This window comes from Mesorhizobium sp. P3_B5 (genome assembly GCF_056402815.1).
Genome location: NZ_JBFUGR010000002.1, coordinates 280,015 through 336,480, shown reverse-complemented (window position 1 = coordinate 336,480; position 56,466 = coordinate 280,015). Strand labels below are relative to the sequence as shown.

Sequence of the window (56,466 nt, the reverse complement as noted above, 5' to 3'; positions counted from 1 at the left end):
CGTCGCCGCCGGGCCGCAGGGCGCCATCGCCTATGCCTCGGGCAAGACCGCCTTCGTGCGCTTTGCCGACGGCAAAACCAGGGAGTTTGCCCATCCGCGCTCGGTCGAGGGGTTGGTATTTTCGCCGAAGGGCATGCGTTTTGGCGTCGCCCGATACAATGGCGCGACGCTGCATTTCCCGGCTGCCGAGGGCAAGCCGATCGAGCTCGAATGGGCCGGCGCCCATACCGGCATCAGCTTTTCACCGGATGGGGCATTCGTCGTCACCACCATGCAGGAAAATGCACTGCATGGCTGGAAACTCGCCGACGGCAAGCACATGCGCATGACCGGCTATCCCGGCAAGGTGAAAAGCCTGTCGTGGAGCGCCAAGGGCAAATGGCTGGCGAGTTCCGGCGCGCCGGCGGCGATCGTCTGGCCGTTTTCGGGCAAGGACGGGCCGATGGGCAAGGCGCCGCTGGAACTCGGCACGCGCGGCAACGCCATGGTGACCGCTGTCGCCTGCCATCCGAGCCAGGATGTCGTCGCCGTCGGCTATGACGACGGCATGGTGATGGCGGTGCGTTTTGCCGACGCCAAGGAGGTGCTTTTGCGCCGGCCGGGCAAGGGCGCCATCACCTCGATGATGTGGGACAAGGAAGAGCGCCGCGTCGCCTTCGGCAGCGCTGCCGGCGACTGCGGCGTCGTCGATATTTCGGCATAAGCGTAACTTATTCGGCCCCGCAGGATACTTTGCCGGTGACTTCAACCGGCTTGCCGTCCTGGTCCGTATCCGCCGCGGCGTCGTAGATGGCGAGCGTATACTGCCCGTCATAGACGCCTTCGTCACTGGTCTTGGTCAGGATCGTCAGTTCGACTGAGTTGATGCGTTGCGCGACCTCGTGCTCGTGGTAGATGTTCAGCCGCAATTCCTTGTCGTCGAGCCAGTACTGGGTCAGGTTGGAATCCTCGAACACGGTCTTGCGCAGATCGTCGCCGACCGGCCTGCCCAGAATTTCGAGATCGCCGCGAAAGTTGAAGGTCGGCCCGCCCATGCCCCTGGTGACGCCGGCCTCGACCGTGAATATCGCCGCTGCATCCTCGACGGAACACCAGATGCCGCCGGACGCGAAAGCCGTGCCAGCCGACAGAAACAACGTCGCTACGCAGATGATCGTCCGCATTCTTCTCCCCCCAAAGCCCCCAAGCTCGGCCACATTGATGCCAATCCGAGCCTCGAGGTCAAGCGCCACCAGCGTCTACCGCGGCCGCTGAACCAATGCAGAGCAGCCAGTCGGCCAATTGCGGTTGCGGACCGCTGACGTCTACAGTGCCGGGCGAGAGGGTCCTTCATGCATTTATTCGACCATTCAACGGCCTCCATTGGCGGCATCGGGCCCGCCCGCATCGCCGCATTGCGCGAGGCGGAAGCCGCCATCTTCCGCAAGGCACGGCCGAAATCGCAAGCCAAGGCCGGCAACGGTCTGCCCGGCTTCTTCGGCGGCGTGCCGATGCACTGGATGAACGACTGGCCGACGCCGTTTCCGATCCTGGTCGACAGCGCCAGGGGCGCCACCATCACCGACATCGACGGTATAAGGCTCGACGATTTCTGCCTTGGCGACACCGGCTCGATGTTCGGCCATTCGCCGCCGCCGGTGGCGCGGGCCATCCGCCGCCAGGCCGGGCGCGGCCTGACCTATATGCTGCCTTCCGAAGATGCGCTGGCCATCGGCCCGTTGTTGCAGCAGCGTTTCGGCCTGCCCTTCTGGCAGATCGCGACGACGGCGACCGACGCCAACCGTTTCGCGCTGCGGGTCGCCCGCGCCGTCACCTCCAGGGAGAAAATCCTGGTGTTCAATGGCTGCTATCACGGCTCGGTCGATGAGACGATGGTGCGGCTGGTCGACGGCATCCCGGTCAACCGGCCTGGGCTGGCGGGCGAATTTCGCGACCTGACGCGGGCAACCAAGGTAATCGAATTCAACGACATCTCGGCGCTTGAAGCAGCGCTCAAGGAAAGGGATGTCGCCTGCGTCATCACCGAGCCGGTGCTGACCAATTCCTGCATGGTGCTGCCCGATCCCGGTTTTCACGATGCGCTGCGCAGACTGACGCGCGCGGCCGGCACACTGCTTTTGATCGACGAGACGCATACGATCTCGACCGGCCCCGGCGGCTACACCAGAACATACGGACTGGAACCGGACATTTTCGTGCTGGGCAAGCCGATCGCCGGCGGTGTCCCGGCCAGCGTGTGGGGCATGAGCGACGACATCGCAACACGCTATGCCGCCTACAACAGGACCAAGCAGCCGGGCTATTCCGGCATGGGTACGACGCTGTCGGCCAACCCGCTGCAATTCGCGGCGATGCGCGCCACGCTCGAGGAGGTGATGACGCAAGAGAATTATGACCGGATGGACCATCTGGCGCGGCGGCTCGACGCCGGGCTGACCGGTGTCATCGACCGCTACCGCTTGCCCTGGCATGTTTCCCGCGTCGGCGCCCGCGTCGAGTTCATCTGCGCCCCTGGCCCGCTCAGGAATGGCGGCGAGGCGGACGCCGCGCACGCGCCCGAACTCGAAGCCGCGATCCATGTCGCGCTGGTCAATCAGGGCGTGTTGATCGCGCCCTTCCACAACATGATGCTGATCTCGCCGGCAACCACCGGCGCCCAGGTCAACCGGTTGATAACCGCTTTCGCAGCGGTTGCGGCAAGGCTTGCGGCATGAGACAAGCGCGCATGCCAACCCCAACAGCCACAGCGACCTCGCCTTCGGGCTCGACGCCCGGTGAAGCCAAAGCTTTCCTCGCCGCGCATCCCGAAATCGAGGCTTTCGACATCGTGCTGACCGACGCCAATGGCGTCGGCCGCGGCAAGATAGTGCGCCGGCACGAATTGATGAGCATTTTCGAGGGCGGCCGCCATATGCCGATCTCGATCCTCGGCCTCGACATCACCGGCGAGGATGTGCACGAGACCGGCTTGATCTGGACCACCGGCGACGGTGATCTCAGGGCATGGCCGATCCCCGGCACGCTGGTGCCGCTGTTTGGTACGCAGCCGCCGCGCGGCCAGCTGCTGATGGCGATGTACATGCTCGACGGCCGGCCGATGTCTTCCGACCCGCGGCTGGCGCTGGCCCGCCAGGTGGACATATTGGCGGCCAAGGGCCTCTATCCCGCCGGCGCTTTCGAGCTCGAATTCTTTCTCCTTGCCAACGAACGTGATGCCGATGGCAAGGTGAAGCCGGCGGACGCCGTGCTCGACGGCCGCATCTCGGGCAAGACCGAAGTCTATTCCGTCGACCATCTGCACGGCATGGAACCGCTGTTTTCCGACATCTATGCCGCCGCCAAGGCGCAAGGCATTCCGGCGGAAACCGTCATTTCCGAATATGCGCCCGGCCAGTACGAGCTGACGCTGAACTACCGCAAGGACGTGATGCGGGCGGCCGACGACCTTGTCATGCTGAAGCGGCTGGTGCGGGCGCAGGCGCGCCGCCATGGCGTCACCGCTTGCTTCATGGCCAAGCCGATCGAGAAGTATGCGGGATCAGGCATGCATTTCCATGTTTCGCTGCAGGACAAGGCCGGCAGGAACGTTTTTGCCGAAGCCGGTGGCGAAAGCTGGTCTTTGCCGCTGCTGCAAGGACTTGGCGGCCTGATCCAGACCATGGCCGAATCCATGCTGGTGTTTGCGCCGCATGCCAATTCGTGGCGGCGCTTCGTTTCGCAGTCCTACGCGCCGGTGGCGCCGACCTGGGGCGTCAACAACCGTTCGGTGGCGCTGCGCGTGCCCGCGGGCGACGCCAAGAACCGGCGCATCGAGCACCGGCCGTCGGGCGTCGACGCCAACCCCTATCTGATCGCGGCGACGGTGCTGGCCGCCATCGTCAAAGGTCTCGATGAGGGGCTCGACCCCGGGCCGGAAACCACCGGCAATGGCTACGAATCGGCAATCACGCGCACGACGATGCCGGTGGACTGGCGTGCCGCGATCGAGGCGGCAAGGGCGTCGACCTTCCTCAAAGGCGCGCTCGGCGAAGACCTGCACCGGACGTTCGTGGCGATCAAGCAATCCGAATATCTGCGCGTCGCGCGCACCGTCAGCGAGCTGGACTACCACCTCTATCTGCACGAGGTGTGAGAGCTGCGCGACTTCAGCGGATCAGGATCGCCCGGAGATCGTTCACATTCGTGCCCGTAGGGCCGGGCACGAAAAGATCGCCGACGGCATTGAACGCCGTCCAGGCATTGTTGCCGGCGAGCATGGCCTTGGCGTCCACATCCGCAGCGCGCATCCGCGATACGGTCGAGCCATCGGCGAAGGCGCCGGCATTGTCTTCCGAACCATCGATGCCGTCGGTGTCGGCGGCCAGCGCGTGAATGCCTTGCGTGCCGTTGATGCCGATGGAGAAGGCGAGCAGGAATTCGCTGTTGCGGCCACCCTTGCCCTTAGCCCTTAGCGTCACCGTGGTCTCGCCGCCCGACAGGATCAGCACCGGCTTTTGAAATGGCCGGTTGCGCGTCGCCACCTCGCGTGCGATCGCCGCATGGACGCCGCCGACCTCGCGCGCTTCGCCTTCGACGGAATCGGAGAGGATGACGGCCTCTATGCCTTGCCGCCTGGCCTCGGCGGCTGCAGCTTCCAGCGAGACACCGGCCGAAGCGATCAGATGGACTTCGTTGCGAGAAAAGCGCGGATCATCCGCTCGTGGTGCATCGGCAGCCGGCGAATTGATATGCGCCATGACTGAGGCCGGCAGCTTCATGCCATAGGCTGATATCGACGCCAGCGCGTCTTCGCGGCTGCCTGAATCCGGCACGGTTGGGCCGGAGGCGACCAGCGCCGGATTGTCGCCAGGAATATCGGAGACGACCAGTGACACCACCTTGGCCGGATAGGCTGCAGCCGCCAGCCTGCCGCCCTTGATGGTGGAGACATGCTTGCGGATGGTGTTCATCACCGCGATCGGCGCGCCGGAGGCGAGCAGCGCCTCGTTGACGGCGATCTCGTCGGCCAGCGTCAAGCTGCCGGCAGGCGACGGCAGCAGCGCCGAACCGCCACCGGAAATCAGCGCCACGACCAGATCGTCCTCGGTCAGCCCTTGCACCTTGGCGAGCAGCCGCCGCGAGGCTTCAAGCCCGGCGGCATCCGGCACGGGGTGTGCTGCCTCGATGATCTCAATACGCTCGCATTTCGCGCCATAGCCGTAGCGGGTGACGACCAGCCCTTCGATCGGCCCGTCCCACACCTTCTCGAATGCCGCCGCCATCTGCGCCGAGCCCTTGCCCGCACCGATGACGATGGTGCGACCCCTGGGCTTTGCCGGCAAATGATTCCGGATCGTCCGCTCGGGATCGGCGGCGGCGACGGCGGCATTGAAAATCGAAATGAGGAAGGGCTTGGGCTCGGTCATTTGGCTTCCGGCGGCAGTGCCAGTTCGGCAGCGTCAAGGCGCAGATAGTTGCAAATCGCATCGACGACGACGCCATGATCGTCACGCTCCGGCAGGCCGGAGACCGTGATCGCGCCGATGACGCCGGCGCCCTTGACATTTATGGGAAAACCGCCGCCGGCCAGCACATAGTCTGATATATCCAGTCCCTCGCCGACCTTGAAGGTGCGGTCCGGGCGTTGCTGCTCCAGCACCATGCGATAGGTGCTTTTGAGAAACCGCTTCACCACGTTGATCTTGCGTCGTGCCCAGTCAGGATTGGAGGCGTTCGATCCCGGCATCGCCGCATAGAACAGCGGCCGGTCGAAGGTCCTGATATCGACGATGATGGGGAAGTTCTCAGTCAGCGCGCGGTCGCGGATGGCCGAGCCGATCTCGAAGGCGACAGCCTCGTCAAAGGCGGGGAAGACGAGTGTCTCTTCCTGTTTCTGGATCAGAGCGATGTCGTCCGCAGCGGCCATTTTCTTTCTCCGAAAATCGTCACACGTCGTTTGTACGACAAGCTCCGCCTGGTCAAGCTCCCGTCGCGGCGGTCATCTTGCCCCGCCAGGGTCGACCCCCACTCCGTCGAGCTACGGTCCTCTCCCCTTGGGCGGCGGGTCTTACCCCGCAATCATATCGCCCTTGGCAGCCCGTCCGGCGACATAGACCTCGCGCACGGCGCGGTCGTCGCCCAGCGTCTGCAGCAGGAACAGCTCCTGCGCCAGCGTCTCCACCGTCTCCATCCTGAGCCGCATGGCCGGCGTGGCGCGGGCGTCGAGCACGACGATGTCGGCATCGGTGCCCGGGTCAAGAGTGCCGACCTTTTCCGCCACCGACAGCGCCTCGGCATTGCCGCGGGTGAGCTGCCAGAAGGACTGGAAGGGATTCAACTTCTCGCCGTTCAGCGCGATGACCTTGTAGCCTTCGTCCATGGTTCGCAGCATCGAATAGTTGGTGCCACCGCCGACATCGGTGGCGGCCGCGATCCGGAGAGCTTTGTCACGCCTGCGGTAGCGCTGATAATCGAACAGACCTGAGCCGAGGAACAGGTTCGAGGTCGGGCAGAACACCGCCACCGAACCCGTATCCGAGAGAGCATCCGCCTCGCGCTCCGACAAATGGATGCAATGGCCGAACAGGCTCTTTTTGCCCAACAGCCCATAGTGTTCGTAGACGTCGGTGTAGTCGCGCGACCAGGGATAGAGGCTTTGGGTGAAAGCGATCTCGGCGTGGTTTTCCGACAGATGCGTCTGCATGTGCAGGTCGGGGTGTTCGCGGCAGAGCGTGCCGGCCATGCCCAGCTGCTCCGGCGATGAGGTGATGGCGAAGCGCGGCGTGATGGCATAGTGCTGCCGCCCCTTGCCGTGCCACTGCGCAATCAGCGCCTTCGAGTCGTCATAGCTGGACTGCGGGGTGTCGAGCACGCCGTCGGGCGCATTGCGGTCCATCATCACCTTGCCGGCGATGTTGAGCATGCCGCGGTCATGCGACTCGGCAAAGAACGCTTCGGCGGACGCCTTGTGCACCGAGCAATAGGCGGCGACCGTCGTGGTGCCATGCCGCACCATCTCGTCGAGGAACAGCCTGGCAATGCGGCGGCCATGCTGGGCGTTGGCGAACTTCGTCTCTTCCGGAAAAGTGTAGGTGTTCAGCCAATCGAGCAGTTCGGCGCCGTAGGACGCAATGACTTGCATCTGAGGGAAATGCACATGGGCGTCGATGAAGCCGGGCAGCAGCAGGTGTGGCCGATGGTCGATCCGTTTGGCGCTCTCGCCGGCCTGTTTCTCGACTTGTGCGTAGGCCCCGGCGGCAACGATCCTGCCGTCGCTGATCAGCAGGCCGCCATCCTCCTCGTAGCGCCAGGCGGCATGGTCGTCGATGCTTTCGGGCCAGCGCAGGAAGGACAGCGTGCGGCCGCGCAGAAGTGTTGATGTCATGCTTATTTCCCGGCCTCTTCGAACCATGCCACCAGCAATGCCCGCTCCTTGTCGGTAATCTGGCTGACATTGGCGGGCGGCATGGCGTGGCTGCGGCCGGCCTGCAAATAGATCTCGCGAGCGTGCTCGGCGATGGCCGCGTCGCTATCCAGCATCACGCCCTTCGGCGCATGGTAGATACCCTCATAGCCCGGCTCCGCCGCATGGCACATCGAGCAACGGCCAAGCACGGTGTCGCGCACGGCGGGGAAATGCGCCGAGGCGATATAGACCTCGGCCGCCGCGGAGGCCTTCGGCTCGCCGGTCAGTATTTTCGGCGCCGTCGACAGCCAGATGATGATCACGAACAGCACGGCGGCTGCCATCCAGGTCCAGTGCGGGTTGCCGGCACGCTTATGCACTGTGTTGAAATAATGCCGGATCAGCACGCCGATGATGAACACCAGCGAGGCGATGACCCAGTTGAACTCGGTCGCAAACGCCAGCGGATAGTGGTTCGACAGCATCAGGAACAGAACGGGCAGCGTCAGGTAGTTGTTGTGCAGCGAGCGCTGCTTGGCGATCTTGCCGTATTTCGGGTCGGGCTTGCGCCCGGCGATCAGGTCGGCGACCACGATCTTCTGGTTGGGGATGATGACCATGAAGACGTTGGCCGACATGATCGTGGCGGTGATGGCGCCAAGATGCAGGAAGGCGGCGCGACCGGTGAACAGATGCGTCAGCCCCCAGGCGATGAACACCAGCACGCCGTAAAGCACCAGCATCAGGCCGGTGTCGCTTTTGCCCAGCGGCGAACGGCACAGCAGATCATAGACCACCCAGCCGACGCCGATCGTGGCCATCGACAACAGAATGCCTGTCGGCACCGACATCTGAAGCACATTCGGATCGATCAGGAACAAATCCGCGCCGGCATAGTAGACGACGCACAGCATGGCGAATCCGGACAGCCAGGTGGCGTAGGATTCCCATTTGAACCAGGTCAGATGCTCGGGCATTTCGGCCGGCGCCACCAGATATTTCTGGATGTGGTAGAAGCCGCCGCCATGCACCTGCCACTCCTCGCCGAAGGCGCCGACCGGCATGCCCGGACGCTGGCGGAGCCCGAGATCGAGCGCGACGAAATAGAAGGAGGAACCGATCCAGGCGATGCCGGTGACGACATGCAGCCAGCGCACGGCGAAACTCAGCCATTCCCAGAAAATCGCGAAATCCATCATTGAAGTCGTCCCTGCCGATCGAGTGACTTTACGGACTGGAGCGCAAACGGAAAGGGGCGAGGTGCACGATGACTTTCAAAAAAAAATGGAAAATACTAGGCTGATCGCTGCAAACCGGCGAAGGTGCTCCGCATGGCCTATCTCGACAACATCGCCGTCTTCGTCCGCGTCGTCGAACTCGGAAATCTGTCGGCGGCGGGCCGCGACATGCGCATTTCGCCGGCCGTCGCCTCCAACCGCATCAAGGAGCTGGAAAAACACCTCGGTGTCAGGCTGTTCAACCGCACGACGCGGCAATTGATGCCGACCGAGCACGGCACGGTGTTTTATTCCGGCGCCAAGCAGGTGCTGGAAGCGATCACCGAGGCGGAAGCCGCCGTCTCGGCACTGTCCGGCCAGCCGCGCGGCACCATAAAGGTGACGGCGCCGCTTGGCCTCGGCCGCCGGCTGGTGGCATCGGGCATTCCCGATTTCCACGACAAATACCCCGACATCGAGGTGCGACTGCGGCTCTCGGACCACAATGTCGATATCATGAAGGAAGGCATCGACGTTGCCTTCCGGCTCGGCATCATCGAGGATTCCAGCCTCAGGATGCGCGGCATCATGGAATGCGAACGGGTGCTGGTGGCGGCGCCGAAATATCTTGAGGCACGCGGCGAGCCCACCGAGCCTCAGGAACTGATCGGCAAGAAGCATGACTGCCTGATGCTGCGCTATTCCGGCGCGCGCGAATATGTGTGGACGCTACAGACGCCGAGCGGCCCGCAGAAATTCGAAGTGCATGGGCCCTACGATACCGACGATGGCGACGTGCTGACCGGCTGGGCGCTGTCGGGCCGCGGCATCATCAACAAGCCGCGCTTCGAGGTCGAGCCGTTCATCCGCGACCAGCGGCTGAAGGTGATCCTCGCCGACACGCCGCCGACACCGGTGCAGTTCGCCGCCGTCTACCCGCACAAGAAGCTGCAGGACCCAAAAGTGCGGCTGCTGCTCGACTTCATGGCCGAGCGCTGCCAGCGGCTGATCAAGGATTTGCTGGCCGGCAAGTGAGCGACAGTTGGCCCAGCGCCGGCGGTTGCCATCGAGGCATGTGGCGAACATAGTTCCCGCTTGCCTTACCGCAGGAACCATTCATGACCGACGGCACCATGATGCATCTTGCCGTTTCGCCGATGCTTGACGCTTCGCTGCAAAGCGTACCGGATTTCCGCAGCCTTGCCAGCTTCGCGCAGAAGGCCGAAGCCGCCGGGCTGGACATGGTGCTGCTCGCCGACTCAGCACCGGCCGCCGACGCGGATACGCCCAACCGGCAGATGCCGTTCGAAGCGACCACCTTGCTCGCTGCGCTGGCGACGGTGACGAGCCGGATCGGCCTTGTTGCCGAGGCTTCCACCGTCACCCACCAGCCCTACAATCTGGCGCGCCGTTTCGCTTCCCTCGACATCATCAGCCATGGCCGCGCCGGCTGGCACGCAACCATGGCGCAGGCGGCACGCGAGGCGGCCAATTTCAGCCGGCCGGAAGGGTTTTCCGACGACGATTTTCGTCGCCGTGCCGAAGAGTACATCGGCATCGTTCAAGGCTTGTGGCAGGGCTGGGATGCGGATGCGCTGCTGTTCGACAAAAGCAGCGGCCGCTTTCACGACCCGGAAAAGATGCATCTGCTCGACCACAAGGGCGAGTTCTTTTTCGTGCGCGGACCGCTGAACGTCGCGCGCTCGCCGCAGGATATGCCAGTACTGGTCCTGTCCGGCCTGTCGGGGCACGACTTCGATCTTGCCGCCCGCACTGCCGATTTGGTCCTGCTGGATGAGGCTCAGGACGGCAAGGCACGCTACGACGACCTCAAGCGCCGCGTCGCCGCATGCGGGCGCGATCCTGATGCCTTGAGGACGCTTGTGAACGTCAGCGCCAATGGACCGGATATCAGTCCCGATAAGTTGGAAGAGCTGTTCCGCGCGAAAAGCTGCGACGGGTTCAACGTCGCGATGCCGCCCTCGGCGCTGGACGGTTTCGTCGAGCCGGTGCTGGCGGAATTGCGTCGTCGTGGCCTCGTTCGCCAGGATTACCGCGGGACGACATTGCGCGGGCATTTCGGACTTGCCGGAGGCGACCAATGACCCACCAGATGAAACTCGGCGCCTTTCTGTGGGCGACAGGCCACCATATTGCCGCCTGGCGCCACCCCAAGGCGCATGTCACGGCGGGTATCGACATCGATCACTACATCCAGCTGGCGCGAACGGCGGAGGCGGCGAAGTTCGACATGATCTTTTGCGAGGACGCTGCTGGCCTGCGCGAGGCCAATGTCGGCATCGCCAGCCAGACCTCGCGCTCGATCGGCTTTGAGCCGATCAGCCTGCTTTCGGCGCTGGCGATCCAGACCAGCCGCATCGGCCTCGTCTCCACGGCGTCGACGAGCTACAACGAACCTTACGGGCTGGCACGGACCTTCCTGTCGCTCGATCATCTGAGCGGAGGTCGCGCCGGCTGGAACCTGGTGACGTCAGCCAGTCCCATCGAAGCCGCCAATTTCGGCTCGACCGGCCTCAAGCCCCATGCCGACCGCTACGAGCGGGCGCGTGAGTTCGCTGGGGTGGTCACCGGACTTTGGCGAGGTTCCAACTTTCATGGCCATGATGGCCAGAGCTTTTCGGTGCGCGACCCGCTCGACCTGCCGCGCTCGCCGCAAGGCGCGCCGGTGATGGTTCAGGCCGGCGCCTCGGATGTCGGCCGCGACCTAGCCGCCCGCAGCGCCGATGTCGTGTTCACGGCGGCGCAGACTTTCGAGGAAGCCAAGGCCTTTTACGACGATCTGAAGGGGCGCATGGCGGCCTATGGGCGCGAGCCTGACGACATCAAGATCATGCCGGGCGTGGCGCCCGTCGTGGCGGAAACGGAAGCCGAAGCCCGCGAGAAATACGAGGAGTTGCAGGAGCTGATCCCCGACGATGTCGGCGTAGCACTGCTGTCCAGTTATCTCAGCATCTCCGATCTCTGGCGCTATCCGATCGACGGGCCGCTGCTGGAATTGCCGGAGAGCGAGGGGATGAAAAGCCGGCAAGCGCTGGTCATCGAACAATCGCGCCGCGACGGCCTTTCCATCCGCCAGCTTGCCCGTCATTTCGCCGGCGCGCGCGGTCATTGGCGCATCGTCGGTACAGCGGCGCAGGTCGCCGACGAGCTGCAGGCGCGGTTCGAGGGTGGTGCGGCCGACGGCTTCAACGTCATGCCATCCTATTTTCCCGGCGAGCTCGATGCCTTTGCCATGCTCGTCGTGCCGGAGTTGCAGCGGCGCGGCCTGTTCCGCAGGGAATATGAAGGCCGCACGCTGCGTGAGCATCTCGGGTTGAAACGACTGGCGTAACGCGCCTCAGCCAGCGTCCATCATCCGGGCAGTTCCCGAGACCCGTATCGAACTGCCTGGCGTGGACGGAATATCAGCATGCAGACGTGAGCGGATGCCCATGTCCTCGCCCTGGACGATGTCGATCGCGCCGCCATGCGGCCAGCCAAGGTCGCGCAGATAGCCGGCGAATGCAGCCGTCGAGGCACCGGTTGCCGGATCCTCGTAGACGCCGCCTGAGGCAAACGGGTTTCGGGTGTGGAAGAGGCGCGGCGTTTCGGCGTAAGTGAGCAGAATGGTGACCAGGCCTTCGCGCCGCATCAGGGCCTGGCCGGCTTTCAGCTCATAGGCCATGGCGGCCAGGGCCTCGCGCGACTTCAGCGCCAGCAAGAGGTGGTCGGCCCCGCCATGGATCAGCGCCGGTGGAATGGCCGGATCGAGATCGCTTGAGGAATAGCCGAACAGCGCCAGCGCCTCGGCGACCAGCTTCTGCGGAGCAGGTTTGCTGTGGGTCGGCGGCGACTGCAACGCAGCGGCGATATTCGCACCATCGCGAAAACCCTCGACGGTGATCGAGGCCTGGTTGAGGATCAGCGCGAAGACGCCATCACCAAACTGCCGAACCAGCGCTGCACCCAAGGCGATCGTCGCATGGCCGCAAAACGGAACTTCGGATTCCGGCGAGAAATAGCGGACCCGCCAGTTGTCGCCGTCGGGTGCGGCAAAGGCGGTTTCGGAGAATCCGACTTCAGCCGCGACGCTCTGCATTTTGGCGGCATCGGGCAAGACATCGGCAATCAACACCCCGGCAGGATTGCCGCCGGTATCGCCATCGGAAAAGGCCGCGATCCTCAATACGTCCATTTGTCTCTGCCTCATGCTGCAAAGGAGGCAGGAAACACCTTCTCAGCTCATTTGAGAACCGAGGAAAGCGAGGAGCAGCTGTGACTTTTGCTCACAGCCCGCAAACCGCCTCAGCTGGCCATCGCCTTGTCGCGAGACGCCGGGTACGGAGCGACTGATGCAGCCGTGTGGGCGACCAAGGCCGTCATGATCTCGGCGGCGGCAAGCGCAGCAATCACCTGCGGCCGCTTGTCCTTGACCGTATCGCCGCCGATCGGCGAGACGAGCCGGGCAAACTCGGCCTCGCTGCCGTCGGCCGACTTCAGGAACCAGTTCCTGAACGTCGCCTTCTTGGTCTTCGAGCCGATCATGCCGACATAGGCAGCATCGTCGCGTTTCAGTGCTTCGGCGACAATCAGGAAATCCAGCGCGTGGTCGTGGGTGAGGATGGCGAAGGCGGTTCCGGCAGGGGCTTTGCGCACCATCGCTTCGGGCATCGGCGTCAGGCTGGTTTCGACGGCTTCCGGCATGCCTTCCAGCGCCTCGGCCCGTGTCTCGATAACCACGACATGCACCGGCAGCAAGGCCACCGCCGCGGCCAACGCCTGGCCGACATGGCCGCCGCCGAAGATGTAGACATGCGGCAGATGCTCCTCTTCGGCTTCCGCCCCCGCGACCAACTCTTGCGCCAGCGTCGCTTCGACCAATCGGATCAGCACCTCGACCCTGCCGCCGCAGCACTGGCCGATTTCGGGGCCGAGCGGCACGTCGAGCGTCGCGCAGACTTCGACAACCTCGATGCGGGCTTCTTTGCCCACCATCTGCCGGGCCTTGTCGATCGCCATATATTCGAGTTGGCCGCCGCCGATCGTGCCTGATATCGCCGCGGCCGAGACGAGCATGAAGGCGCCCTTCTCGCGCGGCGTCGAACCTTTTGTGCCGGCCACTTCGACCAAAGCAACGCGGCCTTGACCGGCAAGGAAGTCTTTCAGGCTTTGCACTTTCGAGTTCATGTTTCGCATTCCCGTGCGGGAAACATAGGCTTTTTCGGCCGGATTTGCACCCGTTGCCAACCCTGGGCCGGACTCAGGCCTTGGCCTTCAGCCGCTCGATCGCCATCAGCACGCGTTCCGGCGTTGCGGGAGCATCGAGGCGCGGACAGATCTTGTGGTCGGCGACGCTTGCCACCGCATCCGATAGCGCATGCAGCACCGACATGCCGAGCGGGAACGGCGGCTCGCCGACCGCCTTGGAGCGGTGGATCGTCGGCTCGCCGGCTTCCGGCCAGTCGGCCAGCGTCACATTGAATATCTTTGGCCGGTCGGAGGCGAGCGGGATCTTGTAGGTCGACGGCGCATGGGTGCGCAGCCGCCCCTTGGCATCCCACCAAAGTTCCTCAGTCGTCAGCCAGCCCATGCCCTGGATGAAGCCGCCCTCGACCTGGCCAAGATCGATGGCGCGGTTCAGCGAACGGCCGGTCTCGTGCAGGATGTCGGTGCGCTCGACCATGTATTCGCCGGTCAGCGTGTCGACCGAAACCTCCGAACACGAAGCGCCATAGGCGAAGTAGTAGAACGGACGGCCCTCGCCCTTGTCGCGGTTCCAGTGGATTTTCGGCGTCTTGTAGAAACCTGCCGCCGACAGCTGGATGCGCGCCATATAGGCCTGCTTGACCAAATCGGCGAAAGGGATTTCCTGGTTGCCGATGCGCACCCGGTTGGGCAGGAACAGAACCTGGTCGCGCGGCACCTGGTACTTTTCGGCGGCGAAATTGGTCAGCCGGTCCTTGATCTGTCGCGCGCCGTTCTGCGCCGCCATGCCATTGAGGTCGGTGCCGGACGATGCTGCCGTGGCCGAGGTGTTCGGCACCTTGCCCGTCGTCGTCGCGGTGATCTTCACCTGGTCGAGATCGATCTGGAACTCTTCGGCCACCACCTGCGCCACCTTGACGTAGAGGCCTTGCCCCATCTCGGTGCCGCCATGGTTCAGGTGAACCGAACCGTCAGTGTAGACATGCAACAGCGCGCCGGCCTGGTTGTAATGGGTGGCGGTAAACGAGATGCCGAATTTGACCGGGGTCAGCGCCAGTCCACGCTTGATGAAGCGGCTGTTGGCGTTGAACGCCTCGATGATCCGGCGGCGCCTTGCATAATCCGCGCTCGCCTCCAGCTCGGCGACGATGCGGTGGATGATGTTGTCCTCGACCGTCTGGTGGTAGGGCGTGATGTTGCGGTCTGACGTGCCGTAGAAGTTTTTCTTGCGGATTTCGAGCGGATCCTTGCCGACGGCAAAGGCAACCTCGTCGATGACGCGTTCGGCGCCGACCATGCCTTGCGGCCCGCCGAAGCCGCGGAAGGCGGTGTTGGAGACGGTGTTGGTGTAGAGCGGCGCCGACTGCGCGTGTACCGCCGGCCAGAAATAGGTGTTGTCGCAGTGGAAGAGCGCGCGATCCGTCACCGGGCCGGACAGGTCCGACGAGAAGCCGCAGCGTGCCGCGAACATGAAGTCGACGCCAAGGATGTTGCCATCGTCGTCGAAGCCGACCTCGTAGTCCACGAGGAAATCGTGGCGCTTGCCGGTGGCGATCATGTCGTCGTCGCGGTCGGGCCGGATCTTTACCGCGCGATGGTGTTTTTTCGCGGCGATGGCGGCCAAAGCGGCAAACTGGTTGCCTTGCGTTTCCTTGCCGCCGAAGCCGCCGCCCATGCGGCGGATTTCCACCGTGATGGCGTTGCTCGGCACACCCAGCGCATGGCTGACCATGTGCTGCACTTCGCTCGGATGCTGGGTCGAGGAGTAGATGGTGACGTCGTGGTCCTCGCCGGGAACGGCCATGGCGATATGGCCTTCGAGGTAGAAGTGCTCCTGGCCGCCGATGCGCATTTTTCCCTTCAGCCGGCGGGGAGCGGCCTTGATCGCGGCCGCGGCGTCGCCACGCTTCAGCGTCAGTGGCGGCGTGACCAGTTTGTCCTTCTTCGGGTTGAGTTCGCCGATGTCGGTGACGAAAGGCAATTCCTTGTATTCGACCTTGGCCAGCCTTGTGGCACGGCGGGCCTGCTCGCGCGTCTCGGCAATGACGCAGAAGATCGGCTGGCCATGGAATTGCACCTTGCCGTCGGCGAGCACCGGCTCGTCGTGACGGCCGGTCGGCGAAATGTCGTTCTCGCCAGGTATATCCTTGGCCGTCAACACATCGACGACGCCGGGTGCTGAGCGTACCGCCGACAGGTCCATTTTCGTGATGGTGGCATGGGTGGCCGTGCAAAGGCCGAGGCAGCCATGCAGCGTGCCGGCCGGCTCCGGCATGTCGTCGATATAGATCGCGGTGCCGCTGACATGCTTGTGCGCGGAATCATGGCGCTGGTCGGTGGCGACACCGCCGGCGATCTTTTGCGCCTTCAAATTGGGGGTGGCGTGCTTGTTCATCAGGCCGCCTCGTGCCGTGAAACCTGGAATGGCGCCTTGGTACCGCTGGTCTCGGCAAAGAAGCGCAGCAAAAGGTTCTTTGCCGCGAGCGCCCGATATTCGGCGCTCGCCCGCATGTCGGTCAACGGCGTGAAATCATTGGCGTATTCGGCCATGGCCGCCTCGACCGTGGCCTCCGTCCAGGGCTTACCGAGCAGAGCCTTCTCGACACCGAGGGCCCGTTTCGGCGTCGCCGCCATGCCGCCATAAGCGATGCAAATGTCAGCCACCGTACCGTCTTTTGCCAGATCCAGGAAAAAGGCGCCGAGGGCTGCGGTGATGTCCTCGTCGCGGCGCTTGGTGATCTTGTAGACGGCAAACTTTGTCCGCTTGGCCGGCACAGGGACATGCACGGCCTCGACGAATTCGCCGGCATGCCGGTCCTGCTTGCCATAGGCGATGAAGAAGTCCTCCAGCGCGATCGTGCGCCGTTCCTTGCCGCGGCGCAGCGTCAGTTGCGCGCCGAGTGCGATCAGCGGCGGCGGCGTGTCGCCGATCGGCGAGCCGTTGGCGATGTTGCCGCCGATCGTGCCCATGTTGCGCACCTGCTCGCCGCCGATGCGGTCGAACAGCGGCCCGAGCGCCGGGATGCGTTTCGACAGCGTCGCAAACGCATCGCTGTAGGTGACGCCGGCGCCGATCGAGATCACGCCCTTGTCCTCGGAAATAGTACAGAGACCGTCAAGATTGCCGATGAACACCACCGGCGAGATGTCGCGCATATGCTTGGTCACCCATAGGCCGACATCGGTCGAACCGGCAACGATAGTGGCACCCGGCTGCTTGTCGAGCACGGCAGCGAAATCATCGACATCGGCCGGCACGACCAATCGCGCCTTGCCGGTGCCGATCTCGACGCGCGCACCGTCTTTCATCGCCAAAAGCTTGGCGGTAATGGCCTTGCGCTCCGGCGCCAGCGGATCCTTTGCCGCCTTGCCGTAGCCGGAAATGGCGCGCGCGGCGCGCATGATCGCCTCATAGCCGGTGCAGCGGCAAAGATTGCCTTGCAGCGCTTTTTCGATTGCCGCATCCGATGGCTCCGGCGACCGCATCCACAGGCCATAGAGCGACATGACGAAGCCCGGCGTGCAGAAGCCGCATTGCGAGCCGTGGAAATCGACCATCGCCTGCTGCACCGGATGCAACTGGCCTGCTTCACCACGCAGATGCTCGACCGTCACGACATGGGTGCCGTCGAGCGAGCCGAGGAAGCGGATGCAGGCGTTGACGCTTTCATAGACCAGTCTGCCGGCGGAGAGCCTGCCGACCAGCACGCTGCAGGCGCCGCAATCGCCTTCGGCACAGCCTTCCTTTGTGCCGCGCAGCGAACGGTTCAGCCGCAGCCAGTCGAGCAAGATTTCATCGGGCGCGACCGTGGTCAGCGCGATGTTCTCGCCATTGAGGATGAAGCGGATCTCGTTGCGGGTCTTGACCTTAGCCATGCGTCAGCTCCCCCTATAGGTCGAATAGCCGTAGGGCGAGACGAGCAGCGGCACGTGATAGTGCACCGGCTCGGCCATGCCGAAGCGGATCGGCACATTGTCGAGGAAGGCCGGTTCCGGCAGTTTGGTTCCTTGCTGCCGCAGATAGTCGCCGGCGGCAAAGACCAGTTCATATTCGCCGGTGCGGAATTCCGCGCCGGCCAGCAGCGGCGCATCGCAGCGGCCGTCGGCGTTGGTCACGACCGTCTTCAGATGCGTCCGCGCCTGGCCATCGAGGTGAAAAAGCGCAATCGACAGGCCCGCCGCCGGTCTGCCGGTCGCGGTGTCGAGGACGTGGGTCGTCAGACGCCCGCCATCGGCTTTCGACGTTTCTGCCACTGGCCGCCTCCCATTCCCGGTTGCTGTTGAATTGTGCGCCAATTAAAGGCGATGCATAAGTCCCGGTCGAGCGGAGCAGGACAAAAACACTTTCAAAAATTTTCGGGGGAATGCGCAGGCAACCCTTTCGACTATCCTCACGACAACATCCGGCAGGAGTGACGATGCGTTACATCAGAGACATGCGCGGCTACGGCGCCAATCCGCCGGATCCAAAATGGCCTGGCGGCGCGCATGTCGCGGTGCAGTTCGTCGTCAACTATGAGGAGGGCGGCGAGAACTGCGTCCTGCATGGCGACAAGGCCTCGGAAGCCTTCCTGTCCGAGATTGTCGGCGCCGCCCCCTGGCTCGGCCAGCGCCACTGGAACATGGAATCGATCTACGAGTATGGCGCCCGCGCCGGCTTCTGGCGGCTGCTGCGCCTGTTCACCGAAGCGCGGGTGCCGATCACCTGCTACGGCGTCGCCTCAGCCCTTGCCCGTTCACCCGACCAGGTTGCGGCAATGCAGGAGGCCGGCTGGGAAATCGCCTCGCATGGGCTGAAATGGATCGACTACCGCGACCACGCCGTGGAAGACGAGCGCCGCGACATGGAGGAAGCGATCAAGCTGCACTACGAGGTGACAGGGGCACGGCCGACCGGCTGGTACACCGGCCGCACCTCGATCAACACCGTGCGGCTGGCGGCGGAAGAAGGTGGCTTCGACTATGTGTCGGACACTTATGACGACGAACTGCCCTACTGGTTCGAACATGACGGGCCGGACGGTGCCGGCAAGCCGCAACTTATCATCCCCTATACGCTCGACGCCAATGACATGCGCTTCGCCACGCCGCAAGGCTTCAATTCGGGCGACCAGTTCTTCGCCTATCTGAAAGACAGTTTCGACACGCTCTATGCCGAGGGCAGAGAAGGGCGGCCGCGCATGATGAACATCGGCCTGCACTGCCGCCTTGTCGGGCGGCCGGGCCGGGTGGCGGCGCTGAAGCGCTTCGTCGATTACGTCAAATCGCACGACAAGGTCTGGCTGGCGCGGCGCGTCGACATCGCAAAACACTGGCAGGCGACGCATCCGTTCCGGCTGCCGGAGCTGCGTCCGTCGAAGATGGAGTTCGAAGCCTTCGTCAATGCCTTTGGCGGCGTCTTCGAGCATTCGCCATGGATCGCCGAGCGCGCCTATGAGCTGGAACTCGGCCCGGCACATGACAGCGCCGGCGGGTTGCACAATGCACTCTGCCGCATCTTTCGCGCCGCCAGCGAGGCCGAGCGGCTCGCCGTGCTCAACGCCCATCCCGACCTTGCCGGCAAGCTGGCAAAGGCCAAGCGGCTGACGGCGGAGTCGACGAAAGAACAGGCGTCGGCCGGGCTCGACGCGCTGACCGACAAGGAGCGCGAGCTGTTCTCCAAGCTCAATGCCGCTTACGTCACCACCTTCGGCTTCCCCTTCATCATCGCGGTGAAAGGCAAGACCAAGGAGGAGATCCTGGCCGAGTTCGAGGCGCGCATCGGTAACAACCGCGCCACCGAATTCGAAACCGCCTGCAAACAGGTCGAGCGCATTGCGCTGCTTCGGCTCAAGGACATGCTTCCGCAATAGGTTTGAACTCAATGGACACGATCAAGATGGCGGATACGATCAAGATGGCTGACCGAACCTATTATGCGCCGCAGGGCGGCCACCCCGGCCAGAGCGAGTTGCTGACCGGCCGCGCCGTTTTCACCGAGGCCTATGCCATCATCCCCAGGGGGGTGATGCAGGATATCGTCACCAGCGCCTTGCCGTTCTGGGACAAGACCCGCGTCTGGATATTGTCGCGGCCGCTGTCGGGCTTTGCCGAGACGTTTTCGCAATACATCGTCGAGATCGCGCCCGGTGGCGGCAGCGACCGGCCTGAACCCGATGCCGGCGCCGAGGGCGGCCTGTTCGTGGTCGAAGGCGAGCTGAGTGTCTCCGTCGGCGGCAAGACGCATGTCATGCGTCCCGGCGGCTTTGCCTTCCTGCCGCCGGCCAGCGGATGGACGGTCCGCAACGAAAGCGGTGCAGCTGTGCGCTTCCACTGGATCCGCAAGGCTTACGAGGCCGTCGAGGGTATCGATGTGCCGCCAGCCTTCTTCGCCAACGAACAGGAGATCGCGCCGACGCCAATGGCTGGCACCGAAGGCCGGTGGGCAACGACGCGCTTCGTCGATCCGGCCGACATGCGCCACGACATGCACATCACCGTGGTGACGCTGGAGCCGGGTGCGGTCATCCCCTTCGCCGAGACCCATGTGATGGAACACGGGCTCTATGTGCTGGAGGGCAAGGGCGTCTACCGGCTCAACCAGGACTGGGTCGAGGTCGAGGCCGGCGACTATATGTGGCTGCGCGCCTTCTGCCCGCAGGCCTGCTATGCCGGCGGACCGGCCAAATTCCGCTATCTGCTCTACAAGGACGTCAACCGCCACGCCAAGCTTGGCGGCGCCGGCGTCGCCAGGCGGGCGCCGTGACCCGGATCGTTGCGCGGCCGCTGACCCGCGAGAGCTTTGCCGAGTTCGGTGACGTGATCGACATGGGCGGCGACAATCACTACCCGATCAATGGCGGCCGGGCCGAGCGCTACCACGAACTCGCTACCGCCGAAGCCGCCGGGCCAAATGCACGCGTGCTGATTTCGATGGTGCGCGGCACGCCCTACGAATTGCCGCTGAAGCTCGCCATGGTCGAGCGCCACCCTTTCGGCAGCCAGGCCTTCATCCCGCTGTCGCCGCGCCCGTTCCTGGTCGTGGTCTGCCATGACGGTGCCGAAGGTCCCGGCGAGCCTCATGCCTTCATCACCGCGCCAGGCCAAGGCATCAACTACCCACGCAATCTGTGGCACGGCGTGCTGACGCCGATCGGCGAGGCGCAGGACTTCCTGATCGTCGACCGCGGCGGCGACGGCTCAAACCTCGAAGAGTGCCATTTCTCGCACGCCTACGAGATCCATCTCCCCGACGGAAAGTAACAATGACCGACATTTCGCTGATCGACCGGCTGCTCGACGTGATCGAGCACGACATCGTGCCGAAGACCGCGCAAGGCGTCGCCCATGGCAATAAGCTGTTCGGCGCCGCGATCCTGCGCAAGGACGACCGTTCGCTGGTGCTGGCCGAAACCAACAACGAGATGGAAAACCCGCTCTGGCACGGCGAGGTGCATTGCCTGAAGCGCTTCTATGAAATGCCCAGGGCCGAGCGCGTGGATACGAAAGACGCCATCTTCATTGCCACGCACGAACCTTGTTCGCTTTGCCTGTCGGCGATCACCTGGACCGGTTTCGACAATTTCTACTATCTGTTCAGTCACGAGGATTCGCGCGACTCTTTCGCCATTCCGCACGATCTGAAGATCCTGAAAGAGGTCTTCACGCTCGACCCCGGCGGCTACAATGCCGAGAACGCCTACTGGAAGAGCTTTTCGATTCGCAAGCTGGTGCGAACGCTGCCCGAGGCGGAACGCCGGCGGCTGGAAGCCCGGATCGGCGCAATCTCCGCCCGCTACGACGAGCTCTCCGGCGTTTATCAGGAGAGCAAGGCAGAGAACGACATTCCGCTGAACTGACGCGGATTGACCAGCCGAATTCGCCGACTGGCCCATGACGCGATCCGGCGGCCTCCATCATGTGACGGTCCTGGAGTGCGTTCGCATGAAAACCATCACCGAGTTCCCCCGCAAGGTCGTCGAGTTCCCGGATATGGGGATCGTCATGCCGGACGGCTGCCGGCTGTCGGCACGGGTATGGATGCCGGAGGATGCGAGCAACGATCCGGTGCCGGCGATCCTCGAACATTTGCCCTACCGCAAGCGCGACGGCACCATCTTCCGTGACCAGCTGACGCATCCGTATTTCGCCGGCCACGGCTATGCCTCGATCCGTGTCGACATGCGCGGCAATGGCGATTCCGAAGGGCTGATGGACGACGAATATTCCGAGCAGGAATTGCAGGATGCCTGCGACGTCATCGCCTGGGCGGCGTCGCAACCCTGGTGCAATGGCAGCGTCGGCATGATGGGCATTTCCTGGGGCGGCTTCAACTGCCTGCAGGTGGCCGCGATGCAGCCGCCGGCGCTGAAGGCAGTGATCAGCATCTGTTCGACGGTCGACCGTTATGCCGACGACATCCACTACAAGGGCGGCTGCCTGCTGACCGAGAATTTCGGCTGGGCCTCGACCATGCTGTCCTATTCGTCGCGGCCGCCGGATCCGCTGATCGCGGGCGACAACAGGTGGCGCGATTTGTGGATGACGCGGCTGGAAAATCAACAGTTCCTGCTGCCGCTATGGCTTAGCCATCAGCACCGCGATTCCTATTGGAAGCGCGGTTCGATCTGCGAGGATTTTTCGGCCGTCAAAGCCGCGGTGCTGTCGATCGGCGGCTGGCATGACGGCTATCGCAACACGATCTCGCATCTCGCCGCCAACATCGAAGCGCCGGTCAAGGGCATTGTCGGCCCGTGGATCCACAAATACCCGCATTACGCAGCACCCAAGCCCGCCATAGGCTTCCTGCAGGAGGCCTTGCGCTGGTGGGACCGCTGGCTGAAGGGCGTCGACACCGGCGTCGAGGCCGACCCGGCCTACCGCGCCTATGTGATGGACAGCGTCCGCCCCGCGCGCTGGCATCCCGAGCGGCCGGGCCGCTGGGTCGCCGAGCAGGAATGGCCGTCGCCAAACATCAAGACGCAGACGATCGAGCTGATCCCCAAGGGCAGCAAGCCGGTCATCGTCGCTTCGCCGCAAAGCTGCGGCCTCGCCGGCGGCGAGTATTTTCCCTTCACCTTCGGCCCGGAACTGCCGGGCGATCAGCGCCCCGATGATGCACTGTCGGTGTGTTTCGACCAGCCGACGCTGACCGAGGCGATCGACATCGTCGGCGCCCCGGAGGTTCTGGTGCGAGTCTCTTCGGACCGGCGCCAGGCCAATATCGCGGTCCGGCTGTGCGACGTGCACCCGGACGGCGCCTCGGAACTGATTTCCTATGGCGTGCTCAACCTGACCCACCGCAACTCGCATGAATTTCCCGAGGCGCTGGTTCCAGGCGAAACCGTGTCAGCCCGCGTCGTGCTCGACCAGTGCGCCTACCGCGTCCCGGCCGGCCACCGCCTGCGCATCGCCGTTTCAAACGCCTACTGGCCGATGATCTGGCCATCGCCGGAGCCGGTCCAACTCGACCTGTCGGCCGCGACGCTCATGCTGCCGCAGCGCCCGTTGGCGAAAGGCGACGAAGTAACCTTCCCTTCGCCGGAGGCAGCCTCGCCCTGGGCGACGAAGTTAATCCGTGCCGCCAATTCCGAGCGTCACGTCGGCCGCGACGAGAAGACCGGGGTCATCTCGCTTTCCATCGTCGACGATTTTGGCGCAGTGCGCGATCTTGAGCATGACCTGGTAAATGGCAGCATCGCCCGCGAGACCTGGACGATCCATCCTGACAATCCCCTGTCAGCCTCGGGCAAAACCCACTGGACGCAGACATTGTCGCGAAATGGATGGTCGGTGCGCACCGAGACCTTTGCCGAAATGCGCTCCGACGCACAAAGCTTCACGGTTAGCGCCAGAATCGAAGCCTACGATGGTGAAATCCTGGTTTTCGAACGCGATTTCGAAGAGACGATCCCGCGCGCCCTGCTCTGAGCGCCCATGCCGGGTTTCGAGGTTGGTCCAATTGCGACGTGCGATTTACGCCACGGCATGTCGCATTCGGTCTTGCTTACGGGTTTCCCTTACGGTCATTATTCCCCCGATAACAATCAACAAAAAACGACCACAAGGTCGAACCAACAGAGTGAGGAACTCAATATGTCAAACGAACTGGAATTCCTTAGCCGACGCGTCGCTTCGGGCAAGCTGAGCCGTCGCGATTTTCTCGGCCGGGCGGCAGCGCTCGGCGTCACCGCACCCTTCGCCAACTCGCTGCTTTCGAGCGCTGCGCGCGCGGCAGGTCCGGTCAAGGGCGGCACTTTGAAGGCCGGTCTGGTCGGCGGCGAGTCCACCAACAGCCTCGACCCGGCGCTGATGATGACGCAGGTGCCGTTCGCCTTCGGCAAGATGTGGGGCGAAATGATCGTCGAGCTTTCCCCGGAAGGGAAACTCGAGAACCGCATTGCCGAGGAGATCGGCTCGTCGGACGACGCCAAGGTGTGGACGCTCAAGATCCGCGACGGCGTCGAATTCCACAACGGCAAGACGGTGACCGCCGAGGACGTGGCCGCCACGCTCGAGCGCCATTCCGACGAGAAGTCGAAGTCCGGCGCGCTCGGCTACATGAAGGGCATCGAGACCATCAAGGCCAGCGGCAAGGAAGTCGTGCTGACGCTGAAGGAAGCCAATGCCGACCTTCCCTACCTGCTCAGCGACTATCATTTGATCGTCCAGCCGAATGGCGGCAAGGACGGAGCCGATGCCGGCATCTCGGCCGGTCCCTACAAGGTCAAGACCAACGAGCCCGGCGTGCGCCATGGCGGCGAGCGTTTCGCCAACTACTGGCAAGGCGACAAGATGGGCCATGCCGACCAGATCGAGATCATCGTCATCAACGATGCCACGGCGCGCACGGCAGCCCTGCAGGGTGGCCAGGTCAACATGATCAACCGCGTCGAGCCGAAGATCGTCGATCTGATCAAGCGCCTGCCCGGCGTCACCATCCGCAACCACGCCGGCCCTGGCCATTACGTCTTCATCATGCACTGCGACACGGCGCCCTTCGACAACGCCGATCTGCGCATGGCTTTGAAGCTGGCGATCGACCGTGAAGAGATGCTGGACAAGATCCTGCGCGGCTACGGCTCGCTCGGCAACGACTTCCCGATCAACGCTTCCTACCCGCTGTTCACCGAGATCGAACAGCGCAAGTACGATCCCGACAAGGCCAAGTTCCACTTCAAGAAGTCGGGCCATGACGGCTCCGTGCTGCTGCGCACATCGGATGTCGCCTTCCCCGGCGCCGTCGATGCCGCACAGCTCTTCCAGCAGAGTGCGGCCAAGGCCGGCATCACGCTGGAGATCAAGCGCGAACCGGGCGACGGCTACTGGTCGGAAGTCTGGAACAAGCAGCCCTTCTGCGCTTCCTACTGGGGCGGACGCTCTACGCAGGACCAGATGTACTCCACCGCCTATCTGTCGACGGCCGACTGGAACGACACGCGTTTCAAGCGTCCGGATTTCGACAAGATGGTGCTGGCGGCCCGCGCCGAGCTCGACGAGGCCAAGCGTAAGGCGATGTACCACGACATGGCTGTCATGGTCCGCGACGAAGGCGGCCTGATCCTGCCGATGTTCAACCAGTTCATCGACGCGACGGGCGCCAAGGTTGGCGGCTGGGTTGACGATCCGCATCAGGAGCTGATGAACGGCTACGCACTGGCGAAGTGCTGGCTCGAAGCCTGAGCCCGGCTTTGCGGATATGTCCTCACCCATCCTGAAACTAATTGCCCAGCGCATTGCGCTGGGCATCGTTCTCCTGTTGGCCGTTTCGGTCCTGATCTTCGCCGGCACCCAGATTCTGCCCGGCGACGTCGCGCAAGCCATTCTCGGACAATCGGCGACGCCGGAGTCGCTCGCCAATCTGCGCGAGCAGCTCGGGCTAAACGATCCGGCCTATATCAGGTATTTCCGCTGGCTCGGCGGCGTGGTGACCGGCGATCTCGGCACCGCCATGTCGAGCGGCCAGGATATTGCAACGTCGATCAAGGGACGGTTGTGGAACACGCTGTTCCTCGCCTTCTGGGCCGCAGTCGTGGCGGTGCCGCTGGCGATCATTCTCGGCCTGATTGCGGTGCGCTATCGCAATGGCTGGGTCGACAAGCTGATCTCCGGACTCGCGCTCGCGTCGACATCGTTTCCCGAATTCTTCATCGGCTATGTGCTGGTCTATTTCTTCGCCGTGAAATGGCAGATCTTTCCTGGCATTTCGACCGTCTATGACGACATGCCCTTCGGCGAGCGCATGCAGGCGATCGCGCTGCCGGCAACGGCGCTGACGCTGGTGGTGCTCGCCCATATGATGCGCATGACGCGCGCCGCGATCCTCAATGTCATGCAGTCGGCCTATGTCGAGACGGCGGAGCTGAAAGGCCTGTCGGCCTTCAATGTCATTCGCAAGCATGCATTTCCCAACGCCATCGCGCCGATCATCAACGTCGTCATGCTCAACCTCGCCTATCTGATCGTCGGCGTCGTCGTGGTCGAAGTGATCTTCGTCTATCCGGGCATGGGGCAGTATCTGGTCGACCACGTCACCAAGCGCGACGTGCCTGTCGTGCAGGCGGTCGGCCTGATCTTCGCCGCCGTCTACATCAGCCTGAACATCATTGCGGACATAGCGGCAATCGTCGCCAATCCGCGTCTCAGACATCCGAAATAGGGGGCGGGCATGCTCGATATCAAACGCATCCCGATCCCCGCGCTGATCGGCATCGTGCTGACGACACTGTTCGTTCTGGCGGCGATCTTCGCGCCCTTCATCGCGCCACACGGCAATGGCGAGATCATCGGTGACGTCTGGGAACCGATGTCATCAGCACATTGGCTGGGCACCGACAATCTCGGCCGTGACCTGCTGTCGCGCATGATCTACGGCGCCCGCATCACGCTGTTCATCGCCGTGCTGGCCACCGCGCTGTCGTTCTCGCTCGGCGCCATTCTCGGCTTCTCGGCGGCGGTGTTCGGCGGCTGGTACGACACGCTGCTGTCGCGGCTTGTCGATCTGCTGATGTCGATCCCGACGCTGATCATGGGCCTCGTCGTGCTTTCGGTGTTGCCGACCAACCTGGTGACGCTGATCCTGGTGATGGGCATTCTCGACTCGACCCGCGTCTATCGCCTGTCGCGCGCGGTCGCCGTCGACATCAACGTCATGGACTATGTCGAGGCCGCCAAATTGCGCGGCGAAGGCAGCGGCTGGATCATCTTCCGCGAGATACTGCCCAATGCGCTGTCGCCGCTGGTTTCGGAACTCGGCCTGCGCTTCATCTATGCCGTGCTGTTCCTGTCGACACTGTCCTTCCTCGGCCTTGGCGTACAGCCGCCGGACGCCGACTGGGGCGGCATGGTCAAGGAAAACAAGGACGGTATCGTCTTCGGCATTGGCGCTGCCCTCATTCCGGCAGCGGCGATCGCGATGCTGGCGATTTCCGTCAATCTGGTCGCCGACTGGGTGCTCAACCGCACGACAAGCCTGAAGGGAGGACGCGGGTGATGGCTGACCAGCAGAAGAAATCCGTGCTGCTCGACATCCGCAACCTTCGCATCGAGGCGACGGTGTTCCCGCCGGGCGAGCCGCCGAAAAACATCGTGCTGGTCCATGACGTGTCGCTGACGCTCGAAAAGGGCAAGGTGCTTGGCCTGATCGGCGAGTCCGGCGCCGGCAAGTCGACCATCGGCCTGTCGTCGATGGGCTATGGCCGCGGCGGCGTGCGCATCACCGGCGGCGAGGTCATCCTCAACGGCCGAGACATCCTCAAGGGCGGCAAGGAAGGTTTTCGCAAGCTGCGCGGCCGAGAGGTCTGCTATGTCGCGCAATCGGCGGCGGCGGCCTTCAACCCGGCGCACAAGCTGATGGACCAGGTGGTGGAAGCCACGCTGCTGCACGGCACGGCGACACGGGCCGAGGCCGAAAAACGCGCGGTGGCGCTGTTCAAGAAGCTCAGCCTGCCAAACCCCGAAACCATCGGCGAGCGCTTCCCGCACCAGGTCTCCGGCGGCCAGCTGCAGCGCGTGATGACGGCGATGGCGCTGTGCTCCGAGCCCGACCTGATCGTCTTCGACGAGCCGACCACGGCGCTCGACGTGACGACGCAGATCGACGTGCTGGCGGCAATCAAGGACGCCATCCGCGATACCCATGTGGCGGCGCTCTACATCACCCACGACCTTGCCGTCGTCGCCCAGGTCTCCGACGAGATCATGGTGCTGCGCCATGGCCGGCTGGTCGAATGGGGCGGCACTCGCCAGATCATCAAGGAGCCGCGCCAGGAATACACCAACGCGCTGGTCTCGGTGCACGAGATCGAGCACCACGAGCAAAAGCCCGGCACGACGCCGTTCCTGTCGGTCAAGAACGTTACCGCTGCCTATGGCCGCAGCCATATCAAAGTGCTGAAGAACGTCTCCGTCGACATCTATCCGGGCCAGACGCTGGCCGTGGTCGGCGAGTCCGGCTCCGGCAAGTCGACTCTGGCGCGCGCCATCACCGGCTTGTTGCCACCTGAAGAGGGAACAGTCACCTTCGACGGGCGGCCGCTGGCCAACCGGCTTGCCGACCGGCCGAAGGAGGATCTGCAGCAGTTACAGATGATCTACCAGATGGCCGACGTGGCGATGAACCCGCGCCAGACGGTCGGCACCATCATCGGCCGGCCGCTCGAATTCTACTTCGGCATACGCGGGCGCGAGCGCGACAAACGCGTCGCCGAACTGCTCGACAAGATCGAGATGGGCAAGGGCTTTTCCGACCGCTACCCGGCCGAGCTTTCCGGCGGCCAGAAGCAGCGCGTCTGCATCGCCCGCTCGCTCGCCGCCAAGCCGAAACTGATCATCTGTGACGAGGTGACCTCGGCACTCGACCCGCTGGTGGCCAACGGCATCCTCAAGCTGCTGCTGGAGCTGCAGAAGGAAGAAAACGTCGCCTATCTGTTCATCACCCATGACCTGGCGACCGTGAAGTCGATCGCCGATTCGATCGCGGTGATGTATCGCGGCGAGGTGGTGCGCTACGGGCCGAAGAGCAAGGTGCTGTCGCCGCCCTTCGACGCCTACACCGATCTCCTGCTCTCCTCCGTTCCGGAAATGGAAATCGGCTGGCTGGAAAAGGCGATCAAGGGACGGCGCATGGCCAGCGCGGGAAACTAGCGGTTTCGCGGCACCAGCCGCGAAGACTTGCCTTCAACGACAAAGCCTTCCGGAGCAGCCCTTGGCGCTCGAGACAAAACTGTTGCTGATCATCCTCGACGGCGTGCCCTACCGGAACTGGCGCCGGCTGATGGGCAATCTCGAGGGCTGGGTGCTCTCGGGCGAAGCGCAGGTCTGGAAGATGCGCTCGGTGCTGCCGTCGACTTCTGCCTGCTGCTACGCCTCGATCCACACCGGGGTGTCGCCGCAGGTGCACGGCATCCTGTCCAACGAGAACCGTTTTCGCGTTACCCAGCCGGACATCTTCTCCGAGGTCAGCAGGGCTGGCGGCAAGACAGGCGCCGTCACCCATTCCTACTGGTCCGAATTCTTCCGTGCCTATCCGTTCGACCCGGTCGAGGACATGGAGTTCGACGAACCCGGCGGGCCGATCGCACATGGCCGCTTCCACACCATGACCGGCTACAATCTCAGGAACCAGATGACGCCGAGCGACGTCGACCTGTTCGCGACGCTGACCATGCTGACCAAACGCCACGGCATCGACTACGGCATCCTGCACAGCTGTACGCTGGACTCGATGGGCCACCGCTTTGGCCACGACTGCCATGAGATGGACCATGCCGTCTATGCCATGGACGGCATGCTGGCCGCCTTCCTGCCGCGCTGGCGGGAAGCCGGCTACGAAGTGATTGTCACCGCCGATCACGGCCAGACCGACCGCGGTCATCATGGCGGCCACGACGACGAGATGCAGGATTTCGCGCTGTATTATTTCGGACCCGGCAAGGGACCGGAGGCCGACACGTTGCTCAACCAGCTGCAGCTGGCGCCGACGGTGCTGAAGCGGCTTGGTGTGCCGGTGCCGGCGACGATGAAGGCAAAGCCTTTCTTGAGCTGAGCGGCTCTTCCCTTCTCCCCTTGTGGGAGAAGGTGGATTGTCGCGAAACGACAAGACGGATGAGGGGTGCTGGAAGAAACTCGGCGCGAAAATATTGAGGGATTTTAAGCGCTTAATTCTTCGGCGTAGCGATCCGTCCAGCACCCCTCATCCGTCTCGGCGCTGCGCGCCGATCCACCTTCTCCCACAGGGGGAGAAGGAAAGAGGGGCTCTGGCAACCTCCCCGCTCTTCGGTTAGCCTCCCGAAAATTCCTTGGCGGAAGGATGAACCTTTTTGGATCGATCGGCGACAGAGCAGACAGGAGCCAGGCGGCTCGACCGGCCATGACGGCAGCGACGGAGACCGATCGCGCGCTTGTCGACCGGGTCGCGAAGGGCGACCGTGCCGCTGTTCGGCTCCTGTTCATGCGCCACCACGCGCGGGTCTACCGCTTCGTGGCGCGCCAGACGGGATCGGAAATGATGGCTGACGATATCGCAAACGAGGTCTTTCTCGAGCTCTGGCGCCAGGCCCCTGGCTTCGAGGGCCGCTCGGAAGTCTCGACTTGGCTGCTCGGCATCGCCCGCTTCAAGGCGCTGTCCCTGCTGCGCAAGAAAAAGGAAGACTGGATCGACGACGATGACGCGGCGCAGGTTCCCGACAGCGCCGACACGCCGGAAGTCGCCACCATGAAGGAAAACAAGGGCGCTGCCTTGCGGCGCTTTGTCGATGCCTTGCCGGAAGAACATCGGGTGGTGATCGACCTTGCCTACTATCATGGGCAGTCGGTGACCGAGATCGGCGAGGTGCTCAGCATTCCGGTGGCCACGGTCAAGACCAGGATGTTCTACGCCCGCAAGAAACTCGGCGAAGCCCTCAAGGCCGCCGGTTACGACAGGGGGTGGCCATGAGCGCCGCTGAAAAAATGTCGCGCCGCGACGAAATGGAAACACTACTGCCGTTCTACCTGAACGGTTCGCTGGAAGGGTCGGAACTCGAAGCCATCGAGGAATGGCTGGCGAGCGACCCGGCGGCGCTTGCCGCACTGGGCGAGGCCGAGGCCGAGTTCTCCGGCACGACGGCCGCCAACGAGATGATCCGGCCGCCGACCGATGCGCTCAGCCGCTTCGCCAAGGCGCTCGACGCCGAGGCCGGTCCGGCACGCGCGGCACAAGGTTCGTCCTGGCTGGCGCAGGCCTGGGGCCGCTTCATGGCGGTGCCGATCGGCGTCGCCTGGGCCGCGGCGGCGGTGCTACTTGCCCTGGTCATGGTGCAGTCTTTTGTGCAGCCCGGCGGCAAGGGTGGCGATTTCGAGATTGCCGGCGCCGAGGACGATCTGGCGAAACTGCCCTTCGCGCTGGTCAAGTTCAAGCCGGAGGCGAAGATGTCCGACATCGCCGTCTTTCTCGACCAGAACGGGCTGAAGATTGCTGGCGGGCCGACCGCCTCGGGCGTCTTCCGCATTGCCATCCCGGCCAAGACTGGAGCAGACTACACCAAGCTCGTCGGCCTTATTGCCGCCCAGCCTTTTGCGGAAACTGTGCTCGAGGGAAGGAAACCGGTTGATGGCGGCTAAGGCGGTCATTCGATGTGCGGCACTTCTTGCTGCGGCGATGACAATCGTCGCCGCGCCTGCCTTTGCGCAGACCAATGATCCGAACCTCAGCCAGACAGAAATCGACTGCCTCAACGGCAAAAATGCAGCCGGCGGCGATTGCGCCAAGGATGGCGGAACGCCCGGCGGTGCGACCCAGGCCGGTGCCGTCTTTCTACCAGAGCTGATCGTCGACCTGTTCCCCAATCCAGCGGAGGCTCCAACAGCGCCGCCAGCCCCACCGGCCGATGCGCCGGCGACACCGGCCGCGCCGGCCGGGCCGATCGTTGCCCCGGCCGATCTGGTGGCGACCGAGCCGCCGCGGGCCGTCATTGGTGACTTCGTGCCCGACGAGGTGCTGGTGACGGTCGATGGCGACGCCGGCGTCGTCCAGCAGATCGCCACCGCTTTTGGCCTCCAGGTGCGCTCACAGCGCCAGTCGCGACTGCTCGGCACCACACTGGTGCGCTTCGGCATTCCCAATGGCCGCCCGGTGGGCGTCGTGCTGGCGCAGCTTGCCGCCGATGGCCGCACCCAGCGGCGCGAGCCCAACCATGTCTATTCGCTGCAGCAGGCGGCCAGCATCGTCAACTATGCCTTCGATCGCATCGCCCTCGATGAGAAACAGGCGAGCGGTGAGAATGTGCGCATCGCCGTCATCGACACCGGCATCGACGACACCAACCCGGCGCTGTCCGGCGTCATCGCCGAACAGTTCGACGCCATGCCCGACGTGCCAGTCGAGAAGCGTGACCACGGCACCTCGATAGACGGGCTGATCGCCGGCGTCGGTGCGCTGCAAGGCATGGCGCCGGGAGCCAAGATCTACCACGCCCGCGCCTTCGAAGGCGGCAAGTCGACGATGGACGTGATCCTGGCCGCGCTCGACTGGGCGGCGGACCAGGACGTGCGCATCATCAATATGAGCTTCGTCGGGCCCAAGAACGATTTGCTCGGCATCGCCTGCCGCAATGCGAGGGCGCTTGGCATCGTGCTGGTCGCCGCCGCAGGCAATAACGGGCCGAAGGCGCCCTACGGCTATCCGGCCGCCTTCGACGGCGTCATTGCGGTGACCGCCACCGACGCCAAGGACGGGCTGATGCCGCAGGCCAATCGCGGCGCCTATGTCTTCATCTCGGCGCCCGGCGTCGAGATGGTGGCGCCGAGCGGCGCCGGCTCGGATGTCGTCACTGGCACCTCGTTTGCCGCAGCCATCGTCAGCGGCGCCGTCGCCAATCTGATCCATGCCGCGCCCGACCGCTCGGCCGACGAGATCGAGAAGGCGCTGGCTGAAACCGCCAGGGATCTCGGCCCTAAGGGCAGAGACAATGATTTCGGCTATGGGCTGCTGGATACCAAGGCGGCGGAAGTGGCGAAGAAGTGAGCCCGGGCGACATGCGCCGAAATTCCGTCGACTTCGCGCGACCAGTTCAGAGGCTCGGGCCTAACCGAACAGGGCTCCCGTCATAGAAGCGTGACAGTCGAAAGCGGCTGAGGTCGTGCCCGGTCTCGTTTCCCTGCATCATATCGGCAACGACGCGACCGATTCCAGGCCCGATACCGAAGCCGTGACCACTCATTCCGGTCGCGACGAAAAGACCGCCGACTGCCTGTACGTGATCCACAACCGGGACGACGTCGGGCATGGCGTCTATCATGCCGCCCCAGCTGGTTTTTAGGCGAACCCTCTCGAATTGCGGAAAAAGACGTTTGAATCTGCGTTCAATCGAACGCAGACGGGCCGGTTCAGGAGCCGGGCTGAGCACTCGCATTCTCTCAAAAGGGCTCCGCGAATCCGGCGCCCAATCGCGCGGCGTCGACCATGCATCGGGGTAGCCTGAGGGCGCGAGCGGGAAATAGCGTGTTCCCAGCGGATTGTCCCTGAGGGCGGGAAGATATTTGGTGGCGTGCCGGAAGGCGTCAGGTCCCAGGTAATGCAGATGGCTGCCGCCTGCAGCGAGTGTGTAGCCGCCATCCTGCCGGCGCCTGAAAGCGATGCGTTCGTCAGTCGCCGCACCTGCATAGATTTCAGGCAGGGGTTCCGTTGCGGCTACGGTTACCCTGACGCTGAGTTGGGGGATGGAGACGCCGTGTCTTCGAAGGAAGAGGGACGACCAGGCGCCGCCTGCGACCAGTACGCTGGAGGTCTCGATGTATCCCGCCTCGGTCCACACGCCCTTGATCCTGCCGCCTGAGATTTCGAGGGTCCGCGCTGCGCAATTCTCTACGATTCTCGCACCCTTTCTGACGGCAAGCCGAGCAAGCGCAGGCACTGCCAGCCAAGGCTCCGCGCGCATATCGGAGGGTGTCGTCATCGCGCCCTTGAACTTGCGCGACATGCCTTTGATGAGCTTCGCGGTTTCATCTGTGTCCAGGAGGTGCGTGTCGAGTTCATGGATCGCGGCGATCTTCATGAACTGTTCGAAGCCGGCCATGTCCTTGTCGGAGTTCGCCAGGTAGGTCACGCCGGTCTGGGTCAGCCCAATGTCTTCGCCGCATTCTTCAGCCAGTTGCCGCCACAGGCGAATAGCCTCAATGACGACAGGCAGTTCATCCGCGTCTCGTCCCTGCTTTCTGATCCAGCCCCAGTTTCGCGACGACTGTTCGGCCGCAACGCGTCCCTTTTCCAGCAGCGTCACCGGAATGTTGCGCTGCGCAAGGAAGAGAGCTGTGGTCACGCCGATAATACCGCCACCAACGATGACCACCTCCGACCTCTTCGGCGGTGGGCCAGGATGCTGGATTGGATCCGTTTCGGAGAACGAGAATGTGGGCAAAGGGCGCACCCTGGAGGACTGGCTGATGGCTCTGGCTATCTGGTTGCCACCCTGCAAAAGCCAAAGCAAGGGCGGGTACAGGCAGATCCCTAAACCGGCGCTCCTGCAACCGAGCCCCTGACCACCAGGTCAACCGGCCAGACCTCGCCGCGAGCCCCTTCTTCCAGGCCGGAGATGCGCGCCGCGAGCCGCTCGGCGACGCGCGCGCCGGCGAGCCGGATCGACGAGCGCGTCGTCGACAGCGGCACGGAGAAATTCTCCGGCTTGAGCCACGGAAAAACGTCGTCATGGGCGATCAGCGACAGATCGCCGGGAATGGTCAGGCCGAGATCACGCACCGCGCGCACGACACCGAGCGCCATGATCAGGCTGGAGCAGGCGATTGCCGTCGGCGCGTCACCCTGTTCGAGCAGTCGCCTGGCGGCGCGATAGCCATTCTCCTCGGTCATGGCGAGCGAACAGACATGGCGCTCGCCGAGCGTCAGCCCACTGGCCGCCAGCGCCCGGCGCACGCCGCGCTCGCGATGGATGGCGAAGGTCTCGCGGTCGTCGCCGTTGATCAGCGCCAGCCGCCGGTGTCCGAGCTGGATAAGCAGCCGTGCCGCCTCGTGAAAGGCGCCCTCATTGTCGATGTCGGTGAAGGGATAGTCGAAATCGAAGCCGTCGCTGCGGCCATGGACGATGAAAGGGATGCCAAGCGTGTTGACCAGCGCCACCCGCCGGTCGGTCGGGCGGGGTGAGGAGATGTAGACGGCGTCGACCTGCCGGTTGGCGACGATACGCCGATAGGTGGTCTCCTGGTCATCGGCATCGGCGGGTGACAGCACCAGGTCCAGCTCGTGCGAGCGGGCGTAGTCGCCGAGGCCGGACAGGAATTCGACGAAATGTGGATCGATATCGACGGCCGTGCCGGTGGGCAAGACATAGCCGATCATGCCGGTCTTGCCGGTCGCCAGCCGACGCGCGCTCGGGTTCGGGCGGTAGCCATGGCGCTTGGCGGCATCCATCACCCGCCGGCGCGTTTCCTCGTTGACCTCAGGGTAGCCGTTCAGCGCGCGGCTTACCGTGGTCTGCGATAGCGCCAGCATATGGGCGAGCTGTTTGAGGTTCACAGGAGGCCTCCAAGCCTCAAAGCGCTTTTAAATTGAATCGATCTAGGCGCCATGGACAGCGCAACCAAGCGTGCCGACCATAAGCACCGTTTCGGCGGGTTTGAAGTAAAATTTGCTGTTGCACTGCCATAAAAGCATGCTGCGCTGCACTTTCACTGGCTTTCACTGCAAAAATTAAATCGATTAGCTTTTCGCCCTCTTGACTTCCGACCGATTCAATGGCGTGATCAAAAAAGCCAAAGCGCTTTGGAAGACTCTGCGGAAGGTTGCGGTTCCTTTCCGACTGAGTCACAGTCCTGCAGCGTCGGCGGACGGAATGGAGGTTCCGTCCGGGTGTTTGTGACCACTGGGAGGAATACCAATGAAGAAAATGCTTCTGCTGGGCGCCGCGTTTGCTACGCTCGCCCTGAGCGCACCGGCGCAAGCCGAACTGAAGTTCAAGCCGGGCGAAGACCCCCGCTTCAACTGGGCGAATTTCGAAGAGCTCAAGAAAGTCGACCTCAAGGGCGAGACGCTGACGATCTTCGGACCATGGCGCGGCGAGGACGAGGGCCTCATCCGCACCGTTCTCGACTATTTCTCGGAAGCCACCGGCGCCGAGATCAAGTACTCCTCGTCGGAGAACTACGAACAGCAGATCGTCATCGACACGCAGGCCGGCAGCCCGCCCAACATCGCCGTGCTGCCGCAGCCGGGCCTGATCCAGGATCTGGCATCGAAGGGCCTGTTGACGCCGCTCGGCGACGACACCGCCAAATGGGTCAAGGACAATTACGGCGCCGGCCAATCGTGGGTCGACCTCGGCACCTTCAAGGACAAGGACGGCAAGCCCGGTTTCTTTGCCTTCCCCTACAAGGCCGACGTGAAATCGCTGGTCTGGTACTCGCCGGACAATTTCGAGGAAGCCGGCTACAAGGTTCCGAAGACGCAGGAAGAACTGGCCGATCTCGAGAAGAAGATCATCGCCGATGGCGGCACGCCGTGGTGCATCGGGCTCGGTTCGGGCGGCGCCACCGGCTGGCCGGCGACCGACTGGGTCGAAGACATCATGCTGCGCACGCAGACACCCGACGTCTACGACAAGTGGGTGAAGAACGAAATTCCGTTCAACGATCCGGCCGTTGTCAACGCCATCGACATTTTCGGCAAGATCGCCACCGACGACAAGATGGTCGATGGCGGCGCCAAGGCGGTTGCCGCGACCGATTTCCGCGACAGCCCGAAGGGCCTCTTCTCGGTGCCGCCGAAATGCTATCTGCATCACCAGGCGTCGTTCATCCCGACCTTCTTCCCGGAAGGCACGAAAGTCGGACAGGACGCGGACTTCTTCTACTTCCCGCCCTACGCCTCCAAGCCTGAGCTCGGCACGCCTGTGCTTGGCGCCGGCACGCTGGCCATGATCACGAAAGATAGCAAGAGTGCCCGCGCGTTCATCGAATTCCTGAAGATGCCGCTCGCCCATGAGATCTGGATGGCCCAGGGCGGTTTCGTGACGCCGCTGAAGTCGGTCAACAAGGACGCTTATGCCAGCGACGCGCTAAGGAAGCAGGGCGAGATCCTCGCCAATGCCTCGACCTTCCGCTTCGACGGCTCGGACCTGATGCCCGGCAAGATCGGCGCCGGCGCCTTCTGGACCGGCATGATCGACCTGGTCGGCGGCAAGTCCGCCCAGGATGTCGCCACCGACATCCAGAAGAGCTGGGACGCGATCAAGTAGGCAGCCCCTTATCCGGCTGGACGTTCGTTTGACTACCCGATCCGGGCCATCGAGGCCCGGATCCGACCGGCGGCCCGTTCCGCGGCGATTGTCATGAGCACATAGACATTCCGGCATGAAGCGCGATCGGCAAAGGGGGGACCCGCTTTGCCTGGCGATTGCGCTCTGAACAACTGAATCCGCGCATCTCACAGCCAAGGGCGTTCGACTTTGGCCGATGCTGCGCAGGGGAGGAACCCATGGCGGCTCAGATCTTCTCGGCCATATTCGTCATCATCGTCGGCGTCGGCGGTTGCGTCGCCTATTTCTGGGGCGCCAACAAGCTGGTGGACATCATCTTCCCGTCGCGCGGCGTTGCCGGTGCGGCGGCCATCGACAATCTGCGCCGGCAAGGGCTGGTACGGCCATGGTTGTTTGTCGGCCCGGCCATGATCATCCTGACCATTTATCTGATCTACCCGGTGGTGGCGACGCTCTGGCTGTCCTTCTTCGACCGCGGCGGCGAGCATTTTGTCGGCTTTGCCAATTATGAATGGGCGTTCGGCGACCGCGAATTCCGCAACTCGATCCTCAACAACATCATCTGGCTGGCGGTCGTGCCGGCCGCCTGCACCTTCCTCGGGCTGATCATCGCCGTGCTCACCGACAAGATCTGGTGGGGCACGATCGCCAAGAGCCTGATCTTCCTGCCGCTGGCGATCTCCTTCGTCGGCGCCAGCGTGATCTGGAAATTCATCTACGAATATCGTGGCGAAGGTCAGGTGCAGATCGGTCTGCTCAATTCCATCATCCAGTATTTCGGCGGCCAGCCGCAGGTGTGGATATCGCTGCCGTTCTGGAACAATTTCTTCCTGATGATCATCCTGATCTGGATCCAGACCGGCTTTGCCATGGTCATCCTGTCGTCTGCCTTGCGCGGCATACCCGAGGAAACGCTGGAGGCCGCGGTCATCGACGGCGCCAACCCGTTCCAGATCTTCTGGAAGATCATGGTGCCGCAGATCTGGGGCACCATCGCCGTCGTCTGGACCACCATCACCATCCTGGTGCTGAAGGTGTTCGACATCGTGCTGACCATGACCAACGGGCAGTGGAACAGCCAGGTGCTGGCCAATCTGATGTTCGACTGGATGTTCCGCGGCGGCGGCGATTTCGGCCGCGGCGCCACCATCGCCATCATCATCATGATCGCGGTCATTCCGATCATGGTCTGGAACATTCGCCAGGCGAACAAAGAGACGGGAGGGCATTGAGATGGCCGTCGCAACGGGAAAATCCTTTGCCAGCCGCTTCGGCGTCCACATCGCCGTCCTGATCTTCGTCGCGATCTGGACTGTGCCGACGCTCGGCATTCTGGTCTCGTCGCTGCGCGACAAGGACCAGATCATCGCCTCGGGCTGGTGGAACTCGTTCTCCAGTTCCACCCAGACGGAAGCCGGCCGGTTGCCGCCGGCCTCGGGGCAGGTCGAAAAGGACGGCAAGTTCGTGCTTGCCGGCAACATCTTCGGCGAAGGTGCCGCCCGCAACATCAGCGCCTTCGGCGTCAAGTCGGCCGCACCGACGCAATACCCGGCCGGCACGACAGCCGATCTCGGTGACGGCGTGAGCTTGCAGGTCAATGCCGACGGCACGTTCGTTATGTCCTCGCCCAAGGCTTTCGAGGGTGACCGCGGCCAACGCGTCTACTACGCCTCGTCGGCGCCGCCGAAATTCACCACCGACAACTACAAGACGGTGCTGTTTTCGGAAGGCATCGGCCGCTCGTTCATAAACTCGCTGACTGTCACCATTCCGGCGACCGTCATCCCGATCCTGATCGCGGCTTTCGCTGCCTATGCGCTGGCCTGGATGCGGTTTCCTGGCCGCGCGCTGCTGATTGCGGTGATCATCGGCCTGCTGGTCGTACCGCTGCAGATGTCGCTGATCCCGCTGTTGAAAATCTACAACGGAGTCGGCCTGTTCTTCGGCGTGCCGTCGAAAACCTATCTCGGCATCTGGCTGGCGCACACCGGCTTCGGCCTGCCCTTCGCGATCTACCTGCTTAGAAGCTACATTGCCGGCCTGCCGCGCGAAATCATGGAATCGGCGCGCATCGACGGCGCCAGCGACTTCGAGATTTTCGTCAAGATCGTCTTGCCGCTGTCGTTCCCGGTGCTGGCCTCCTTCGCCATCTTCCAGTTCCTCTGGGTATGGAACGATCTGTTGGTCGCGATGGTTTTCCTGGGTACCGAGGCGGACCAGATCGTGCTGACCGCCAAGCTCAATGCGTTGCTCGGCTCACGCGGTGGTGATTGGGAAATCCTGACGACATCGGCTTTCGTGACCATCATCGTGCCGCTGATCGTGTTCTTCTCGCTGCAGCGCTATTTCGTCCGCGGTCTGCTTGCAGGCTCGGTGAAAGGAGGCTGAGACCATGCAATCCGCTTTGAAGGCGACCTCGAAGCCCGATCTCGCTGTCGATCGAGACTGGTGGCGCGGCGCGGTGATCTACCAGATCTATCCGCGCAGCTATCAGGACTCGAACGGCGACGGCATCGGCGACCTCAAGGGCATCATCGGCAGGCTGCCCTATATCGCCTCGCTCGGCGTCGATGCCATCTGGATCTCGCCTTTCTTCAAGTCGCCGATGAAGGATTTCGGCTACGACGTGTCGGATTATTGCGACGTCGACCCGATGTTCGGCACGCTGGCCGACTTCGACGCCCTGACCGCCGAGGCGCACAGGCTTGGCCTCAAGGTGATGATCGACGAAGTGCTGTCGCATACCGCAGACAATCATCCGTGGTTCAAGGAAAGCCGCTCAAGCCGCACCAATGCCAAGGCCGACTGGTATGTCTGGGCCGACGCCAGGCCCGACGGCACGCCACCCAACAACTGGCTGTCGATTTTCGGCGGCTCGGCCTGGCAGTGGGACACCAGTCGCCAGCAATATTATCTGCATAATTTCCTGGCCGAGCAGCCCGATCTCAACTTCCACAGCCGTGCCGTCCAGGACGCGCTGCTCGAGGTCACCCGCTTCTGGCTGGAGCGCGGCGTCGACGGCTTCCGCCTCGACACCATCAACTTCTACTTCCACAGCCAGGGGCTGGAAAACAATCCGCCGCTGCCGCCGGAAGAGCGCAACGACCAGACCGCTCCTGCGGTCAACCCCTACAACTACCAGGACCATCTCTACGACAAGAGCCGCCCGGAAAACCTCGCTTTCCTCGAACGCTTCCGCGCGCTTCTCGACGAATATCCGGCAACCGCCGCGGTCGGCGAGGTCGGCGATTCGCAGCGCGGCCTGGAAGTTGTGGCGGCCTACACCGCGGGCGGGAAGCGCGTGCACATGTGCTATTCGTTCGATTTCCTGGCGCCCGAAAAGATCAGCGCGGCAAAGGTGCGCTCGGTGCTGGAATCCTTCGGCAAGGTCGCCAGCGATGGCTGGTCGTGTTGGGCTTTCTCCAATCATGACGTGATGCGCCCGGCGTCGCGCTGGGCCGCCGGCGAGGCCGACGAGACCGCCTATCTCAAGGTCATCTCGGCGCTGCTGATGTCGCTGCGCGGCTCGGTCTGCCTCTATCAGGGCGAAGAGCTCGGGCTCGGCGAAGCCGAGCTGCAATTCGAGGATCTGCAGGACCCTTACGGCATCCGCTTCTGGCCGGAGTTCAAGGGCCGCGATGGCTGCCGCACACCGATGGTGTGGGATGCCACGGCCAAGAATGCCGGCTTCTCCTCGGCAAAGCCCTGGTTGCCGGTGCCGGGAAAACACCTTTCGCAAGCGGTCAACGTGCAGCAGGGCGACGACAGCTCGCTGCTCGAGCACTACCGGCGCTTTCTGGCTTTCCGCCGTCTGCATCCGGCGCTGGCCAAGGGCGATATCGAGTTCATCGAAAGCGAGGGCGACACGGTTGCCTTCACGCGGCGCGAAGGCAACGAGCAGATCGTCTGCGTCTTCAATCTCGGCGCAGGGCTGGCCAACATCGATCTCGGCGGCCGCGCGCTGCAGCCATTACCGGGGCACGGGTTTTCAGGACAGACTGGCGCCGGCTCTATCCGTCTTGGCGGCTACGGCGCCTGGTTCGGGCGTATCGACTGAATTTGCTAGAAGAATTCACTGGGAGGAAATCATGGCCGATGTCACGCTAAGACAAGTGAAAAAATCATATGGCAATCTGCACATTCTGCACGGCATCGATCTCGACATAAAGTCGGGCGAGTTCATCGTCTTCGTCGGCCCTTCGGGTTGCGGCAAGTCGACCTTGCTGCGGTCCATCGCCGGATTGGAGGAAATCACCTCCGGCGAGCTCAAGATCGCCGGCGAGGTGGTCAACGACGTGCCGCCGTCGAAGCGGGGCATCGCCATGGTGTTCCAGTCCTACGCGCTCTACCCGCACATGACCGTCTACGACAACATGGCGTTCTCGATGAAGATCGGCAAAGAGAACAAGGCCGAGATAGACCGGCGCGTGCGCCAGGCGGCGGAAATCCTGCAGCTGACCAAATATCTCGACCGCTTGCCCAAGGCGATGTCGGGCGGCCAGCGCCAGCGCGTCGCCATCGGCCGCGCGATCGTGCGCAATCCAAAAGTGTTCCTGTTCGACGAGCCGCTGTCCAACCTTGATGCGGCACTGCGCGTCGCCACCCGCATCGAGATCGCCAAGCTCAAGGAATCGATGCCTAACACGACGATGATCTACGTCACCCATGACCAGGTCGAGGCGATGACGCTAGCCGACCGCATCGTGGTGCTCAAGGAAGGTCATATCGAGCAGGTCGGCACGCCAATGGACCTCTACAAGAAACCGGGCAATCTGTTCGTTGCCCAGTTTATCGGTTCGCCGGCCATGAACATCCTGCCGGCGACGATCGAAACAACCGGCAATTCGACTGTCGTCAGCCATGTCGGCGGCCGCAAGGCGACAGTGCCAATCACCACGCCGACTTCAGCGAAGGGCGCTGCGGTGAGCTTCGGTGTTCGGCCGGAGGATCTGGTGGTCTCCACCGGCGCCGATTATCTTTTCGAGGGCAAGGTGGACTATGTCGAGCAGCTCGGCGAGGTTCAGCTCATCTATGTCGACATCGGCCGCGCCGACCTGCCGCTGGTGACCAAGCTGCCCGGCAATGTCGAGGTCAAGCGCGGGGCGACGCTGCGGCTGAGCGCCGATGGCGGTGACCTGCATATCTTCGATGCAGACGGACATTCCTTCGCACTGCACAAGCCGGAAGCAAAGGCGGCTTGAGGCCGACCGGTCCGTATCAACAAAAAAGAGCGGCGGGCCTGGCCCGCCGCTCTTTTTTCTGGAGATCGACTTCGGCTTTTAGCGGCCGAAGAGGTTCCGGTCGCTGCCCTGAGGGGCCGACTTCTGGACGTCACCCGACGAGTTCAGCAGCTTGTAAACCGGCGAGCCGGTGTCGCGTACCGAAGACGTCTTTGTGTTGTCGACGTTGACGGTCGCCTGCTTGCTGATGTCGGTCCCGCCAACGCTGTCGTTGTGGGCATAGGCGCTGCCGGCGGCAATCATGAGGGCGGCGGCGGCAAGAACAATCTTCTTCATTTTAAGTCTCCTGAATTTTCGTATTCCAGCAAGCGGCAATGCATTTTGCCGGGATCGGCTTAGTTGTGACCGAAGAGGTTACGGTCGCTGCCCTGAACGACGGGCTGCTTGTCAGCCGGAGCCGACTTCTGAATGGAAGCGGTGTACGAGCTGTCGACAGCCGGGACGGCCTGGTTGGCGCCGAAGTGGTCGCTACCATTGGCGAAGGCGCTGCCGGTGATGGCCAGAACGGCGACGGCAGTGAGAACAATCTTTTTCATTTTTAGTACTCCAGTATCTTAGTTCATCAGTCCGTCTAGCGGCGTGTCTTGGAAGGAATTCGCATCGTTCGGACAGCCCCGATGTGGGTGAGGCCAGCGCCTGTTTCCAATCACGAAGTTGTTCCGCGTGGACCATGGCTCTGCACCTTGAAATTGTACCAGAGCCTCCTACACTTTCTATTTTAGTGAATATTTTCAATTCGTTATGCTGTGCCGCCCGTGAGCCAGCTGACGAATTGGCAAACCAGCGTTCACACCGTCCTGCACGCTCTGTCAACAGAAACGAACCGTTCGGTTCGATTTTAGAAACTGCTAATAGTCACTTTTCGAAACCGTTAACTGTTTTTAGCGCCGCCGCAGGTCGAATCCGATGCGCGAAGCGGGCGGGTCACGGCCGGTGAAAGGCTGGGTTCGCGTCACAAATCCTGGCCGGTGCATTTCGCCTATGGTGTCGCGCTGCATGGATGCGATGTCGCTTTCATGCCGATGGCGCGGCCGCTGTCGTGATTAGATGATGGCATCTCAGGTGCCGCTTCGTGACGATGAAGCGGAGAATTGGGAAGCCGGTCAAAACCCGGCGCTGCCCCCGCAACGGTGGTGGAGTTCAAGTCGCAACGGGAGACCACTGGGCCACAGGCCTGGGAAGGTGTCGCGACCGTCCGCAAGGACACTCCAGAGCCCGGAAACCAGCCCGAAATAGCTAGACTCGACTGATCGCGGTGGGCGGTCAAGAGGTGGATGGTGCATGCCGGCCTTGTCGCCGGATTGCGATCGGTCTTTCCTCCATCACCACCAAGTTCAGTCCTTTGAAGATGAGGACAGGACATGGATGCGCGCAACGACATGCTGAGGCTCTTGCACAGCCGTAGGGACGGCTACTCGCTCGAGCAGCCCTTCTATACCGATCCCGACTACTTCAAGCTCGACATGGAGCTGATCTGGTATCGCGACTGGCTGTTCATCGGTCATGATTGCGAACTGCCGAAGCCGGGCAGCTACATCACCGCCCAGGTCGGCGACTATCCGGTGGTGCTGGTCCGCGACCAGCAAGGCAAGATCAACGCGTTTCACAATTCCTGCCGCCATCGCGGCAGCCGCGTCTGCAACGCAGAGAAAGGCACTGCGGCCAAGCTCGTCTGCCCCTATCACCAGTGGACCTACGAACTGGACGGCAGGCTTTTGTTCGCAAGGCAGATGGCCGAGGGTTTCGACAAGAGCCAGTTCAGCCTGAAGCCGGTGGCGTGCGAAAGTGTCGGCGGCTACATCTTCATCTGCCTGGCCAGGGAGCCGGCGGACTTCGCGCCGATGCGCGCCATGATCGAGCCTTATCTGTTGCCGCACCGGCTGCGCGAGGCAAAGGTCGCCTTCGAATCGACCATCGTCGAGAAGGGCAACTGGAAGCTGGTCTGGGAGAACAACCGCGAGTGCTATCACTGCGCCGGCAACCATCCGGAACTGTGCAAGACTTTCCCGGAAGCACCGACCGTCACCGGCGTGCAGGGTGCCGACAGCGACCCGGAAATGCTGGCGCACTGGGCGAAATGCGAGGCGGCGGGCCTGCCGAGCAAGTTCCGCATCGATACCGCCGGACAGTTTCGCGCCACCCGCGCGCCGCTGCTGCGCGATGCCGTCAGCTATACGATGAACGGCAAGCGCGCGGTGAAGAAGAACCTTTCCGACAGCGTTTCGGCCGACCGCATCGGCACCTTGATGCACTACCACTACCCGACGACCTGGAACCACATCCTCATCGACCACGCCGTTACCTTCCGCGTGCTGCCGATCAGCGCCACGGAGACGGCGGTGACGACGAAATGGCTGGTCCACAAGGATGCGGTCGAAGGCGTCGACTACGACCTTGCCGAGCTCACCCATGTCTGGACCGAGACCAACGACCAGGACCGGCGCATCGTCGAGGAGAACGCCTTCGGCATCCTGTCGCCGGCCTATGAGCCTGGCCCCTATTCGGAGTTGCATGAGGGCGGCGTGATCCAGTTCGTCGACTGGTATGCCCGCTTCATCGGACCGCGCCTTGCCGAGGGCGGCCGGCCCGCGCTGCGCAGCGTTGCCTGAGAAAGGGTGAAGGGATGAATGCGATGACGGACCTCGGGCTCTACCGCCATCTCGACGAGATGGCGCCCTGGAACGACAGGCTGCAGGTGTTGGAAGTGATCGGCGTCAGCGACGAGGCGCCGGAGGTGAAGACCTTCACCTTCCGCTCCGACAACCAGACATGGTTTCGCTACAAGCCGGGACAGTTCGTGACGCTGGAACTGCCGACCACTGAGGGCCCTTTGATGCGGACCTATACGCTGTCGTCGTCGCCGTCGCGGCCGTTCTCGATCGCGGTGACGGTGAAAGCCCAGGCCGGCAGCATCGGCACGCGCTGGATGTTCGATCATCTGAAGCCCGGCGTTCACGTGAAGGCCTATGGGCCGGCGGGCGACTTTTCGCTGCACAGCCACCCGGCGGCCAAATACCTGTTCATTTCGGCCGGCTCCGGCGTGACGCCGATGATGTCGATGCTGCGCTGGCTGAACGACTGCGCGCCATGGACCGATGTCGGCTTCGTCAACTGCGCGCGGCGGCCCGAGGAGATCATCTTCCGCAAGGAACTCGAACTGCTGGGAAGCCGCATGCCGGGCCTGTCGCTCGGCTTCATGATCGAGGAGCGCTCCAGCCGTGAGGGTTGGTTCGGTCATATGGGGCGGATCGACGCGATCCGGCTGCCGCTGCTGGCGCCGGACTTCCGCGAGCGCGAAATCTTCTGCTGCGGCCCGGACCCGTTCATGCGCGCGGTGCGGCAGATGCTGGAGGCCTCCGGCTTCGACATGGCCTATTACCACCAGGAGAGTTTTGCGGCTCCCGCTGTGGAAGAAGTCCCGGCTCCGTTCACATCGCCGGCTGGGATCGAAGTGCCTGCCGACACTGTTACGCCGGTTCGCTTCTCGCTTTCGGATGTCGACGCCGAATGCGTTGCCGGCCAGACCGTGCTGCAGACGGCGCGCGCTTCTGGTGTGAGAATCCCTGCAGCGTGCGAGTTCGGCCTGTGCGGAACCTGCAAGGTGAAGAAGGTTTCAGGCGAGGTCGAGATGAGCCACAATGGCGGCATTCTCGATCACGAGATCGATGACGGCTTTATCCTTGCCTGTTGCTCGCGGCCGCTGTCGGCGCTCGAGATCGAGGCCTGACAGGACCGCGGATTGGCCGCTTGCCTTTGCATGCCGGCCTGACCCTGGCCGGCGCTCCGTCTTGCCAAAGAACGGCCAAGTGGCTAGACGCTTTTCCAGGGCAAGGCGAACCGCAGCGACCGGTGATCGCTTCCGGGCAGCCTGGTGTGGGGACGTTTGATGGAGCAATTGGTCTACGCGGTCGCAAGCAAGGACATCGTTTTCGAGTCCTTTGACGGCGAAGCCGTAGTCCTCGATCTTTCGAACGGGAAATATTTCGGCTTCTCCGATTCGGGCAGCGGGGTCTGGCAGGCGCTGTCGTCCGGTGTTGGCGCCCACGCACTGGTCGGACAAGCGGCTGGCGGGGCCACAATAAAGTCAGCCGAGCTCGACCGCTTCATTTCCCAACTGCTCGAATTCGGCTTGCTCGTGCGTGCGGCCGATGCAGCCGCGCAACCCATCTCGGGCTCCCTGCTGGCCCAACTCGCCGGCAGCAGCGAGCCGCTCAAGGTCGACATCCATGACGACCTTGCCGATCTCATTCTTGTCGACCCGATCCACGAGGTCGAGGAACCTCTCGGTTGGCCGGCGGTCAAGCCGGCGCCCTGAAACCACCCAAGTAGCCCGGTCGGGCAACGCTGGAAGTCAGCCATGCCAGGCGTCACCCTTCAAACCCTGACCGACTATGCCCGTCACGTGCTGGCGGCGGCGGAAAGCGCGGCTGAGCGCTATCCGGTCACCACCACGGTCCGCTTGCCGCGGCTGGACCTGACGGCGCATCTCAGCCCCGGCGCCTTGGCCGAAGCTGTCGGCCATGGCCTCGTCCCTGCTCCCGACGACCAGCCGAGCGTGGGCGACTGCCGCATTTTCGTCGCCGATCCTGATGTTGAGGGCATCCCCGCCCCGGCGACATGGGGCCAAGCCGACTACACGCATCACGCCTTCGCCACGCAGCTGGCCGAAGCCGGATTGCGCGGCAGCTATTTCCATGACCTGGATTTCTGGCAGTTCTACGATCCCGAACGTCGCGTCGGCGCACAGCTGATGAGGTCCGCCGATGGGTTTCCGCCCTGGGAGCAAGGGGCGCCGCTGCGCGCCTTCCTGCATTGGGAGTATGCCGCGCGCGGCATGCGGCTTACCCATGCCGGTACGCTGGGCATTGGCGGCAAGGGCATGCTGTTCGCCGGCGCGGGTGGGGCGGGAAAATCGGGAACGGTTGTCGCCGGACTGCTCAACGGGCTCGACAGCGTCGGCGACGACTATGTGCTGATCGATACCGACAATGGGGTGACTGCCCACCCCTTGTTTGCCACGCTCAAGCAGGACCCGGAAGGTTTCCGGCGGCTGCAGCTCGAACGAAGGTTGAAGTCGCACGGTCCGCTGAACTGGCAAGGCAAGTATCCGTTTCACATCGATGACATCGCGGTCCGGCCAGTACCTGCAAGTCTGGACATCGTCGCGCTGGTGGTGCCACATATCAGCGGTGGTGAGACAAGCTCGATCATGCCGGTGTCGCGCAAGGACGCCATGATTGCGCTGGCGCCATCCGGAATCGCACAGATGCCGGGCGAACGGGAAAGCGGCTTTCGCTTTTTTGGCGAACTGACACGCCAGCTGCCGTGCTATCGCCTGTCGCTGGGGACACGGCCCGAGGAAATCGCCGGCACGATTTCGGCGTTTCTCGCACGAGGCATTTTATGAAACTCAGCGTAATCGTGCCTGCCTACAACCGCGAGCGCTACGTCGTTTCGGCATTGCGGTCGCTGCTCAGGCAACGCGACGCCGCCGATCTCGATATTATCGTCATCGATGACGGCTCAACCGATGGCACGGCCGAGGCGGTGCGCGCCATAATGGATGAGACTTCGTGCATCCGCCTTTTCCAGCAAGCCAATGGTGGTGTCACCAAAGCACGCAATGCCGGCCTCAGGCAGCTTCTGCCGGAAACGGAGCTTGTGTCATTTCTCGATTCGGACGACATCTCGCCCGCCGGGCGTTTCAAGGCCGACCTTGCCTGCTTCGAAACCGATCCAGGTCTCGAACTGAGCTATTCGCGCATGACACTGGTTGATCTCATAGACGACGAGACACTTGAACCGGCAACCGAAAGCCACTGCGTGACCGTTCGCGGGATTCATCTGTCGGCGGGGATTTTTGCTCGCCAGTTTGTGGAACGCATCGGCAGTTTCGACGAGGACTTCAACCAGGCTGAAGACACCGACTATCTGCTGCGTGCCTTTGAAAGCAGTCCAAGATACATTATGCCCGATACCGTGGCTCTCTACTACAGGCGTCATCCCGGCAATATGACAAGGGAGGCCGATGTCCCCCTTCGCGAGTTCATGCGCGCCATCCTCAAATCGATGAAGCGTCGCAAGGCCGACCCCTCCTTGCGTCCGATCGAAGGGATTTTCGATTTCAAAGAGCTCGCGCAGTGGCGCTTCATGTGATGAGCGGTTATGGCGTCGTCATCCCGGCCTTCAACGCGGCAGCCACCATTGCCGAGACGCTGAGATCGATCACGGCCCAGACAGTGCAGGCCGAAACCATCGTCGTTGTCGACGACGGCTCCACCGACGACACCGTGGCGGTGATCGAGGCGCTGAAGCTGCCGGTGCGGCTTTTGCGCCAGGAAAACGCCGGCCCCGGCAGCGCCACGACAAGAGGCATCGCAGCGCTGTCGACCCCCTTCGTGGCGACGCTTGATGCGGATGATCTGTGGTTGCCGACCAAGATTGAAAGACAGCTTGCGCATCTGAACCGGCTCCCAGGGACATCGGGCGTTTTCACGCACTGGCGTACCTTTCGTGACGATAGGCCCGAAGTGCCGGAAGTCACCTCTGTGGCGGGCTGGTCGCGGACCACAATGCTGATCCGCCGGGAGGTCGCCGATGCCGTCGGGCCGATTGTCGACCCGCAAGGGGGGCGTGGCGAGATGATCGATTGGATCGCTCGGGCGCGCGAGGCAGGTTTCGTTCTCGACATGTTGGATGAGGTGCTGGCGCTCAGGCGTATCCGACCAGGCAGCCTGTCCTATGGCCGCGATTCCACTCGAGACCGCGGCTATCTCGAAGTCGCGCGGCTCGCCATGCAGCGCCGGGCGCGTAACAAGGCGGTTCCCGATTGATGGCCAGGTCAGTCCGCCATATCGGCCGCCGGTTTCCGGACTATGGCTGGTCCTGGCCGACCGGCAAGCTCGACCAGTTGCTCAAGGCAGCCCTGCTTCCCGACGCGGAAGCGGCCTGCCAGCACGCGGCGCGCTGGCTCGACGAGAACGATATCGATCTCGTCTCCTTTCGCGAGCACCGGCTGCTGGCAGCGATTTCCGACAGGTTCGGCCGAAAACTCGCGGCCCATCCCGCCTATCCACGCCTTGTCGGCCTGCAAAAGATGCTGTGGACGAAATCGCGCATGGCAATGCGCGAGGCCGAACCGGCGCTGCAGGCAATGGTGGAGGCCGGCTGCGCCGTCATGCTGATCAAGGGCGCCAGCCGCATCGCCGTCAACGCCTCGGCGCAGCGCGGCCGGGTGGCGCATGACATCGACATCTTGGTGCGTCTACAGGACATGACCGCTGCTTTCGACGTGCTGCGCGAGCGTGACTGGCAGATCGCCACCGGCGTCAGCCCGCACTATCTCAGGACCCGGCTGGCGTCCGTGCGCTCGATGAACTTCTTCAAGGGCAGTTTCGGCGACATCGACCTGCACCAGCTTGCCTATGACGGGTCGCAGCAAAGCACGGAAGACGATCTGGCGATCTGGCAGCGGGCGGTCGCGGCCGAATTCAGCGGCGTCAGCGTCTTTGTTCCGTCGCCGGCCGATCGCATGGCGCTGGCCATCGGTCATGGCGGCCTCGATGCCCACACCCACAGCGACTGGCTGGTTGACTGCGCCGTGGCCATCCATGGTGGCGCGGTCGACTGGGGGGTGTTTAACGACATCCTTGCCAGGCGTGGTCTTGCCGTTGCCGCGGCGGTGGCACTCTCCTATCTGGCGCTCGAGATCGGCATTGCGGTGCCTGAGACAGTTCTTGCAGGAACAGTTGATATGGCCGATCGCGCCGGCCTGTCGCGATGGTCCTCGGTGCTGCAAGCCAAACCGCGCACGGATTTCGGCGGCCTCGTCTGGCTGTCGCGCGGGTTCGCCAAGCAGTTGCGACTGAAACGCAAGCAAGGCCGGCTGCAGCAATCGGCGCCGGACGTCGTCTGGCGCGGCAAGACGACCAAGCGCAAGGTCGAGCCGACACCGACCCCTTACGTGCTGTCGCAGACCATCCCCTGTCCGGATAGGACCGGAGAGATGGTCCTGGATGTGACCGTCAGGATCGCCGTTCCCCCGGTGCGGCGGCGCATCGAGATGGAAATCAATGCCGCCGGCCGGCATGTCGCGCGCTTGCGCTCGCTGGTCATCAGCCGCGCCGGCGGGCAAAGAGTGCTGCACTTTCGCGGCAAGGTGACGCTGGACGAGACGCGGCAGGCGCTGGTGCTCGAGGCACGACCGTCCCGCCAGTTCCGCACATGGGACGATCAAGCTGCCGTCGCCAGCTATGGCGCACTGCCCTTCCAGTTGCTCTCGGCAAAGTTCTCACCACTCGGCTGAAACCGTCCCGCAAGACGCCCTCAGACCCCGTAGCGTTCGGTGCGAATGAGCCCTGCCGGAACGTCGGCGTCGATCAACGCCTGGGCAGCGGCGGAGACGAAGGCATTCGAGCCGCAGACGAAAGCGAGCTTTGGCGGCTCGGGCAGCCGCACTATCGATTGCATCATCATGGCGGCATCGATGCGCCGCGAATAATCCGCCGGCCTGCGGGCGGCCTCGCGCGTCAGCGTCAGCACCAGGTCGAACCCATCGCGCCGATCATCTAGGCCGATCAGCTCGTCGCGGAAGATCACCTCGTCCCAGACCCGCACCGAAAACACCAGCGCGACCGGCGCTGCCGACTTCAACGCACCGCGATGGCGCACCATTGCCATCAGCGGCACCACGCCCGAACCGCCGCCGACCAGCAGGATGGGGCCGCCCTCGCTGTCGGACCAGACGAAGTGACCGCCGAGCGGTCCGCGCAACTCGATCTCGTCGCCGACCGCCGCCACCTCGTGAAAGAACGGCGAGACCTCGCCGTCGTCGAGCTTTTCGATCGCCAGCTCGATTGTCGCGCCGGCTTCCGGTGCGGAGGCGATGGAGTAGGAGCGGCGCGCCTGATAGCCGTCGGGCGCCGTCAGCCTGACATCGACATGCTGTCCGGCCCGATAGGCGAAGGGCCGAGACAACAGGAAGAAGAAACTGGTGACGCGCGGCGTGCGCTTTTCGATGCGGGTGATTTTTGCCGTCTGCCAGGGCGATTGCACTGCTGCTGCATCGCTCATGGGTCGTTCGTGTAGCGCTGCTCGCGCCACGGGTCGCCATAGATGTGGTAGCCGCGCAATTCCCAGAAGCCCGGCTCGTCACGTTCGTTGAACTGCAGCCCGTTCAGCCATTTGGCCGATTTCCAGAAATAGAGATGCGGCACCAGCAGCCGCGCCGGGCCGCCATGGTCGGCGGTGATCGGCTTGCCTTCATAGAGCAGCGCCACCATCGCCTTGCCGACCGTGAGATCGGCAGTCGGCACATTGGTGGTGTAGCCGTCGAAGCCATGCGCCAGCGTGAAGCCGGTCGGCGGCTCGATGCCGGCGTCGGCAAGAATGTCGTCGACCAGCACGCCTTGCCACGGCGTGTCGAACTTGGTCCATGCGGTCACGCAATGGATGTCGCGCGTCATCTTGGTCAAAGGCAGCGTGTTGAACTCGGCCCAGTTCCATTTCTTGATCGGGCGCGGCCCATGCTTCAGCGTGAACGACCAGTCCTCGGTACGCACGCGTGGCGTCGGCCCGGCCGACAGGACCGGAAAGCCTTGTTCGAGATACTGGCCCGGCGGAATGCGCGCGTCCGCATCCGTCGGGGGCTTTCGCCCGGAAGAGAAGCCGCGAGTGACCATCGGGACAATCCGTTTGCGCTACGGCCGAAATCGACCGCAACCAGTCTTCTCGAAGATTTCCCGGCGGGCAACAGGAATCTTGGGCTATCCGACAGGCTCGCCGCCGATGCGGCAAGCCTGTCGGACTTCATGCCTCAGCCGGCAGCGAAGGGCACGGCCACGAATATCTGTGCGTCGCCGCGATCGACGAGCAGCAGCACGGATTTCCTCCCCGACTTGCCGGCCTGCGCGATCGCCTGATTTGCCTGTCTCGCGTTCTTAACCGGGGTCTGGTCGACGCCGACAATGACGTCCCCTGGCTGGAGGCCGGCAGCAGAGGCCGCCTTGTCCGGGTTGACGCGCTCGACCAGAGCGCCGCGCTGGTTGTCCTGCAGGTTCAGTTGCTCGCGAACATCCGGCGTGAGGTCGGTGAGGCCAAGGCCGAGTGACGGCACGCGCAAAGCCTGTTCAGAGGACTTGCCGCCATTGCCTTCGGCCGAGGCGGTCTTCACATCATCGCCATTGCGCCCGACATCGGCGGAAATCTGCATGGCCTTGCCGTTGCGCCAGACATCGAGCGTTTCCCTCGCGCCTGGCGCTACGTCGGCGACGGTACGCGACAGGTCTTTCGGTTCCTTTATCTCCTGACCGGCAAAGCCGGTGATGACGTCGCCGGTCTGGATGCCAGCCTTGGCCGCCGGCGATCCGTCGGTGACCTCGGAAACCAGCGCCCCGGCGGGATGGTCGAGGCCGATAGCACTGGCGACGTCCGGCGTCACCTCCTGGATTTGTACCCCGAGATAGCCGTATTCGATATTGCCGCCCTTCATCAGCTTGGCGACCACTTTTTGCGCCTGGTCGGACGGGATGGCGAAGCCGACCCCAACGCTACCGCCATTGGGCGAATAGATCGCCGTGTTGATGCCGACGACATTACCGCTGACATCCACCAACGGACCGCCGGAATTGCCATGATTTATCGGCGCGTCGATCTGGATGAAATCGTCGAATGGGCCGCTGTGCAGGTCGCGGCCGCGCGCCGAGACGATACCTGATGTGACCGTGGTGCCGATGCCGAACGGATTACCGAAAGCCAGCACCTGGTCGCCCGGCATGAGCTTGTCGGAATCGCCCCATTTGACGGTCGGCAAGGCCTTGTCGGATTTCACCTTGAGCACGGCGAGATCGTTCTTGGTGTCGCGACCGACCAGCTTGGCGGGAAGTTCGGTGCCGTCGTCGAGCGTCACCTTGATCGAGGTGGCGCCATCGATGACGTGGTTGTTGGTAACGATGGTGCCGTCGGCGCCAACAATGAAACCGGAACCCAGCGCCTCGGCGCGCTGCGACTGTTGCTGCGGCGGGGCCTTGGGCCCGGGGATGCCCTGATCGCCGAAGAACTGGCGAAAATAGTCGTCGAAGGGCGAGCCGCCGTCGAAAGGATAGTCCTCGCTCATGCCCTGTGGCTGCGCCTTCACGACGGTGGTGACGGTGACTACCGCCGGCTTGTCGGTGGCCACGATCGGGGCGAAGGAGCCGTTCGGAGCCGCTATGCCGGCGACAGGCGTCTGGGTTGTCGGAACGGCATTGCTCGCGCCCATGTTGTTCGCACTCTGAGCGAAAGACACGACAAAGGGGGATATGATCAGCGCAGCGCCCAGCAAGGCCGCGACGCGATGTCTGCTAAGGATATCTGACATGGTCGTTTGTCCGGGCGAGAGTTGATCCGGCGCCGCAGCCTCCCGGGAGCAGGCCATCGGCGTGTCGACGGTCGGGTTTCCCTGTCTCGCCTGGCCTGGGCAGCCAACCGGATCGACAACCAGCATCTAGGGCGCGGATCGGACCGATTTAGGGTTTTCGAGTGACCTTACGAAGATTTAATATCCGGGAGGCCGCTAGAGACCACCCGTCCGGCGCAAATAGGCCGTGGCGATCTCGCGCATCCGCTTGCCGTCAAAACTTGGTCCGTGGCCGCCATGGCCGATGCGGATCGGCAGGTCGAGCAGCCGCTGCATCGTGCGGCGATAGGCGCCACGGTCGGAATCCGGCAGGTCGTCGATCAGTATGGAATCGTAGATGGCGTCGCCGGCGAAGAACAACCCGTCGGCCTCGTCGAACAGCGCAATCGAATCCGGGGAATGACCGGGCAGATGCAGCACGCGGAACTGCCGATCGCCGAGATCGACGACGTCGCCCTCATCGAGCGTGCGGGTCAGCGGCGCCGGCGGAATCCTGTAGTTGGCCGCCTTCCAGTCCGGCGCCGGCAGCTTGGAAACCGCGGCGTCGAGATTGTGGAACATGAAGGCGTATGTCACGGCGTCATCCATGGTGTCGAACGTCGCGGCGCTATGCTTCGGCCCCGCCCGCAACGGGAATTCGTGCAGCGAGCCGACATGGTCGAGGTGGATGTGGGTGGCGACGGCCAGCAGCGGCTTGCCGTCAGGCGTGTCGATCTCCGGCGCCAGCGGGCAGATGCCCATGCCGGTGTCGACCAGCAAGTCGACGTCGCGGCCGCGCAGATGCCAGATGTTGGAGCGCACGAAATCATGCACGAACGGCTCGGTCAGCATCGTTGTGCTGGCATCGACGACGGTCTTGCCGAACCAGTCGCCGATCACACGATCGCCGCCAAACCGGTCGGCCATCAGACGAAGGGCTTCCCGACCTTGTACTTTTCCGGCACCAGCCGCTTGAGATAGGCCATGCCGGCTTCCGACAGCTGGTTGACGTCGGGCTTCATGAAATCGTCCGGCATATGGCGGGTCTTGCCGGCGACGTTCTTAAGCGGCACCTTCTTCAGCACGGTCTTCGTGCCGTCAAATTGCAGCGCCACCGAACCGCCGCCCTGTTCGGCGACTGCGACGGCAAAGGCGCCGGCATCGAAGGCCTCCTGCGCGTCGACCGCGTTGATGGCGCCGACATAGCCGCGCGGCATGTAGCCGAGCGCATCGACTCGCGCCCGCTTGCCCGGCAATCCCTCGGCCAGCGCGCGCTCGAGCGCTGCCGGCAGGTCGCTGCCCGACAGTTTGACGTTGCCATGCGCGTCGCGCTCCAGCTTCTCCGGCGGCACCAGGCTTTCGACCAGCGCCTTGCCGTCGGCAGTGCTGACGCCTTCGGAGACGGCGACGATGCAGCGCTTGTGGCGATCAAGCGTGGCGCGCACGTCGTCGATGAAGCCGGCAGCCGAGAACGGCCGCTCCGGCACGTAGACGAGATGCGGGCCACTGTCGGGGTCAAGCTGCCATGCGGCCGCCGCGGCGGTGAGGAAGCCGGCGTGCCGGCCCATGACGATGCCGACATAGATGCCCGGCAGAGCGCGGAAATCGAGATCGACCGAGAGAAAGGCGCCGGCGACGAATTCGGCCGCGGAAATGAAGCCCGGCGTGTGGTCGTTTTCCTCGAGATCGTTGTCTATGGTTTTCGGCGCATGCACGAAAGCGATGCTTCCGCCGGCGGCGTCGGTCAGGATTTGCTGGGTGCCCGATGTGTCGTTGCCGCCGATATAGATGAAGGCATCGGCGCCGGCCTTTTTCAGGCCGTTGAGAATGACCTCGCAATAGGCGGCATCCGGCTTGTCGCGTGTCGAACCCAGCGCTGCACTCGGCGTTGCCGCGATCAGCCGCAGCCGGTCCTCCGGGATGGAAGAGAGATCGGCGTAGTTGCCGTCACGAATGCCGCGCACGCCGTGGATGGAGCCGAGAACCTTGGCGCCGGGATGCCGCTTGCGGATCTCGAGCGTGGCGCCAACCATGGTCTGGTTGATGACGGCGGTGGGGCCGCCGCCCTGCGCGATGACAAAGGTTCCTGACATTCTTCTTCTCTCCGGGATGGTGGCTTCGCAGGCACATTCGCCTGTCTTGGCGCATCACGCAACGGGAGAAACCAGAGCATGATCCCGAAAGATCATGCTCAAACAAGAGATCGCGCAGCGACCGCGCGAGCCGCCGCAAGCGTCAGACGACGACGACCGGGTTTTTCTTGGAAACGCGGCTGTAGAGGTCGATGATGTCCTGGTTGATCAGGCGCACGCAGCCCGACGACATCGCCTGGCCGATGCTCGCCCACTCCGGCGAACCGTGGATGCGGTAGCCGGTGTCTTTGCCGTCCTGGTAGATGTAGAGGGCTCTGGCGCCCAGCGGATTGGTGAGGCCGCCGGGCTGGCCGTTTTGCCACTTCACCAGTTCCGGTTTGCGGGCGATCATTTCGGGCGGCGGCGTCCAGACCGGCCATTCCTTGCCGTACTGGATGTTGGCGCGGCCGGACCAGCGGAAGCCATCCTTGCCGATGCCGACGCCGTAGCGGATGGCGTCGCCGCCGGGCTGCACCAGATAGAGCATGCGCTCCTGCAGGTGGACGACAATGGTGCCGGGCGCCTCGCCGGTCTGATCGACGACGATCTGGCGGCGGAACTCCGGCTTGACCTTCTTGTAGGGCACCGCGGGCACGACGAAACCGCCATCGGTGAGCGAGGCATACATCACATCCGGGCCGGTGATGTTCTTGTCGACGCTGATGGCAGGACGGACGGGGTGGACCGAG

At 63.4% G+C, this 56,466-nt stretch carries 52 protein-coding genes and 1 riboswitch (2 of these 53 cut by a window edge); of the genes, 31 read left to right on the top strand and 21 right to left on the bottom strand.

The window, feature by feature from the left end; translation table 11 throughout:
• Nucleotides 1-703, top strand: the 3' portion of a protein-coding gene (locus AC1DVW_RS06590) for a WD40 repeat domain-containing protein (protein WP_477321984.1). 272 nt of this gene lie to the left of the window's left edge; only the last 703 of its 975 coding nucleotides appear in the window; its start codon lies beyond the left edge, outside the window; the stop codon is at nt 701-703.
• A gap of 7 nt (nt 704-710) precedes the next feature.
• Here the strand turns inward: AC1DVW_RS06590 and AC1DVW_RS06585 are convergent, their stop codons facing one another.
• Nucleotides 711-1,163, bottom strand: a complete 453-nt coding sequence (locus AC1DVW_RS06585; protein ID WP_477275837.1) for a hypothetical protein — start codon at nt 1,161-1,163, stop codon at nt 711-713.
• Between the two features lie 168 nt (nt 1,164-1,331).
• Between AC1DVW_RS06585 and AC1DVW_RS06580 the strand changes: the two genes are divergently transcribed.
• Together AC1DVW_RS06580 and AC1DVW_RS06575 are read left to right on the top strand one after the other, a co-directional pair.
• On the top strand, nt 1,332-2,714 hold the full coding sequence (locus AC1DVW_RS06580) for an aspartate aminotransferase family protein (RefSeq protein WP_477321982.1): 1,383 nt from the start codon (nt 1,332-1,334) through the stop codon (nt 2,712-2,714).
• Nucleotides 2,711-4,132: a glutamine synthetase family protein gene (locus tag AC1DVW_RS06575; protein ID WP_477275842.1), complete on the top strand. Its 1,422-nt coding sequence runs from the start codon at nt 2,711-2,713 to the stop codon at nt 4,130-4,132. Before AC1DVW_RS06580 ends, AC1DVW_RS06575 begins: the two co-directional genes overlap by 4 nt.
• 13 nt (nt 4,133-4,145) lie before the next feature.
• Here the strand turns inward: AC1DVW_RS06575 and AC1DVW_RS06570 are convergent, their stop codons facing one another.
• The 4 genes from AC1DVW_RS06570 to AC1DVW_RS06555 all read right to left on the bottom strand — a co-directional run bounded on the left by AC1DVW_RS06570 (nt 4,146) and on the right by AC1DVW_RS06555 (nt 8,583).
• Nucleotides 4,146-5,405, bottom strand: a complete 1,260-nt coding sequence (locus AC1DVW_RS06570; protein ID WP_477321980.1) for a glycerate kinase type-2 family protein — start codon at nt 5,403-5,405, stop codon at nt 4,146-4,148.
• Entirely contained in the window at nt 5,402-5,905 is a 504-nt protein-coding gene (locus AC1DVW_RS06565; protein WP_477241000.1) for a heme-degrading domain-containing protein, read from the bottom strand. Before AC1DVW_RS06565 ends, AC1DVW_RS06570 begins: the two co-directional genes overlap by 4 nt.
• Nucleotides 5,906-6,046: 141 nt before the next feature.
• Nucleotides 6,047-7,363, bottom strand: coding sequence for a guanine deaminase (guaD, locus tag AC1DVW_RS06560; RefSeq protein WP_477321978.1), 1,317 nt, complete (start codon nt 7,361-7,363; stop codon nt 6,047-6,049).
• Between the two features lie 2 nt (nt 7,364-7,365).
• A complete protein-coding gene (locus AC1DVW_RS06555; protein WP_477321977.1) occupies nt 7,366-8,583 on the bottom strand; it encodes a urate hydroxylase PuuD in 1,218 nt (405 codons plus the stop codon).
• A gap of 132 nt (nt 8,584-8,715) precedes the next feature.
• Between AC1DVW_RS06555 and AC1DVW_RS06550 the strand changes: the two genes are divergently transcribed.
• From AC1DVW_RS06550 to AC1DVW_RS06540, 3 genes are all read left to right on the top strand, one after another.
• Nucleotides 8,716-9,636: a LysR family transcriptional regulator gene (locus AC1DVW_RS06550; RefSeq protein ID WP_477321975.1), complete on the top strand. Its 921-nt coding sequence runs from the start codon at nt 8,716-8,718 to the stop codon at nt 9,634-9,636.
• An 83-nt stretch (nt 9,637-9,719) separates the two neighbouring features.
• Complete coding sequence (locus AC1DVW_RS06545; protein ID WP_477321973.1) at nt 9,720-10,706, top strand: LLM class flavin-dependent oxidoreductase; 987 nt, start codon at nt 9,720-9,722, stop codon at nt 10,704-10,706.
• Nucleotides 10,703-11,953: an LLM class flavin-dependent oxidoreductase gene (locus AC1DVW_RS06540; RefSeq protein WP_477321971.1), complete on the top strand. Its 1,251-nt coding sequence runs from the start codon at nt 10,703-10,705 to the stop codon at nt 11,951-11,953. The genes AC1DVW_RS06545 and AC1DVW_RS06540 overlap by 4 nt, the downstream gene beginning before the upstream one ends.
• Nucleotides 11,954-11,959: 6 nt before the next feature.
• On the opposite strand, the gene AC1DVW_RS06535 is transcribed toward AC1DVW_RS06540, so the two are convergent.
• From AC1DVW_RS06535 to uraH, 5 genes are all read right to left on the bottom strand, one after another.
• Nucleotides 11,960-12,796: a PhzF family phenazine biosynthesis protein gene (locus AC1DVW_RS06535; protein ID WP_477321970.1), complete on the bottom strand. Its 837-nt coding sequence runs from the start codon at nt 12,794-12,796 to the stop codon at nt 11,960-11,962.
• Nucleotides 12,797-12,906: 110 nt separating this feature from the next.
• Nucleotides 12,907-13,788: a xanthine dehydrogenase accessory protein XdhC gene (xdhC, locus tag AC1DVW_RS06530; RefSeq protein WP_477321969.1), complete on the bottom strand. Its 882-nt coding sequence runs from the start codon at nt 13,786-13,788 to the stop codon at nt 12,907-12,909.
• Between the two features lie 73 nt (nt 13,789-13,861).
• On the bottom strand, nt 13,862-16,201 hold the full coding sequence (gene xdhB / locus AC1DVW_RS06525) for a xanthine dehydrogenase molybdopterin binding subunit (protein ID WP_477321968.1): 2,340 nt from the start codon (nt 16,199-16,201) through the stop codon (nt 13,862-13,864).
• Nucleotides 16,201-17,682 (bottom strand): xanthine dehydrogenase small subunit, encoded by a 1,482-nt coding sequence (xdhA, locus tag AC1DVW_RS06520; protein WP_477321966.1) that lies wholly within the window; start codon nt 17,680-17,682, stop codon nt 16,201-16,203. The genes xdhB and xdhA overlap by 1 nt, the downstream gene beginning before the upstream one ends.
• A gap of 3 nt (nt 17,683-17,685) precedes the next feature.
• The gene (gene uraH, locus AC1DVW_RS06515) at nt 17,686-18,060 is read right to left on the bottom strand and encodes a hydroxyisourate hydrolase (protein ID WP_477275864.1); all 375 of its coding nucleotides are present in this window, start codon (nt 18,058-18,060) and stop codon (nt 17,686-17,688) included.
• A 164-nt stretch (nt 18,061-18,224) separates the two neighbouring features.
• Here uraH and puuE point away from each other — a divergent pair, with 164 nt between their 5' ends.
• The 13 genes from puuE to AC1DVW_RS06450 all read left to right on the top strand — a co-directional run bounded on the left by puuE (nt 18,225) and on the right by AC1DVW_RS06450 (nt 32,788).
• Complete coding sequence (gene puuE, locus AC1DVW_RS06510) at nt 18,225-19,658, top strand: allantoinase PuuE (RefSeq protein ID WP_477321964.1); 1,434 nt, start codon at nt 18,225-18,227, stop codon at nt 19,656-19,658.
• A 44-nt stretch (nt 19,659-19,702) separates the two neighbouring features.
• Nucleotides 19,703-20,551 carry a bifunctional allantoicase/(S)-ureidoglycine aminohydrolase gene (locus AC1DVW_RS06505; RefSeq protein ID WP_477322640.1) on the top strand — a complete coding sequence of 283 codons (849 nt, stop codon included), beginning with the start codon at nt 19,703-19,705 and terminating at the stop codon, nt 20,549-20,551.
• A complete protein-coding gene (locus AC1DVW_RS06500; RefSeq protein ID WP_477321962.1) occupies nt 20,548-21,048 on the top strand; it encodes an ureidoglycolate lyase in 501 nt (166 codons plus the stop codon). The genes AC1DVW_RS06505 and AC1DVW_RS06500 overlap by 4 nt, the downstream gene beginning before the upstream one ends.
• A 2-nt stretch (nt 21,049-21,050) precedes the next feature.
• Nucleotides 21,051-21,644: a nucleoside deaminase gene (locus AC1DVW_RS06495; protein ID WP_477321961.1), complete on the top strand. Its 594-nt coding sequence runs from the start codon at nt 21,051-21,053 to the stop codon at nt 21,642-21,644.
• A gap of 85 nt (nt 21,645-21,729) precedes the next feature.
• Nucleotides 21,730-23,715 carry a CocE/NonD family hydrolase gene (locus tag AC1DVW_RS06490; protein WP_477321959.1) on the top strand — a complete coding sequence of 662 codons (1,986 nt, stop codon included), beginning with the start codon at nt 21,730-21,732 and terminating at the stop codon, nt 23,713-23,715.
• Between the two features lie 165 nt (nt 23,716-23,880).
• On the top strand, nt 23,881-25,467 hold the full coding sequence (locus AC1DVW_RS06485; protein WP_477321957.1) for an ABC transporter substrate-binding protein: 1,587 nt from the start codon (nt 23,881-23,883) through the stop codon (nt 25,465-25,467).
• A 16-nt stretch (nt 25,468-25,483) separates the two neighbouring features.
• Nucleotides 25,484-26,443, top strand: a complete 960-nt coding sequence (locus AC1DVW_RS06480; RefSeq protein ID WP_477275876.1) for an ABC transporter permease — start codon at nt 25,484-25,486, stop codon at nt 26,441-26,443.
• Between the two features lie 9 nt (nt 26,444-26,452).
• Nucleotides 26,453-27,277, top strand: coding sequence for an ABC transporter permease (locus tag AC1DVW_RS06475; protein WP_477240966.1), 825 nt, complete (start codon nt 26,453-26,455; stop codon nt 27,275-27,277).
• A complete protein-coding gene (locus AC1DVW_RS06470; RefSeq protein ID WP_477275878.1) occupies nt 27,277-28,929 on the top strand; it encodes an ABC transporter ATP-binding protein in 1,653 nt (550 codons plus the stop codon). Before AC1DVW_RS06475 ends, AC1DVW_RS06470 begins: the two co-directional genes overlap by 1 nt.
• A 61-nt stretch (nt 28,930-28,990) precedes the next feature.
• On the top strand, nt 28,991-29,830 hold the full coding sequence (locus AC1DVW_RS06465) for an alkaline phosphatase family protein (RefSeq protein WP_477321955.1): 840 nt from the start codon (nt 28,991-28,993) through the stop codon (nt 29,828-29,830).
• Between the two features lie 324 nt (nt 29,831-30,154).
• Nucleotides 30,155-30,721, top strand: coding sequence for a sigma-70 family RNA polymerase sigma factor (locus AC1DVW_RS06460; RefSeq protein WP_477321953.1), 567 nt, complete (start codon nt 30,155-30,157; stop codon nt 30,719-30,721).
• On the top strand, nt 30,718-31,386 hold the full coding sequence (locus tag AC1DVW_RS06455; protein WP_477321951.1) for an anti-sigma factor: 669 nt from the start codon (nt 30,718-30,720) through the stop codon (nt 31,384-31,386). Before AC1DVW_RS06460 ends, AC1DVW_RS06455 begins: the two co-directional genes overlap by 4 nt.
• Nucleotides 31,376-32,788 (top strand): S8 family serine peptidase, encoded by a 1,413-nt coding sequence (locus AC1DVW_RS06450; protein ID WP_477321950.1) that lies wholly within the window; start codon nt 31,376-31,378, stop codon nt 32,786-32,788. The genes AC1DVW_RS06455 and AC1DVW_RS06450 overlap by 11 nt, the downstream gene beginning before the upstream one ends.
• 46 nt (nt 32,789-32,834) lie before the next feature.
• Here the strand turns inward: AC1DVW_RS06450 and AC1DVW_RS06445 are convergent, their stop codons facing one another.
• The 3 genes from AC1DVW_RS06445 to AC1DVW_RS06435 all read right to left on the bottom strand — a co-directional run bounded on the left by AC1DVW_RS06445 (nt 32,835) and on the right by AC1DVW_RS06435 (nt 35,585).
• Nucleotides 32,835-34,181, bottom strand: coding sequence for an NAD(P)/FAD-dependent oxidoreductase (locus AC1DVW_RS06445; protein ID WP_477321948.1), 1,347 nt, complete (start codon nt 34,179-34,181; stop codon nt 32,835-32,837).
• 89 nt (nt 34,182-34,270) lie between these two features.
• Nucleotides 34,271-35,293: a LacI family DNA-binding transcriptional regulator gene (locus AC1DVW_RS06440; protein WP_477240952.1), complete on the bottom strand. Its 1,023-nt coding sequence runs from the start codon at nt 35,291-35,293 to the stop codon at nt 34,271-34,273.
• Nucleotides 35,294-35,309: 16 nt separating this feature from the next.
• Nucleotides 35,310-35,585 (bottom strand): hypothetical protein, encoded by a 276-nt coding sequence (locus tag AC1DVW_RS06435; protein ID WP_477321946.1) that lies wholly within the window; start codon nt 35,583-35,585, stop codon nt 35,310-35,312.
• A 69-nt stretch (nt 35,586-35,654) separates the two neighbouring features.
• On the opposite strand from AC1DVW_RS06435, the gene AC1DVW_RS06430 reads away from it, so the two are divergent.
• From AC1DVW_RS06430 to AC1DVW_RS06410, 5 genes are all read left to right on the top strand, one after another.
• Nucleotides 35,655-37,010 (top strand): ABC transporter substrate-binding protein, encoded by a 1,356-nt coding sequence (locus AC1DVW_RS06430; protein ID WP_477321944.1) that lies wholly within the window; start codon nt 35,655-35,657, stop codon nt 37,008-37,010.
• Nucleotides 37,011-37,249: 239 nt separating this feature from the next.
• A complete protein-coding gene (locus AC1DVW_RS06425; protein WP_477321942.1) occupies nt 37,250-38,263 on the top strand; it encodes a carbohydrate ABC transporter permease in 1,014 nt (337 codons plus the stop codon).
• Nucleotide 38,264: 1 nt separating this feature from the next.
• Entirely contained in the window at nt 38,265-39,419 is a 1,155-nt protein-coding gene (locus AC1DVW_RS06420) for a carbohydrate ABC transporter permease (RefSeq protein WP_477321940.1), read from the top strand.
• 4 nt (nt 39,420-39,423) lie between these two features.
• Nucleotides 39,424-41,088, top strand: coding sequence for a beta-galactosidase BglA (gene bglA, locus AC1DVW_RS06415; RefSeq protein WP_477275894.1), 1,665 nt, complete (start codon nt 39,424-39,426; stop codon nt 41,086-41,088).
• Nucleotides 41,089-41,119: 31 nt separating this feature from the next.
• Complete coding sequence (locus tag AC1DVW_RS06410; protein WP_477321938.1) at nt 41,120-42,232, top strand: ABC transporter ATP-binding protein; 1,113 nt, start codon at nt 41,120-41,122, stop codon at nt 42,230-42,232.
• Between the two features lie 78 nt (nt 42,233-42,310).
• On the opposite strand, the gene AC1DVW_RS06405 is transcribed toward AC1DVW_RS06410, so the two are convergent.
• Nucleotides 42,311-42,547: a DUF680 domain-containing protein gene (locus tag AC1DVW_RS06405; RefSeq protein ID WP_477321936.1), complete on the bottom strand. Its 237-nt coding sequence runs from the start codon at nt 42,545-42,547 to the stop codon at nt 42,311-42,313.
• A gap of 59 nt (nt 42,548-42,606) precedes the next feature.
• Nucleotides 42,607-42,807: a DUF680 domain-containing protein gene (locus AC1DVW_RS06400; RefSeq protein ID WP_477321934.1), complete on the bottom strand. Its 201-nt coding sequence runs from the start codon at nt 42,805-42,807 to the stop codon at nt 42,607-42,609.
• A gap of 507 nt (nt 42,808-43,314) precedes the next feature.
• A riboswitch (cobalamin riboswitch) is annotated at nt 43,315-43,516 on the top strand.
• 116 nt (nt 43,517-43,632) lie between these two features.
• On the opposite strand from AC1DVW_RS06400, the gene AC1DVW_RS06395 reads away from it, so the two are divergent.
• The 7 genes from AC1DVW_RS06395 to AC1DVW_RS06365 all read left to right on the top strand — a co-directional run bounded on the left by AC1DVW_RS06395 (nt 43,633) and on the right by AC1DVW_RS06365 (nt 50,576).
• Nucleotides 43,633-44,880: an aromatic ring-hydroxylating oxygenase subunit alpha gene (locus tag AC1DVW_RS06395; protein ID WP_477321932.1), complete on the top strand. Its 1,248-nt coding sequence runs from the start codon at nt 43,633-43,635 to the stop codon at nt 44,878-44,880.
• A gap of 23 nt (nt 44,881-44,903) precedes the next feature.
• Nucleotides 44,904-45,998, top strand: coding sequence for an FAD-binding oxidoreductase (locus AC1DVW_RS06390; protein WP_477321930.1), 1,095 nt, complete (start codon nt 44,904-44,906; stop codon nt 45,996-45,998).
• Between the two features lie 159 nt (nt 45,999-46,157).
• Nucleotides 46,158-46,586, top strand: a complete 429-nt coding sequence (locus AC1DVW_RS06385) for a PqqD family protein (protein ID WP_477321928.1) — start codon at nt 46,158-46,160, stop codon at nt 46,584-46,586.
• A gap of 42 nt (nt 46,587-46,628) precedes the next feature.
• On the top strand, nt 46,629-47,678 hold the full coding sequence (locus AC1DVW_RS06380; protein WP_477321926.1) for a serine kinase: 1,050 nt from the start codon (nt 46,629-46,631) through the stop codon (nt 47,676-47,678).
• On the top strand, nt 47,675-48,427 hold the full coding sequence (locus tag AC1DVW_RS06375; protein ID WP_477322638.1) for a glycosyltransferase family 2 protein: 753 nt from the start codon (nt 47,675-47,677) through the stop codon (nt 48,425-48,427). The genes AC1DVW_RS06380 and AC1DVW_RS06375 overlap by 4 nt, the downstream gene beginning before the upstream one ends.
• A complete protein-coding gene (locus AC1DVW_RS06370; RefSeq protein ID WP_477321924.1) occupies nt 48,427-49,104 on the top strand; it encodes a glycosyltransferase family 2 protein in 678 nt (225 codons plus the stop codon). Before AC1DVW_RS06375 ends, AC1DVW_RS06370 begins: the two co-directional genes overlap by 1 nt.
• The gene (locus tag AC1DVW_RS06365; protein WP_477321922.1) at nt 49,104-50,576 is read left to right on the top strand and encodes a nucleotidyltransferase family protein; all 1,473 of its coding nucleotides are present in this window, start codon (nt 49,104-49,106) and stop codon (nt 50,574-50,576) included. Before AC1DVW_RS06370 ends, AC1DVW_RS06365 begins: the two co-directional genes overlap by 1 nt.
• A 20-nt stretch (nt 50,577-50,596) precedes the next feature.
• Here AC1DVW_RS06365 and AC1DVW_RS06360 read toward each other — a convergent pair whose 3' ends face one another.
• The 6 genes from AC1DVW_RS06360 to AC1DVW_RS06335 all read right to left on the bottom strand — a co-directional run.
• Entirely contained in the window at nt 50,597-51,343 is a 747-nt protein-coding gene (locus tag AC1DVW_RS06360; RefSeq protein WP_477321920.1) for a ferredoxin reductase, read from the bottom strand.
• Nucleotides 51,340-51,951: a molybdopterin-dependent oxidoreductase gene (locus tag AC1DVW_RS06355; protein ID WP_477321918.1), complete on the bottom strand. Its 612-nt coding sequence runs from the start codon at nt 51,949-51,951 to the stop codon at nt 51,340-51,342. The genes AC1DVW_RS06360 and AC1DVW_RS06355 overlap by 4 nt, the downstream gene beginning before the upstream one ends.
• A gap of 134 nt (nt 51,952-52,085) precedes the next feature.
• Nucleotides 52,086-53,627 carry a DegQ family serine endoprotease gene (locus AC1DVW_RS06350; RefSeq protein ID WP_477321916.1) on the bottom strand — a complete coding sequence of 514 codons (1,542 nt, stop codon included), beginning with the start codon at nt 53,625-53,627 and terminating at the stop codon, nt 52,086-52,088.
• A gap of 195 nt (nt 53,628-53,822) precedes the next feature.
• Complete coding sequence (locus AC1DVW_RS06345) at nt 53,823-54,572, bottom strand: MBL fold metallo-hydrolase (protein WP_477321914.1); 750 nt, start codon at nt 54,570-54,572, stop codon at nt 53,823-53,825.
• The gene (locus tag AC1DVW_RS06340; RefSeq protein WP_477321913.1) at nt 54,572-55,738 is read right to left on the bottom strand and encodes a diphosphate--fructose-6-phosphate 1-phosphotransferase; all 1,167 of its coding nucleotides are present in this window, start codon (nt 55,736-55,738) and stop codon (nt 54,572-54,574) included. Before AC1DVW_RS06340 ends, AC1DVW_RS06345 begins: the two co-directional genes overlap by 1 nt.
• 142 nt (nt 55,739-55,880) lie before the next feature.
• Nucleotides 55,881-56,466, bottom strand: the 3' portion of a protein-coding gene (locus AC1DVW_RS06335) for a L,D-transpeptidase (protein WP_477321911.1). 185 nt of this gene lie beyond the right edge of the window; 586 of the gene's 771 nt are visible here — the last part of the coding sequence; its start codon lies off the right edge, out of view — the gene reads right to left on this strand; its stop codon occupies nt 55,881-55,883.

Bases quoted from the DNA above. Each gene is read 5' to 3' on its own strand.
- AC1DVW_RS06410 (WP_477321938.1), top strand. From the start codon at position 41,120: ATGGCCGATGTCACGCTAAGACAAGTGAAAAAATCATATGGCAATCTG.
- AC1DVW_RS06490 (WP_477321959.1), top strand. From the start codon at position 21,730: ATGAAAACCATCACCGAGTTCCCCCGCAAGGTCGTCGAGTTCCCGGAT.
- AC1DVW_RS06375 (WP_477322638.1), top strand. From the start codon at position 47,675: ATGAAACTCAGCGTAATCGTGCCTGCCTACAACCGCGAGCGCTACGTC.
- AC1DVW_RS06480 (WP_477275876.1), top strand. From the start codon at position 25,484: ATGTCCTCACCCATCCTGAAACTAATTGCCCAGCGCATTGCGCTGGGC.
- AC1DVW_RS06550 (WP_477321975.1), top strand. From the start codon at position 8,716: ATGGCCTATCTCGACAACATCGCCGTCTTCGTCCGCGTCGTCGAACTC.
- AC1DVW_RS06580 (WP_477321982.1), top strand. From the start codon at position 1,332: ATGCATTTATTCGACCATTCAACGGCCTCCATTGGCGGCATCGGGCCC.
- AC1DVW_RS06475 (WP_477240966.1), top strand. From the start codon at position 26,453: ATGCTCGATATCAAACGCATCCCGATCCCCGCGCTGATCGGCATCGTG.
- AC1DVW_RS06400 (WP_477321934.1), bottom strand. From the start codon at position 42,807: ATGAAAAAGATTGTTCTCACTGCCGTCGCCGTTCTGGCCATCACCGGC.
- AC1DVW_RS06505 (WP_477322640.1), top strand. From the start codon at position 19,703: ATGGCTGACCGAACCTATTATGCGCCGCAGGGCGGCCACCCCGGCCAG.
- AC1DVW_RS06345 (WP_477321914.1), bottom strand. From the start codon at position 54,572: ATGGCCGACCGGTTTGGCGGCGATCGTGTGATCGGCGACTGGTTCGGC.
- AC1DVW_RS06535 (WP_477321970.1), bottom strand. From the start codon at position 12,796: ATGGACGTATTGAGGATCGCGGCCTTTTCCGATGGCGATACCGGCGGC.
- AC1DVW_RS06380 (WP_477321926.1), top strand. From the start codon at position 46,629: ATGCCAGGCGTCACCCTTCAAACCCTGACCGACTATGCCCGTCACGTG.
- AC1DVW_RS06485 (WP_477321957.1), top strand. From the start codon at position 23,881: ATGTCAAACGAACTGGAATTCCTTAGCCGACGCGTCGCTTCGGGCAAG.
- AC1DVW_RS06455 (WP_477321951.1), top strand. From the start codon at position 30,718: ATGAGCGCCGCTGAAAAAATGTCGCGCCGCGACGAAATGGAAACACTA.
- AC1DVW_RS06575 (WP_477275842.1), top strand. From the start codon at position 2,711: ATGAGACAAGCGCGCATGCCAACCCCAACAGCCACAGCGACCTCGCCT.
- AC1DVW_RS06470 (WP_477275878.1), top strand. From the start codon at position 27,277: ATGGCTGACCAGCAGAAGAAATCCGTGCTGCTCGACATCCGCAACCTT.
- xdhB (WP_477321968.1), bottom strand. From the start codon at position 16,201: ATGAACAAGCACGCCACCCCCAATTTGAAGGCGCAAAAGATCGCCGGC.
- AC1DVW_RS06495 (WP_477321961.1), top strand. From the start codon at position 21,051: ATGACCGACATTTCGCTGATCGACCGGCTGCTCGACGTGATCGAGCAC.
- AC1DVW_RS06370 (WP_477321924.1), top strand. From the start codon at position 48,427: ATGAGCGGTTATGGCGTCGTCATCCCGGCCTTCAACGCGGCAGCCACC.
- bglA (WP_477275894.1), top strand. From the start codon at position 39,424: ATGCAATCCGCTTTGAAGGCGACCTCGAAGCCCGATCTCGCTGTCGAT.
- AC1DVW_RS06350 (WP_477321916.1), bottom strand. From the start codon at position 53,627: ATGTCAGATATCCTTAGCAGACATCGCGTCGCGGCCTTGCTGGGCGCT.
- AC1DVW_RS06540 (WP_477321971.1), top strand. From the start codon at position 10,703: ATGACCCACCAGATGAAACTCGGCGCCTTTCTGTGGGCGACAGGCCAC.
- AC1DVW_RS06390 (WP_477321930.1), top strand. From the start codon at position 44,904: ATGACGGACCTCGGGCTCTACCGCCATCTCGACGAGATGGCGCCCTGG.
- AC1DVW_RS06340 (WP_477321913.1), bottom strand. From the start codon at position 55,738: ATGTCAGGAACCTTTGTCATCGCGCAGGGCGGCGGCCCCACCGCCGTC.
- AC1DVW_RS06565 (WP_477241000.1), bottom strand. From the start codon at position 5,905: ATGGCCGCTGCGGACGACATCGCTCTGATCCAGAAACAGGAAGAGACA.
- AC1DVW_RS06545 (WP_477321973.1), top strand. From the start codon at position 9,720: ATGACCGACGGCACCATGATGCATCTTGCCGTTTCGCCGATGCTTGAC.
- AC1DVW_RS06385 (WP_477321928.1), top strand. From the start codon at position 46,158: ATGGAGCAATTGGTCTACGCGGTCGCAAGCAAGGACATCGTTTTCGAG.
- xdhA (WP_477321966.1), bottom strand. From the start codon at position 17,682: ATGGCTAAGGTCAAGACCCGCAACGAGATCCGCTTCATCCTCAATGGC.
- guaD (WP_477321978.1), bottom strand. From the start codon at position 7,363: ATGACATCAACACTTCTGCGCGGCCGCACGCTGTCCTTCCTGCGCTGG.
- puuE (WP_477321964.1), top strand. From the start codon at position 18,225: ATGCGTTACATCAGAGACATGCGCGGCTACGGCGCCAATCCGCCGGAT.
- AC1DVW_RS06430 (WP_477321944.1), top strand. From the start codon at position 35,655: ATGAAGAAAATGCTTCTGCTGGGCGCCGCGTTTGCTACGCTCGCCCTG.
- AC1DVW_RS06405 (WP_477321936.1), bottom strand. From the start codon at position 42,547: ATGAAGAAGATTGTTCTTGCCGCCGCCGCCCTCATGATTGCCGCCGGC.
- AC1DVW_RS06360 (WP_477321920.1), bottom strand. From the start codon at position 51,343: ATGAGCGATGCAGCAGCAGTGCAATCGCCCTGGCAGACGGCAAAAATC.
- AC1DVW_RS06585 (WP_477275837.1), bottom strand. From the start codon at position 1,163: ATGCGGACGATCATCTGCGTAGCGACGTTGTTTCTGTCGGCTGGCACG.
- AC1DVW_RS06570 (WP_477321980.1), bottom strand. From the start codon at position 5,405: ATGACCGAGCCCAAGCCCTTCCTCATTTCGATTTTCAATGCCGCCGTC.
- xdhC (WP_477321969.1), bottom strand. From the start codon at position 13,788: ATGAACTCGAAAGTGCAAAGCCTGAAAGACTTCCTTGCCGGTCAAGGC.
- AC1DVW_RS06365 (WP_477321922.1), top strand. From the start codon at position 49,104: ATGGCCAGGTCAGTCCGCCATATCGGCCGCCGGTTTCCGGACTATGGC.
- AC1DVW_RS06420 (WP_477321940.1), top strand. From the start codon at position 38,265: ATGGCCGTCGCAACGGGAAAATCCTTTGCCAGCCGCTTCGGCGTCCAC.
- AC1DVW_RS06425 (WP_477321942.1), top strand. From the start codon at position 37,250: ATGGCGGCTCAGATCTTCTCGGCCATATTCGTCATCATCGTCGGCGTC.
- AC1DVW_RS06395 (WP_477321932.1), top strand. From the start codon at position 43,633: ATGGATGCGCGCAACGACATGCTGAGGCTCTTGCACAGCCGTAGGGAC.
- AC1DVW_RS06460 (WP_477321953.1), top strand. From the start codon at position 30,155: ATGACGGCAGCGACGGAGACCGATCGCGCGCTTGTCGACCGGGTCGCG.
- AC1DVW_RS06450 (WP_477321950.1), top strand. From the start codon at position 31,376: ATGGCGGCTAAGGCGGTCATTCGATGTGCGGCACTTCTTGCTGCGGCG.
- AC1DVW_RS06555 (WP_477321977.1), bottom strand. From the start codon at position 8,583: ATGATGGATTTCGCGATTTTCTGGGAATGGCTGAGTTTCGCCGTGCGC.
- AC1DVW_RS06355 (WP_477321918.1), bottom strand. From the start codon at position 51,951: ATGGTCACTCGCGGCTTCTCTTCCGGGCGAAAGCCCCCGACGGATGCG.